This window comes from Micromonospora sp. CP22, assembly GCF_009712475.1.
Classification (GTDB): domain Bacteria; phylum Actinomycetota; class Actinomycetes; order Mycobacteriales; family Micromonosporaceae; genus Micromonospora.
In genome coordinates this window covers 1-57,671 of record NZ_VCJO01000008.1, presented here as the reverse complement: position 1 = coordinate 57,671, position 57,671 = coordinate 1, and the positions used below count along the sequence as shown (strand labels likewise).

Below are 57,671 nucleotides of genomic sequence, written 5' to 3'. Positions count from 1 at the left end.
GAGGTGGAAAGCTGGCTGCGTCGGCACGGTCGGCTACACCGGGCCAGCACCGACGAATGGGCCTGGCGACACATCGAGAGCTACCAACCAGCGGCACACATCAGCGACGTGCTCGGCATCGCCGGCGCGCTGCTCGTCGTCCGCGCCAGTCAGACCCAGGCCACCGACGCCGACCTGCCGACACCGCGACAGCTCGTCACCCGGCTGCGCGCACTCGACCGCGCTCTGGCCACAATGGTCGACCCGCTGCTGCCGAAACAGTGGACCGCACAACTCGACACCCTGTTGCGCGTTGTGGACCAACTCGGCACGGAGCAGGGCCCCGAAACGGCCTTCGAGTACCTGCACCACCGCTACGCTTCCTCAGCCCACTCCATGTCCGGCCTGGCCGGGACACCGGACGCCGTCGCCGAGGTGATGCTGGCCCTCGCCGGGCAGGGAACCCACACCTTCGACTTCACCAGCGGCACCGGGTCGATCCTACGAATGGCCGCCGACCAGGCCCTGGCACGCGGCACCGCCACCCGCTGCTACGCCCAGGAGATCAACCCGCAGTACGCCCTCATCACCATGCTGCGACTGTGGCTGCTGCACGTACGCGCCCGACGCGGCGCGCCCGACGCCGCACCCCCTGTCGTGCACGTCGGCGACAGCCTGCTCGCCGACGCACTACCCGACCTGCGGGCCGACGTCGTCGTAGCGAACTTCCCGTTCGGCATCCACGAATGGGGCCACGACCAACTCGCCTACGACCCCCGCTGGACCTACGGCCTGCCCCCACGCACCGAACCCGAACTCGCCTGGGTCCAGCACGCCCTCGCCCACCTGGCACCCGGCGGCACCGCCGTCGTACTCATGCCACCGGCCGCCGCGTCCCGACCCGCCGGCCGCCGCGTCCGCGCCGAACTGATCCGACGAGGCGCCCTACGGGCCGTCGTCGCCCTCCCCGCCGGCCTGATGCCACCCACCGGCATCGGACTACACGTCTGGGTACTCACCCAACCCGACCCGCACCAGCCACCGGCAGGCGACCTCCTCATGGTCGACACCACCGCCGCACCCGACCGGCCACTCACCGACACCGTGGCCAGCGCGTGGAGCGCCTACCGATCACCCGCGTACGCCGAACTGCCCGGCGTCCACCGGGCGGTGCCCGTCATCGACATCCTCGACGACCACGTCGACCTCACCCCGCAACGCCACCTCCCCCAGACCCACGGCTCCGCCACCGATCCAGCACAGGTCATCACCCGGATCGACGAGTTCGACCGACTGCTCGACCAACTGCGACACAACCTGCCAGCGGTAGCACCGGCACCGGACACACCCCTACGCGACGCCCCGCACGCCGACATCGCCGACCTCATCCGCTCCGGCAGCATCACCGTGCACCGCGCCCCCAACCGCAGCCGATCAACAGGCACCACCGCCACCACCGTCGTCCTGACCGCCGCCGACATCCTCTCCGGCAGCCCGGCCACCGGCACCACAACCCGCACCACCGACGACGAGCCAGGACCCGACGTACGCCCCGACGACATCCTCGTCCCCGTCATCGGCCACAAGATCAGCGCCCGAGTGGCCACCCCAGAACAGATCGGCGCCGAACTCGGACCCGGCACCCAACTCATCCGCGTCGACACCACCCGCTTCGACCCGTGGTTCATCGCCGGCGTCATCTCCCACACCGACAACCTGCGCATCGCCGGCCGCGCCTCCAGCACCGGAAACGGCGCGATGCGCATCGACATCCGGCGGCTGTCCATCCCGGTCCTGGCACTCGAACAGCAGCACACGTACGGCGAAGCCTTCCGCCGACTCGCCGAGTTCCGCACCACCCTGGAGCGAGCATCAGCGACCGGAGCCACACTCGCCCGTGAGATCAACGACGCCCTGACATCAGGCGTTCTCGGGCTCACCCACTGAGCGCACCGAGGTCTCGTCCGGGGCGGGCAGCACGCCGTTCGGTGCGGCTTGTCCTCCGGGCGCTGGGCTCCGCCCGTCGACGGGACCAGAGCCGCGCGGTCGGGCTGTGGTCCCGCCGCGCCGCCACCGTGCGTACCCGTCGATCAGCCGGACCCTCAGCGCCAGGTTCTCCGGCCGCGCGGCCGAGCGCGGGCCGGTACCGGAAAGGCACCTGACGGGTCCGGGAAACGTCGGTTGAATGACGTGGTGATCACGATGCAGGCGGTCGTCGAGGTGCCGATGCTCGACAGCAGGGTGCCATGGCCGGTGGAGCCGTTGACACCCGGCTCCTGGCTGGTGCTCGACGCCGATTGTCCCGACGAGCGGATCGGTCTGTTCGTGGCGGCTCTGGCAAGTGGGATCGAGGTGGCGTCTCCTGGCGGCCACAAAGAGGTCGCGGACGCGCTGCTGGCCGAGGAACTCCTCATCGTTGCTGGTGGTGTGCGGGTGTGCGACGCCAGGACCGGGACGAACGTCGTGCCGGGTTGTTGCAGTGGGCTGGAGGACTGGCGGGACTGGGCACAGGCACTCGCCGGTGGTTCACCGTGGCTGGGACATGACCCGGCTCCGGAGGTTGAGGTGCTCGGTGAGGATCTGCGGGTGTGGCAGGACAGTGGCCCGAATCGTCGTCGCGGCCCCTGGGCAGATCACCACATCGACTTTCCGCGCCGTGCGCTCGCGCCACTGTTGATGCGCGTACAGCGGGATCTGGTCGGCTTCCTGAACGCACTCGCCGGATGGGCCGCACGGTCCGGACTGGGCCGGCGAGGAACGGCGCTGGTGAACGCCGTGGATCGGAGCTTCGCCGTCACGGCACCGCTCGACGTGCCGACAGGCTAGCGCCGACGCCGCAGAAGGTGAACGCGCTCGACGACACCTCTCCGACAGCGAACGGGGCGTGAGATGGTCGCCCCAGGATCAGCCGATAAAGTCAGCGACGTACGCCACTAGCGACATGGCGCTCGACCCGCTGCCGCCGACCGTAATCCAGCCGGCATCTCCGGCCTCGTCAACCGGACCACGCTGTCCGGGCGGATACGCGACGACCCGCAACGGATGCTCGAAGTGCACCGTCAGGAAGCGCCACGCCGCCCTGTTCAGCTCTGGCTGCCGGGAATTGGCCACCTCACCCGGGTCGCCCCCATGAAACAGCAACGGGGCACCCACGCGATCCCGCAACACCCGGCCGAGGGCCAGCCGCTCAGGGCAGCGCTCGCAGGTCAGAAATCCCTCGTCGGAGGCATCGAAACCGGCGGACCATAGCTCCGCGAACCCATCCTCCGGCCAGCCAGCAAGGTAGGCAGGAAGGGAAATGTCCAGGTCGCCGTCCGCGTCGAGCATCGCCGGCAGCACACCGCTCTCCATCTGGCGGTGCAGTTCGGGATCCCAGTCGTGGGCCACCCGCAGCTGGTGGCCGAGATGGTCGACAAGCAGTTTCCACAACGCGCTGGACACCAGCCGGGACTGCGAGAAGACCGGCTGACCTGGATTGCCGGCGTACCTGATCACGGGGCCGCCGGGCTGCTCACGCAACGGCTTGCCGAGTCCCCAGCAGATCCGGTTGCACGAGCAGTAGAGAAACGCCGATGCCCCCACCTGTCCCCTCTCTAACCGGGTACGCCCATTCCACGAGCCCCCAGCATCCACAACCCTGACGGTCGGCCATCGGGCGTGTGGAAGGCAACGTACACGTCCGCGTACCTCGCCAAGCGGCGATCGTCGCGATTTTTGGCCCAGAACGCCTCCATCAGCCGTTGTGGGTCCGTCCCCCTGGGTACCTGCACATACAGCTCACCCCGATAGTCCAACTTCTTCGCGTAGTCCTCGAACTGCCGCGCGAACGTGGTCGGCGTTCCGCTGAAGGTCTTGACCTCTCGCCGGTACACCTCCCGCCCGCTAGCGTCCCGAAAGGAAACGTCGGGTGGGGGCTTGTTGGCACCGGCCAGCCTCGGCGTCGAACCGGATGGCCCATACAATGCCCGCTCCGCGTTCACTTCGGTGAGCACAAAGTCCTTGTGCTGGGCGTGCTCCCTCATCAACAGGCCGATCGACTTCCGAGCCGCTGATGCGTCGAGGTTAAGTTCCCCGCCGCACCCCTTACAGGCGGCACGGGCCAGGCGAATGTTGTTGGACAGGATTTCGTGCGGCTGCCGCAGGGGTTCCGCCACCGAGGATGTGCTCTCCGACGACGGCGAGCCCGAACTCGTGCCGGAGGTGGGCGGAGAGGTATCGCCCGGTTCCGTTGGCGCTGTTGTGCCACACGCCGCCACCGCGAACAGGGCCAAGCCGACCACGACCCGAGCGACACCGAGAGCAGTTCGGTCGAGGGGATCCATGCGGGGACCATCGGTAGTGGCACGCTTTGTCGCCGCCCCGTGACGCTGAGGCTCCGCCGTGGTCCGCTACGAGGACCAACCGGGGCGAGGCACGGGAACGTAAACGGCGGTACGCGGAGAGCGGTGAGAAAGCGCGCTCGCTGGACAGTGATACCAGCGTGAGCACCGCCAGCCTGGTGACGGCCAGGAAAACCATTCGCTGTGGTGTCACATCCTCAGTGGCCGCCAGGGCGGCACCAGCGGCCGGAGATGTCCAGCGCGTCCGGGTCGGGGAAGGCGGCCGGATCCCGGTTGCTGGCGGCGGCGGGCAGGTAGACCGCGTCGCCGACGCGCAGGACGCGGCCGGCGATGGGCTCGCGACCACCCGCTGGATCTCGTCGGCGAGCCCGAGCCACCCTCCCCACGGACCCACGAATCGCAAAAGCCACCTTCGCCGGACAAAAAGTGCGTAGCGTTCAGATGGGCCTGTGCCGAGGACCACCCAGCCGACAGAAAGGTATGAGATGTCGCTCGACGCGTTCCGCATCCCTGGCGGCTCCTTGGATGACCTGATGAGTCGGTTCTTCGGAGGCGACCCGTTCGCGGGACGCCCGGTGGAGCGGGTCGACCTGTCCCGGTTGCTCTCCACCGAATCGCGGCAACTCCTGCAACGGGCAGCCGAGCAGGCCACGCAGTGGGGCAGTCCGTACCTCAACGTCGAACACCTGCTGTGGGCCGCCACCCAGTCCGACCCCACCCGCCGGATCCTCGACGCGAGCGGCGCGGACCCGGACGACCTGGCCCGCCAGATTGAGTCGGCCGTCCCCAGGGACAGGCCACGCGAGGACACCCCACCACTCGCACCGGCGGCGAAGCGCGCCCTGCTCGACGCGCACCGCGAGTCGCGACGGTCCGGCGCGACGTACATCGGCCCCGAACACATCCTGCTCGGCATCGCCGCGAACCCGGAGACGACCGCAGGCCGGGCGTTGCGGGCGCTCGGTGGAGCCGCCACCGGGCCCACGCCGCCGGCCGGCGGTGCCGGCGGGCGCGGGGCCAGCAGCACCCCCACCCTTGACCAGTACGGACGGGACCTCACCGAGGATGCCCGGGCCGGTCGGCTCGATCCGGTCGTCGGGCGTGACGACGAGATCGACGACACGATCGAAGTGCTCTCCCGGCGTACGAAGAACAACCCGGTGCTCACCGGTGAGCCGGGGGTCGGAAAGACGGCGATCGTCGAGGGCATCGCACAGCGCATCGTCAACGACGAGGTACCCGAAACCCTGGCCGACCGGCGCGTGGTCGCACTCGACCTGTCCGGGATGGTGGCGGGTACCAAGTACCGCGGCGAGTTCGAAGAACGACTGAAGAATGTGATCCAGGAGGTCACGGCCGCCGAGGACGGGCTGATCCTCTTCATCGACGAACTACACACCGTTGTCGGCGCGGGCGGCGGTGGCGAGGGGGCGATGGATGCCGGCAACATGCTCAAGCCCGCCCTGGCCCGCGGCGAACTGCACGTGGTCGGTGCGACGACCCTGAACGAGTACCGTCGCTACATCGAGAAGGACCCTGCGTTGGAGCGCCGGTTCCAGCCGATCCTGGTGTCGGAGCCGAGCGTGGAGGACACCGTCGCAATCCTCAAGGGTGTCCGTGACCGGTACGAGGCGCACCATCAGGTGCGCTACACGGACGAAGCGCTGGACGCCGCAGCTGAACTGTCCCACCGCTACGTCACCGACCGGTTTCTGCCGGACAAGGCCATCGACCTGCTCGACCAGGCAGGAGCGCGGGTCCGGTTGCGTTCCCGCACCCCGGCTCCGGACAAGAAAGAGATCGAGAAGCGGCTGTCCCAGCTGCGCCGGGAGAAGGACAGCGCGGTGGCGAACGAGGACTATCAGCGCGCGGGTGCGCTGAAAGCCGAGATCGATGCGGCCGAGCGGGACCTGGCGGCGGCGCAGGAGGGCCCACCTCCGGTGCCCGAGGTGCAGATGGGTGATATCGCCGAGGTGGTCAGCCGCCGTACCGGTGTTCCCGTCACCCAGCTCACCGAGGTGGAGAAGCAGAGGTTGCGGCGCATCGAGGAGCTACTGCACGAGCGCGTGGTCGGCCAGCACGAGGCCGTACGGGCTGTGGCAGCCGCCGTACGCCGATCGCGTTCCGGGCTGAGTGACCCCCAGCGACCCGACGGGTCGTTTCTCTTCCTCGGACCCACCGGCGTCGGCAAGACCGAACTGGCCCGGTCCCTCGCCGCGGCGCTCTTCGGCGACGAGTCCAGCATGATCCGCTTCGACATGAGCGAGTTCCAGGAGCGGCACACGGTCAGCCGGCTGGTCGGAGCGCCCCCGGGCTACGTCGGATACGAGGAGGCCGGTCAGCTCACCGAGGCGGTTCGCCGTCGGCCGTACTCGGTGCTGCTCTTCGACGAGGTGGAGAAGGCGCATGCGGACGTGTTCAACACGCTGCTGCAGGTGCTCGACGACGGTCTTCTCACCGACGCGCAGGGACGCACGGTCGATTTCAGCAACACCATTCTGATCATGACGAGCAACATCGGCGCGGACCGCATCCTGGCCGCGCAGACGGCCGGGCGTCCCGTCAGCGACCAGCGCGAGGAACTGATGGAGCTGCTGGGGCAGCGCTTCCGGCCGGAGTTCCTCAACCGGATCGACGAGATCATCATCTTCACCGGCCTGGACCGGGACCAGCTCCTCGAGATCACCGGCCTGCTGCTGGATCGCACCCGCCGTCGGTTGCACGCACAGGACATCAACCTTGAGGTCAGCCCGGACGCCACGCAGTGGCTGGCCAACCGGGGCTACCAGCCCGAGTACGGGGCGCGGCCACTGCGGCGCAGCATTCAACGTGAGCTGGAAGACCGGCTGTCGACCCTGCTGCTCGAGGACGGAGCGAATCCGGGCGACACCATCGAGGTCAATGTCGTCGGCGGCGAACTCGACCTCTCGGTCCGGCCCGCCGCCGTACCGGCCGGCACGTGACGCCGGCCCTCCGTCGTCAGTGACGGCGAGCCGGCTCGCGTCACGGCCAGGGAGTCGGCTCGTGCCACCGACAGAGGCCGCCCGCCGGATGAAACAACTGCCGAATGTCCTTTGACAGCTCGGACTCCAGATCCCCGAATTCGTCCGCACTCACTGCCTCGCGCAGGGTCATCAACACCGCGTGAGCACCTTCAGCAGCCCGCCGGTCATCCAGTCCAGCTCGCGTCTGCACCTCATTCAGGAACTCCACCAGATCGAACTGTTCGGCGAACTCCACTCCCTTGTGCAGATACCCTCGATACTCCTCGGGAAGTTGCGCGGCCAGATCCCGGGCCTCGCCGCCACTGAGCCGTTCCGCCAGCGTCGTCAGCGTGGCTCGGATGATGTTCGCCGCCTCCGTCGGTGGCAGTCCCGCCCGCTCCTTCACGGCTTCGAGGAACTCGGCGTAGTTCACCGCTTCTCCTTCCCGACCCAGTTGAGGCTGTGTGGCACGAAACGGCCGCCACCCGGGCCGGCACCGGTCATGGTCGGCGCGGGGCGACGGCCGGACCCCGGCCCGCTGGCCCTCCGGCAGCTGCACCACCGCGTCCTCGAACTCGTCGTGCCCGACCACACGGTCGGCCAGGTCCGCCGCCTCCCGCCGCTGATCCGCTCCGTGCGGGTACGCAGGGGTGGCCACGGTCAGGAATCGCGCCGGGTCCGGAGTGACGCCTGCCCGTGCCGCTTATTTCTCGAAGAACCTCAGCTCAGCCATGCCCCCGCCCGCCCCGTCCCGGACAGCCCTGGCTACCCCCGACTACCTGGCACAAACAAGTAGTGGCGCCCTCCGCTCGACGTTCTTCGGCAGCGCAGCCGCGCCGTCGGGCCCAGCGGAGGACCGCCGGACCCGACCGGGACAGGAGGATCGCATCGCGTCCGATTGACGGTTTCGGTACGGCATGGCCTGATCAAACACCTTTCAGGTGACCAGGCCATGGCGGTACGCGTACACCACCGCCTGCACCCGGTCACGCAGGTCGAGCTTGGTGAGGATGCGGGACACGTACGTCTTGACCGTCTCCTGGCTGATCACCAGCGCCGCGGCGATCTCACTGTTGGACAGGCCCTCCGCGATGAGCCGAAGCACCTCCAGTTCCCGCCGGGTCAGCACGCCGTCGTCCCGGTTCTCCTCGGCCGGGCGAATGCGGGCCGCATACTGGCCCACCAGCTGCCGGGTCACCTCCGGGGCCAGCAGCGCGGCGCCCGTCGTGACCGTGCGGATGCCGTTGAGCAGCTGCTCCGGCGGAGCGTCCTTGAGCAGGAAGCCGCTGGCACCGGCGCGCAACGCCTCGTACACGTACTCGTCGAGGTTGAACGTCGTCACCACCAGCACCTTGACCGGCTCGGCGACCCCGACGCCGGCCAGCAGGCGGGTCGCCTCGATGCCGTCGAGCACCGGCATCCGCACGTCCATCACCACCACGTCCGGCCGCAGCCGGGTGGCCAGGTCGACCGCCGCCCGCCCGTCGCCGCACTCCCCGACGATCTCCATGTCAGGCTGCGCGTCGATGATCGTCGCGAAGCCGGCACGGATCAGCGCCTGGTCGTCACAGACCAGCACCCGGATCGGCGCGGTCATGACGGCTTCCGGGCTGGGATCCGGGCCCGTACGAGGAAACCGCCGCCGACCCGCGCGCCCGCGCTGAAGTCTCCACCGAGGACGGTGATCCGCTCGCGGAGCCCGGCGAGGCCGCGCCCGCTGCCGCCTGGGGACGCGCCACCGGATCCGGAGCCGTCGGTGCTGATCTCCACGGTTGTCTGCTCCTCCGCGTGATGAACGTGAACCCTGGTCCGGCTGCCGTACGCGTACTTCAGCGCGTTCGTCAGCGCCTCCTGCACCACCCGGTACACCGCCACCTCGACGCTGCCGGTGGCCGCCGACGGCGTGCCCTCCCGGACGAACTCGACCGGTTGACCGGCCTGCCGGGACTGGTCGACGAGGGCGTCCAGGTCACCGACGGCGGGCGTACGCGGATCCTCTGTGCTGTGGTCCGGGTTGAGCAGGTCGAGCAACTGCCGCAGGTCGCCGACGGCACGGCGGCCGGTGCCGGTGATCGCGGTCAAGGCCTGGTCCAGCTTCTCCGGCGCGCCGGTCAGGTAGCGTGCCGCCTCGGCCTGCACGACCATCGCCGTCACGTGGTGCGTGACGACGTCGTGCAGTTCCCGGGCGATGCGCGTACGCTCCGCCGCACGGGTGGCCTGCTCGACCTGGCGGCGGCGTTCCGCCTCGGCAGCGCGGGTCTGGCGCAGCCACGCCCCGATGCCCCACGCGAGCACCAGCAGCAGGTAGAAGGTCGCGAACCCGGCGACGCCCTCACCCGAGCCGAGCCGGTCGAGGGCGATCGCCAGGAGCACGTACGCCGCCGAGGCGAGACCCGCGACGACCCAGCGGCGCCGTTCCAGATAGGCGCCGGCGCTGACGAGCGCGATGACCAATCCCGTACCCGCGATGGTGTGGTAGCTGCGGAGCTGGTCGATCGCGAAGCCGAGCGACACCAGCGCGAGGCAGACGGCCGGCCAGCGACGGCGTACGGCCAGCGGCAGGCACTCCAGGGCCACGACGCCGACGGTCCACGCGTCGTACGGGCGGTCCGGGAGGTCACCGAGCTGCGTACCCTGCCGTTGCAGGGCCGGGACCGCCACCGCGAGGGCCAGCGCCACTGCGAACGGGAGATCCCGGATCGTGGTCGGCCACTGCCGCCACAGATCCGGGAGCCTCCGGAGCTTGATCACCGGGTGACCGTAACGGTTGCCGGGGCCTGCGCCGTACGACGGCCCGGGGCCTGCGCCGTACGACGGCGGCGCGGGACGATGTGCCCGCGGCGCTTGGCCAGCCACAGGAACACCACGGTCAGCACCACACCGGCCAGCACCGCGTACAGGCTGCCCTCCGGTCCGAAAGCGCCGCCGCTCAGCGCGACCGGCCCGGACGTCGAGGCGTCGAGCAGCCCCTTCGACTCGCCGTTACCCGAGACCACGACGCTGAAGATGCCGCCGGCGGCGAAGTTCCAGCCGAAGTGCAGACCGATCGGGACCCACAGGTTCCGGGTGGCGGCGTAGCAGGCGGCCAGCATGAACCCGGCCTCGATCGCGATGGCGGTCGCCCCCCACAGGGAGGCGTCCGGGTTCACCAGGTGCATCGCGCCGAACACCACGCCGGTCAGGGCGAGGGCGATCCAGGTGCCCGTACGCTCCTCGACGATCCGGAACAGGACGCCCCGGAACAACAACTCCTCGGTGACGGCGGCGGCCGCCATGACCCCGAGCAGACCCAGCGCTCCGGTCGGCGAGCCCCAGCCCTCGACGTGGTAACCGCCGACGAACGCGATGTTGGCGATGACGGCCGCGAACATGGCCAAACCGATGAGCGAGCCACGGCCCAGCTTCCCGCCCCGGCCGTCCTGGGCGAGTTCGGTCGGCTCCCGGCGCTCGGTACGCCGCACGACCCACCGGTAGACGACCACACTCAGCACGGCCGTCAGGACGCCGATCACCAGGGTGAGGAGGAAGTTGCCCTCGACTGCGGCGATGCACTGGCTGCCGACCAGGGCGACGGCGGCAACGGCGAGGAACTGTTTGACCAGACGCATGACGACTCCTTCGCAGACCACGACCGGAGTGCCGCGGACACGAGAAACCTATGAATCTCCGCCGCCGCGGTCGTCACCGTGCGGTGGACATTCGCGGGTAGCTCGCTCGGGGGACGAGACCCCTCCGGCGTCCGGTCACCGACCGGACACGGCGGACCGTTCCTTCGACATCCTTACCTCGACTCGGCCGAAGGATTTCCGAATCCTGGATTCACGGCGATCGGGATGTTCCCACGGCGCCGATCCCAGCCACAGATAATGGCCGAACTCCACACGGAGCTACCTGGTACGTGGTGAGCCCTCGAAGTAGTTGAGACGAATTAGCAGCGGCTTCGGATGCACCGCAACCGTATCCCTGGCTAGCCGGAACGCGACATCACCAAGCACGGTAGCGGCATTGACGGCGCCGGTTGGAAACGCTACGGACACCGCCATCGCCGCCAACCGGGCACCGTGCGCGCAGACCAGCGTCCGCTGATCGATCGCGAGCGACCAGGGCGGGCGACCCAGTCACGTCTTCCCTCATCCACGCGCCTACCGGCATCAGAGCCACCGGGCGTCGTCACGACAAATTGCCGGGCAGCTTTTCGATCAGTAAACAAATAGACGGGCGCATGTCCACTTCGGGACAACGGCAGTCCAACGGGGTCCGACCTAGTCCAGAATGGCCACACGACCGGTCGTGAGGCATCGAGACTGGATATCGACTGGCGACAATCTTCGGTTTCCCACACGACCCGGAAGAAGGATGTTCGATGAGAGCAAGGACAATCGGTGCTCGGCGCCTGACGTACCCCATCCTGGCCCTGGCCTTGGCCCTGCCGCCGCTGGCAGTCAGCCAGCCTGCGCAGGCGGCCCCGCACGCCGACGGTGACAGCATCCGTCAGGTCAGCACGGCCGTCAGCGCCGAGGCGTGGGCGGCCGGCAGGCAACTGCACGGCGCGCAGGTGACTGCCCACGCGGCGATCGAGGCGTACTGGACGCCCGAGCGGATGCGCAATGCCAAGCCCGTCGAGGAGTCTCCCGCGTACAAGGCCGCGGCGCGGCGCTTCGCCGAGAGTGGAGGGACCTCGTCTGCCGCACCGACCAACCGGTCCAAGCCGGTGAATGTGCCTCCGGTTGCGGGCCTGATGGGCGCCCCGGGCAACTCCACGCAGGCCATCAACCCGAACCTCGGCTCCAACCACCCGACCGCCCGGACCAACGGCAAGGTCTTCTTCAACATGGACGGCGGATCGTGGGTCTGCTCCGGCTCGGTCATCAACTCGGTCGGCTACAACACCGTGTGGACGGCCGGTCACTGCATCCACGGCGGGCCCGGCAGCAGTCTCGCCACCAACTGGTCGTTCGTCCCGGCGTACGACGATGACCTGGCCAACCCTCGGCCGCACGGCACCTGGACGGCCCGCGAGCTGTGGACCTGGAGCAGTTGGATCGACAGCTCCAACTGGGAGGCCGACATGGCCGTGGCCATCATGAACACCCGCAACGGCGCCCACATCGTGAACCAGTTCGGCGGCCACGGTTTCCGTACGCACCAGGGCTTCACGGTCGGCATCAACAACTTCGGCTACCCGAGCGACGCGCCGTTCGACGGCGGCAACCTGATGAGGTGCAGCGGCAACTCGACCAAGTCCGGGGCGCGGATCCGCATCAACTGCGACCTGACCGCAGGCGCCAGCGGCGGCCCATGGTTGATCAACTGGGATGGGAACTGGGGCTACCTCAACGGGGTCAACAGCACGCTCAACTCGTACGCGGCACCGACCTTGTGGTGGTCACCCTACTTCGACGACACCGCGTCGGACTTGTACACCTTCACCGCCCCTCGCTGACCGATCTCCCGCGACAGATACCTCGTCCCGGTAGTGCGCCCTTGACACCAGCGGGCCGTCTCCAATGGCAAACGACCGAGCGTCTGGTCGCCATTGGGGTCGGCCCGCGTCGCGCGACTCACGCCGGTCGACGCCGCGCTCGGCACGGCTCGTCGAACTGGCCACCTGGTGCGTGGGTTCAGGTGCCCGCCACTGCGGCAGCAGACGGTTCACCTCCGCCTCCGCCAGGTGTGCGTGCCCGGATCTTCATCCGGTGACGGCAGCCGGGCGGGCGGTACGGGAGACGGAGCCGGAGTTCCGGTGGTCCCGGCCGCCTGTTCGTGTGCCCGGTTCAGAATCGCCTCCGCCTCCCGTCGGGCGGCGGTCACGATCCCCTCGGCCTCGAGCCGCGCCTCCGCCTAGCGGCTGGCGGAGGAGGAACTGCCAGTACCCCGGCTCGGCCCACCATCGCGGGGACGCGGCTGCCTGATCCTTCCGGCGTGACCACGAATACCGCACCGGGAGGGAACTTCCGACTCCACCGGCCCGACGACTACTTCGACACCAACCTACTGAGGGATTTCGTCATGCCCAGCACCAGAACTCGCCGGCTCGCCCGCCCGGCGTCCCTGATCAGCGCCGTCGTCCTGGCCGGGTCCATCTCCGGCTGCGGGTCGTCGGACGACTCCTCGGCCGCCGGGTCGCCCCCGTCACCAACCGTCTCGGCTCCGACGGGCACGTCCGCCGGAGTGCTGGGTATCCGTGACCCGTGGGTGAAGGCCGCGGACAACGGCATGACCGCGGCGTTCGGCACATTCGTCAACGACGGCGACGCCGATGTGACGATCGCGTCGGCGGCGACCGAGGTGTCACCGATGGAGCTGCACGAGATGGCCATGCAGGACGGCAAGATGGTCATGCAGGCCAAGCCGGGCGGCATCGTGATCAAGGCCAACAGCAGCCACGTGCTGGAGCCCGGCGGCGACCACCTGATGCTGATGGATCTCAAGCAGCCGGTGAGGGCCGGCGACGAGGTGACCTTCACCCTGACCTTCGGCGACGGCCGCACCCAGACGTTCACCGCCGTGGCGAAGCCGTTCACCGGCGCTCAGGAGAGCTACGCCCCGGGACACGGCACGCCGGAGACGCCCGCGAGCCCCAGCCCGGCGTCATGACCGGTCCGTCCAACCGACCGGTGAGCAGGCGGGGTCTGCTCACCGGGGGTGCCCTGGCCGCCGGGGGCGCGCTCGCCGGTGCTGCCGCCGTCACCGCCGCCCGGTCCACCAACCCCGAGGTACGTCCCGCCGACACGGTGCCGGTGGCGCAGGTCGGCACCGCGGTGGAGCCGTTCCACGGAGCCAGGCAGGCCGGTGTCACCACCGAACCACAGGCGCACGCGGCCTTCGTCACGTTCACCCTGAAGCCAGGAACCGACCGGGCCGCGCTCGGGCGGATGCTGCGGCTGCTCTCCGACGACGCCGCTCGCCTCACTCAGGGCCGGCCCGCCCTCGCCGACACCGAACCCGAACTCGGTCTGCTGCCTGCCCGGCTGACCGTCACCTTCGGCTTCGGCCCCGGCCTCTACCGCGCCGCCGGGCTCGACGACCGGCGACCACCGTCGGTGGCCGACCTGCCGTCCTTCCGCATCGACCGGCTCCAGCCCCACTGGTCCGGTGGGGACCTGCTGCTCCAGATCTGCGCCGACGACCCGCTCACCGTCGCTCACGCCCAACGGGTGCTGGTCAAGGACAGCCGCCCCTTCGCCACCGTCGCATGGGTGCAGCAGGGCTTCCGCCGAGCCGCCGGCGCCGAACCCGGCCGTACCCAACGGAACCTGTTCGGCCAGCTCGACGGCACCGCCAACCCGAAGCCCGGCGGACCGATGGAGACGGCGGTATGGATCCACGACGGTCCCGACTGGCTGCGTGACGGCACCACCCTCGTGGTGCGGCGGATCAGCATGAACCTGGAGACGTGGGATCTGCTCGGGCGCACCGATCGAGAGCTGTCCGTCGGCCGCCGCCTCGACACCGGGGCACCGCTCACCGGCACCGCCGAGCACGACGAACCGGACTTCGACGCCCTCGGTCCCGACGGGCTCACCGTCATTCCCGACTTCTCTCACCTGGCCCGGGCCCACGTCACCGACGATCGGCTGAAGCTCCTGCGTCGCTCCTACAACTACGACGGAGCGCCCGCCGCCGATGGCACCGCCGACAGCGGGCTGATCTTCGCGTCGTTCCAGGCCGACATCACGAAGCAGTTCCTGCCCATCCAGCGACGCCTCGCCGAACGGGACCTGCTCAATGAATGGACCACCCCGATCGGCTCGGCTGTCTTCGCGGTCCCGCCCGGCTGCCCGGAGGGCGGCTGGGTCGGCCAACAGCTTCTCGGCTGAGCCGACAGGAGAGACATGCCCACCCATGCCCGCCCGAGCTTCGCCGGCCTACTCGCCGCCACGCTTACCACGGTGACGCTGCTGCTGGTGCCCGCTGTTCCGGCCGCCGCCCACAACACCCTCAAGTCCGCCACCCCGCCGAAGAACGCCCAGCTCACCTCGCTTCCGAAGGAGATCACGCTGGAGTTCATGCAGGAGCTGAACCCCGCGTACACCACCATCACCCTGTCCGACGCCGCGCAGCAGAAGGTGTCCACCAGCGAGCCCGCCGTCACCGGCACCAAAGGCACCATCACCATCGACCAGGTCCTGACCAACGGCACTTACACCGTCGCCTACCGGGTCGTCTCCGCCGACGGGCACCCGGTGCAAGGCTCGTACCAGTTCACCGTCGCCGACCCCACCGCCAGCCCCGACGCAGCCGCGTCAGCCACGACGGCCCCCACGGCCGCGCCGTCCACCACGCCGAGCAGTTCCACTGCGGCCAGCTCCGCCGTTGCGGCCCGCGACACCGACGACGGACCGGGGGCGCCGCTCCTGATCGGTGGCGCGATCCTGGCCGCCATGATCATCGCCGCCGGAACCGTCGTCGTGGCGCGCCGACGGTCCACCCGGGAATCCTGAACACCCCCGGCCGACGCCCGACGACCCCGGCCCGCCCTCCGGGCGCTCATCGGTTGCTGTGGGCGAGGGACCGACGGCAACGCCCTGGTCTCCGCCACGGTGCGGGTGCTTTCGCATGGTCAGTGCTGAGCGGGTTCCCACCACACCAGGTTGGCGGCCACCTGGGCCACCGGCTCGATGATTTCCCATGCCTCGGCTATCAGCCCGTCGTCGATCCGCCAGATGTCGACGACCGCGATTTCCGTTCCTGCGTCGGGAAGCCAGCGCCGCGAGTACATCACGACGTGATCGCCGTCTGCCAGCACCTGATGAATCTCGACCTGCATGTCGGCGAGCGGCACCAGCGCAGCCCGGACGGCGGCGAGCCATTCGGACTTGGTCGATGTGGTTGTACCCGGCCTGTGGTGGACGAAGTCATCACTCAGAAACGGTGCGAGCGCGTCGACGTCACCCGTCTCGATCAGTCCTGCCAGCGCCCGTTGGACGATGCTCTTGTTCTCCATGGTCATGGATGCAGTGTTTCCGTGGCCGTCTCGATTGTCGATGAACTCGGATTTCATGGCGTCCGACTCGACGATGAGTACGCTTCGTGATCGTGTGCACGGTCGGGGAACTCCTACGGCAGTGGCGGCAGCGCCGGGGACTCAGCCAACTGGCCCTCGCGATCGCTGCGGACGTCTCGGCTCGTCACGTCAGCCTGGTCGAGACCGGTAAGTCCAAGCCGAGCGCCGACATGATCCTCCGACTCGCGGATCAACTGCACGTACCACTGCGTGATCGCAACCGGCTGCTGCTCGCCGCCGGCTTCGCACCTCGGTACGCCGAGCGTCCGCTCGACGACAACGCGCTGTCAGCCGTCCACGACGCGGTCCGCAGGGTGCTTCGCGCGCACGAACCATACCCGGCGGTGGTCTTCGACCGCCGGTGGAACATCGTCATGACCAATCGCGCTGTCAACCCGTTCTTCGCACAGGTGGATCCTGACCTGCTGCGGCCGCCGGTCAACCTGGTGCGACTGGGATTGGACCCGCGCGGGCTCGCTCGCATGGTCGTCAACCTGGCCGACGTACGCGCGGTGTTCCGCACCCGGATCTCGCGTCAGCTCGCCACTGCTCCCGACCCTGAACTCACCGCACTCTACGAAGAACTGTTGGCGCCCGAACCGGAGAATGCGTCGAGCCAACGGATCGAACCGGACGTCGTGTTACCGATGATCCTTCGTATCGACGGACGCGAGCTGCGGCTGTTCTCGACCATCACCACATTCGGCACCCCGGTGGACATCACGATCGATGAAATCGCGATCGAGTCCTACTACCCGGCAGACGCGGAGAGCGCCGCCTACTTCACGCAGTAGCGTACCTATGCCACCCGGACGTGCTGCTGCCGAACACCGCGCAGCGCGACGTCCTACGTGACCGGCATCGCCAATGGCTGTCACGCCACCCCGCCGGGCTCTGGCTCGCTCTGGTCGCTCGTTCGCGACAGTGGCGGCCGAGGCGGTAGCTCGCGGACGGTGACGCCGTGGCGGCTTTCTGGACTCTGCGTCGCCTGACGCCAGGGTCAGTACCGCGTCTCGCCGTTCCCCGAAGGCGGTATCACCGACTCGCCCGCCCTGGACGCCATCGGCGCCATGCCGCGCGGTGATCAGGGTGCAGAGTCGGATCAGGTCTGCTCACCAGGCCCGCCGACCCGAGCCTGTCCGGCGTCGCTGCCGGTGATGGTCGTGAGGTACTCGCGGATGATCGCGTCGAAGTCGGGCGGAGGCAGCAGGCCCAGCGATTCCGCGCGTTCCGTGCTGAAGCGCGCGGGCCAGCTGCCGACGATGGCGCGGACGGCGGGGTCGTCGATCCAGTCGATCAGGTCGCTGGTGCCGGTACCGACCACCCGTTCCAACGCTTCCACCATCTCGCGGGGCGTGGTGGTGAGCGCGGGGAGGTTCAGCGCGGTACGGCTGCCCCAGGTCACGTCGTCGACCTCAGCGGCCCGGATCAGTCCGTCGATCGTGCGGCTCGGTGAGCAGAGGGCGATGGCGGTGTCGGGGGGTACCGGACAGTTGGCCCGCTGCCCCGCGATCGGCTCTCGAATGATCCCGGAGAGGAAGCTCGATGCTGCCGCGTTCGGCTTGCCCGGCCGCACGGAAACGGTCATCAGGCGTACGCTCCGTCCGCGGATGAAACCCCTGCGGGTGTAGTCGGCGAGCAGTTGCTCGCCGATGAATTTCTGTGTCCCGTAGCTGGATTGCGGTGTCGGCAGGGTGTCGTCCCGCACGATTTCGACGGCCTCGCCGGCGGGGTTGGTGCCGAAGACCGCGAGCGAGCTTGAGAAGACCAGTACCGGAGGCGTGGAAAGCCGGCGAGCCCATTCGAAGAGGGCGCGGGTGCCGTCCACGTTCGTGCGCATGCCGAGGTCGAAGTCGGCCTCTGCGGCACCGCTGACGACCCCGGCAAGGTGGAACACGAGGTCGGCTGTGCCCAGGGTGGGCAACTGCGCCTCCAGTTCACCGGTGATCGGCACCACTCGCGGGTCGGCGAGGAGGTCCGGTTGGGGTGCCACCAGATCGACGAGCAGGAGCTCCTGGACACGCTGGGGTGCGCTGCCGCCGACGCCGACCTCCCCGGAGAGGAGGCGGCGCGCCAACAGGGTGCCGAGGAATCCGGACCCCCCGGTGATCATCACTCTCATGCCGGTTTCTCCGATCTTCCAGATGCCTTCTCCAGCCGCTCGACGACGTCCGCCAGCGAGGTGTCACCGCCGACGTTGCCGGCGAACACCACGTAGGGCAGGTCGGCGGCAAAGCCGCTGGCCGCCTCCCACAGCGACACGATGCCGTCGAGAATCGGCCCTCTGATCCAGGCCCGATCCAGGCGAAGAGCCTGGGTCGCCACGTCGGACGACGTGATGCCCCCCTTGGCGACGACGAAGGACGGACGGCGTTGTCCGACGATCCGGGCGGTCGCGTCCACCAGCGCCGCGCTCACCGTCCGAGCGATGTCGAGGCTCCCGTTGGCGTCGGCCCCGGTGACGAGTCGACGTGATGTGCGCACCACCACCAGGTCGTCGGCCAGTGCCGTTACCGCCTGCCGCACCACCTGCTCGACATGCGCGGCCCGGTCCGCCGGATCCATCACCTTGGCGACGTCGAGTTCGATCTCGGTGGGGGAACGGCGCTGTCGCAGCGCGTCGAGCTGCCGCGTGGTCAGGCCCACGTGCGAACCGACGACGACCAGGCCGTGCGAGTCGGGATCGACCAGTTGGGCGAGGCGCTCGTCGGCTATGCGTGAGCCGTCCTCCTGCCCGAGTCGCGCGCGTACGAACGACGGCCCGACCCGTGCAACGATGCCGACTCCGGCACGTTCGGCGGCGAGGATGTCCAACACCGCCGCGCGTAGATCGTCGTCGGTGGCAGCGTCGATCGCCACGACCTGGCCGTCCTGCGCCGCGGACAGGACGGCGCCCAGTGCGCCGCCGCCGGCGGCCCGGATGTCCGCGAGGTGGACCTCGGCCACCTGGTCAGCACGGAGCCGACCGCCGCTCTTCTCCTCCACCCACTCCGCGAGACGCGACGAGCGGTATCCGAACGTCGCGTCGCGCGCGTACTCGCCGTCGGCGATGGGGGTGAGACCGGCCGGTCCTGCCGCCCAGTGGATGCCGGCCACGGTGACGCGCCCGGCATCGATGTACGCCGGCGAGAGGAGCACCGCGTGCGTGGGTTGACCGTGTTCCGCGAGGACCTCGGCCAGCACGTCCGTTTCGAGGGGAAAGTGTCCTCGCAGCGTGGAGTCTCCCCGGCTCGCGAACGCGAGTTGTACGTCTTCGAGTCGAGCCGCCTCCAGGCATGCCCGGGCCACGTCCCGGTTGCGTTCGGCCGCCGCTGCCGGGGAGAGGCTTCGGGTGTTGGTGAGCACGTAGAAGCCGGGGGCCCCCTGGCGCAGTGCCCACCGCACGTCCTCGACGTCCCAGCGCGTGAGCACGGGGACGTCCCGGACGGTCTGCGTGCCGGTCGGGTCGTCATCGAGCACGACGAGCCGGCGTGCTTCGCTGAGGTGGGCGCGGATCTCGGCTGCGGTGACGCCGCGCGCTGGGGGCAGCGCCTCGGCCCAGTTCGCGTCGCGTGGGGAGATGAGCTGGTCGCGGGACGCCGTCATTCGATGCCGCTCGCAGCCAGGAGCAGTCGCATGCGGTGCGCTGCCAGAGCGGGATCGGGGAACAGGCCGATCTCGTCGGCGAGAACGAAGAGGTCGGTGAGGTGCTGCAGCGAGCGGAATCCTTCCCGACCGGTGACCATCCGGAAGTGGTCCTGGTGCCCGGACAGCCAGGCGATGAAGACGGTACCGATCTTGTAGCGGTCGGCCGGTGGCTCGAACATCTTGACCGCGAGGGGGATCGAGGAGTTCATGGCCTCGACGAAGCCCGCCTCGTCGCCCTTGTCGAGCGCGGAGAATCCAAGGGACGCGACCGGGGCGATGGGGTCGAGCACACCGAGCAGTCCGTGGCTGTGGTGCTCACCGTCGCCCAGCAGGAGGTTGGTGTACCCGTAGTCGTCGCCGGTGTAAACCTTCACGCCTTCCGGCAGACGCCGGCGGAACTCCTTTTCGAGCTCCTCGTCTAGCAGGCTGAACTTGATCCCGTCGAGGCGCGCGGAGTTCTCCTCGGCCATGCGGACGACGACATTCATCGCCTCGACGGGGTCGGCGTGTCCCCAGTATCCGGCGAGCGAGGGATCGAATCCGGTTCCGAGCCAGTGCACGATGGCGGGCTTCTCCACCTGCGCGAGGACCTGGCCGTAGACCTTGAGGTAGTCGTCCTCGTTGCGGGCGGCAGCGACAAGGGCGTGGCTGGCGCGGATCACCGCGGCGCTCCCTTGGGCCTGGACCCAGTCGAGCTGCTCGAGATACGCGTCGACGACCTCGCCCAGGCTGGGGTTGCTGGACGTGATCTGGTCCGTGCCAGCGCCGGCCACGACCGCGGCGCCTTCTTCCCGCGCGGCGGCCACACCCAGCCGGATCAACTCCTTGGCCTGTCCCCACTGGAGACCGCCGGGACCGCGCTCGGAGGTGTCCATGCCTTCGGCGATGCCCACTCCGTAGCTGAACAGGTGCTTGCGGAAGGCGATCGTGGCTTCCCAGTCGATGGGAGTCTGCTCCCCTGGGGTGTAGTCGGCACGGGCGTCCACGACGACGTGTGCCGCAGCGAGCACGGTTCGGGACTCGAAGGGCCCCTGATGGCGCGGGTAGTCGACCGGTTCGTGCATGACGTGCACTGTGGTCCCGCCGTCAGCGGTGGGGATGGTGAGCTTGGCGGTCGTGAGCGTGTCCACGAATTTCTCCTTGGGCGAAGCGTTGGGAGGGAGGTCGGCAGTCAGGACCAGGCCGGCCGCCCGCCCGCCGCCTCGCGATCCGACTCAGAGCCGATGACTCCGGCTGACTTCAGGTTGGCGATCTCTTCGGGGCTGAGCCCGGCCGCTCGGAGGACCTCTTCGTTGTGCTGGCCCACCTTGGGGGGCACCATGCGCAGGCGGGCTGGGGTCTCGGAGAGCGAGATCGGCATGCCGACGAAACGCACCGGTCCGACTCCGGCGACGTCCGCCTCGAGTACGAGGTTGTTGTGCCGGACCTGCGGGTCCTCGAAGACGGCGTCATAGTCGTGAACGGGCGCTACGAGAACGTCCTCCGCCTCGAACCGAGCCATGATCTCGTCGCGTGGGAAGCGCGCGATCGCCTCCGCCAGCAGATCGCGGGTCTCGTGGACGTGTTCTCGCAGACCCTCGATGCTCTGGAACCGAGGGTCGTCGGTCTGCTCCGGGGTCAGGCCACAGGCGCGTGCGGCCCGCCGCCACTGTTCGTCCACGTAGTACTCACCGATGAGGGCGAACCACAGTCCGTCGGCGGCCTGGTAGTAGCCGTAGAGCGCCGTGTTGTGCGCGTGGGCGATGTTGGCTGGCGGACGTGGATAACGCTGGCCGGTACTCAGGAACGTGGTGCCCTCTTGCAGGTGCGTCGTGATCGCGGCGTTCATCAGGTTCGAGTCCACGACCTGCCCGCGGCCGGTACGCTCCCGGGCCGCCAGCGCGGCCATCATGCCCAGGGCGAACTGCATGGAGGCGACATAGTCGATCATGAACGTGCCGGTCGGCATCGGGCCGGCGTCCTCGGTGCCGGACAGGGCCATCAGGCCACTGATGGCCTGCGCCGCCAGATCCTGCCCGCGCCGATGGGTGTACGGCCCACTGAGGCCGTACCCCGAGGCGTACGCGACGATGATGCGCGGGTTGACCGCCGACAGATCCTCGTAGCCCAGCCCGAGGCGGTCCATGACACCCGGCCGGAAGTTGCTCGCCACGATGTCGGCGTTCCTGGCCAGGTCCAGGATGAGCTTGCGGCCCTCGGGCGACTTCACGTCGACGCTGATGCTCCGCTTGTTCCGGTTCGTCGCGGACCAGTGCGGGCTGTATCCGTCGCCCAGGAACGGGGCCTGATTGCGCCCGATCTCACCCACGTCGATGCGTTCGACCTTGATGACGTCGGCTCCGAAGTCGGCGAGCATCTGCGTCGCGGACGGGCCCTGTTCGAGCTGGGTGAAGTCGAGGATGCGAACTCCCTCGAACGCATCGGTCACGATGAGATCTACCTTTCTGTGTCTGAGGCCGGGAAGGACGGCGGGTCATCCGGGGCGGCGTGGAGGCAGGCAACGCAGCCCCGCCGGCTCCGGGCGGAACAGCCGCGCGTCCATCTCCCGAAGTGGCTCGCGGATGATGGGGGTGAAACCCATCTGGGAAAGGACGTCGCGCCGCAGGTCGACTCCGGGCGCGATCTCGATCAGTTCGACGCCGTCAGCGCCGAGCCGGAACACCGCCCGCTCGGTGACGTAGCGGACCCGTTGCCCCGCGCGGCGCGCTCGTCGGCCGTCGAAGGCGATGCGCTGGACCCGATCGACCAGCTTGCCGTAGCGGCCGTCCCGCACGATCTCCAGGCGGCCCTCCCCGACCCGCACGTCGAGGTCACCACCGCGGAAGGTGCCGCAGAACACGACGGTCCTGGCCTTCTGGCTGATGTCGATGAAGCCACCGGGGCCGATCGGCGTTCCGTTCACGCCAGCCACGTTGACGTTGCCTTCGGCATCGAACTCGGCGAACGCCAGACCCGCGAAGTCCAGGGCGCCGCCGTCGTACAGGTCGAACTGGCTCGACATGTCCACGATCGCCGTCGGGTTGATCGCCGTTCCCGAATCCAGGCCCACGCCGGGCAGCCCGCCGAACACGCCCTGCTCGATGCTGAGCGTGAACCGGTCGAGGAAGCCCTCCTCGAGCGCCACGTAGGAGATGCCGTTCGCCATGCCGACACCGAGATTGGCGAGATCGCCTTCGTGGATCTCCTGCGCGGCGCGGCGCGCCACCACCTTGCGGTGATCGAAGCGCAGCGGTGTGACGGCCGTGGGCCGGTTCGCTTCCACACCGGTCCGGCGCGGGTCGCTGAGGGTGATGGGGGTCTGATTCGGCCAGTCGGTGATCACGACGTGGTCCACGAGCGCTCCGGGCACCGTGACCCGCCCGGCGGGAAGTTCCCCGGGGGCGACGATCCGCTTCACCTCGGCCACCACCGTGCCGCCGCTGTTGTGGACAGCTTGGGCGATGGCGAGGTTGTCGCTGAAGGCGGCTTCGTCGTCCATCGCCAGGTTGCCGTGTCCGTCGGCCACCGTGGCGCGCAGCAGCCCGAAGTGGACGTCGAAACGGGGGTAGAAGAGCCACTCGCGCCCGGCGAGGGTGATCAGCTCACTGAGACCTTCCCGGGTACGCTCGTTCATCCGCCCCCACTCCTGGCGTGGGTCGACGAACGTGCCCAGGCCGATGTCCGTGAACAGCCCCGGACGTCCGCCGGCGATCTCCCGGTACAGCAACGAGATGGTGCCGGCAGGCAATCCGATCGCCTCGACCCGGTTGTCGGCTATCGCTCGCTGCTGACGGGGCGAGAGGACGAAGTGCGAACCGACGAACCTGCGCACCAGCCCTTCGATGGCGATGTGGTCGATCCCCCGGCCCTGGTGGTCGCCGAGCCCCATGACGTGCACGACGGTCAGGTCGTTGGGCTCCTGCTCCCTGCGCCAGCGCTGCTCGAGGGCGGCGAGCAGGGTCTCCGGCACCTGCAGCAGGGAGCCGCTGCCGCCCACGGCGACCGTGGCACCCGCCGGGATCAGCGCCACCGCTTCCTCGGGCGTCAGCACCAGGCCGGGACGCCTATAGCCGTCCCCTGGGGCGGACTTGAGGGTGAGCGTCATGACCGATCAATCCTTCTTGGCGAGGAAGCTCGTAACACCTTCGCTGAGTTCGCGACTTGCGAAGATGAGCTCCAGTGCGTCCGACGCACGCACCAGACCCGCGTTGAGCGGCAGGTCGGTCGCCTCGTCGACGAGCTGCTTCGCCAGCCGAAGCGACAACGCACTGCGTGACACGAGCAGTTCGGCGAGTTCGACGGCGCGCTCCCATGCGGAGCCGTCGACGACCTCGGTCGCCAGGCCCCAATCCCGGGCCGTTGCCGCGTCGATGGTCTCCCCGGTCAAGAGCAACTGCTTGGCCCGCCCCGGTCCGACGAGTTTGGTGAGCCGCTGACTTCCGGTAGCGGCGAGCGCGCCGATCTTCACCTCCGGTAGCCCCAGGCGGACGCCCTGCCGCACCACCCGCAGGTCGCAGGCGAGGGCGAGCTCCAGGCCGCCGCCCAGCGCCGCTTGGTCGATGGCGGCGATGGTGGGGAACGGCAGCCGGGCGAGCATCCGCAACATGCGGTCCTCGACGAGCACCTTGCGCTCGGCGGCCTGCTCCCCCAACCCCGCGAACTCACGCATGTCGCTGCCGGCGCAGAACGCCCGCCCGTCGGCCGCACCCAGGACGAGGGCTCGTGCGTCGGATTCGGCCGCACGGCGGAAGGTCTCGGCCAACTCGGCGAGCATGTCCAGCGTCATCAGGTGCAGCGGCGGGTTGTCGAGCCGCACCAGCCACACGGGGCCGGAGCGGTCGAGCCGGACCGTCGCGAGTGCGGTGGTGTCCATCAGAGCATCACGTCCCCGCCGCAGACATTCAGCGTCTCCCCCGTGATGTAGGAGGCGTCGTCGGAGGCGAGGAACGCCACTGCGGCCGCCACCTCCTGGGGCCGGCCGGTGCGGCCGAGCGGGATGGTGGCAACGCGCTCGGCCAGCATCTGCGCCGGATCCGTGTCGACCATGCGGCCGAGTTCGACGTTCGCCCGCTGGGCCAGCGGCGTGTCGATGCGGCCCGGGGCAACCGCGTTGACCCGGATCCCACGTGGCGCCAACTCAGCGGCGAACGTCTTGGTCGTGCTGACGACCGCCGCTTTCGACGCCGCGTAGTTCGCCGACATCACGTTCGGCAACGACGCCTGGATCGAGGCCACCGTCACGGCACTGCCGCCGTCCGGTAGGAGCCGCGCCGCGAGTTGCAGGGTCAGGAACGTACCTCGGGCGTTCACCGCCAGCACGCGGTCCCAGTCCTCGACGCTCAACTCCAGTAGCGGTCCGAAGGTCTGGATACCGGCGTTGGCGACGACGATGTCGACCCGGCCCAGCAGGTCGCCGAGCGAGGCCAGCGAGGCCGGGTCCGAGACGTCGACCCTCGCGGACTCCGCGGAGCCGCCGACGGCCCGCAGAGCGCTCGCCGCTTCGCGCGCCAGGTCCTCGTCGACATCAGCGACGACGACATGTGCGCCCTCTGCGGCGAGCCGCTCGGCGATGGCCCGTCCGATCCCCTGGCCGGCGCCGGTCACCAGCGCGCGGCGATCCAGGAACCGGGACGCGTTGCCCACCGTCATGACTGCGCCTTCGGCAGTTCGATGCCATGGAGCACGCCCAGCCGCTCGAAGTGCTGGTAGATCCGGTCAGCGTACTTGCCGAACTCGGGAGACTCCCCGAGCGCGATCGGCCGCGGGCGGGGCAGGTCGACGACGATCTCATCGACGACCTCTCCCGGACTGGGGCTCATGACGAAGATCCGGTCGGAGAGCCCGACAGCCTCCTCCACACTGTGCGTGATGAACAGGACCGTGGGGCGCCGCTCCATCCACAGTGCCTCAAGGTCGGTACGGACCTGCAGGCGGGTCAGCGCATCGAGCGCACCGAAGGGCTCGTCGAGCATGAGAACCGACGGGTTGTGCACGAGTGTCCGGATCAGCGACACCCGTTGGCGCATCCCGCCGGAAAGCTGACGGGGGTACTTCTTCATCGCCTTGGTCAGCCGCAACCGCTCGAACAACTGCTCCGCGCGGCTGCGGATCTCCTGCTCTGGTAGGCCACGGATCGTCGCCTGGAGCATGACGTTGTCGATAGCGGTCCGGAACTCGAGGAGGAGGTGATCCTGGAACGCGATACCCACATCCGTGATGGGCCGCTTCACCGATTCACCCCCGACGCGGATGTCGCCGGTCGTGCGGTCGAGCAGTCCGGCGACCATGAGCATGAGGGTGCTCTTGCCGCATCCGGAGGGGCCGACGATGGAGATGAACTCGCCGGGTTTGATGTTCATGTCGACCGGCTTCAGCGCCTGGAACGGGTTCGGGCTGTCGAGCCCGAAGGTCTTGCTGACTGACTCGATGGAGATCGAAGTCCCCGACCGGGTGACGGCCGCTGTGGTGCGTGCGGTCATGACTGTGCCTTTCCGCTCGCTTCGACGCCGCCGAGGGGGACCTTGGACAGCAGTTCCACCTTCTGCCCCTCCTGGCAGACACGTCCGTCCTGGTCGACGACGCGTACGTCGAAGGTCACGATCGCTTGGGTCGGCTTGGACGCGCTGTCGCGCATCTCGGCCACCGAGTACTCGACGAAGATCGTGTCGCCGATGAAGATCGGGGCCTTGAACCGCCAGTCCTTGATTCCGAGGAATGCGATAGCGGTGTTGCGCAGCATCTCGGTACGCGGCCACATCAGGCCGTGTGCGTAGGCCAGGCCCAGCATGCCGTGCGCGATCCGTCGACCGAACTGGCTGGCCTTCGCGTAGACGTCGCTGGTGTGCACCTCGGAGAAGTCACCGGTCAACGCGGCGAACCCGAGTACGTCGGCGTCGGTGATGGTGCGTCCCGGGCTGCGGAATGCGAGTCCGACGTACAGGTCCTCGTAGAGCAGCCCTTGCCGCGGGATGTCGTGTGGCACGTGGTCCCTCCTTTCCACAGATCAGTGCGCGGTGTTCGCCTGCGGGCTCACTTCGCGGCCAGCGGCACCGGCTTGTTGTCCTGGCACTGCTGCATCTCCGCCTCCTCAGGGAGGAAGTCGTTCGAGTAGTAGGTGGTGGCGTCGGTTCCGGCGGGCAGGAGTTCGACCGAGGACAGCAGGTCCTGGGTGCGCGCCCAGCTCTCGTCGGTCGCCTTGCCGACGACCTTCGCGCCGCCGGCGCACAGCAGCGGCAGGACCGCGTTCAGCTCAGCGAGGCTCTGCTGCTCGTTCGAGTTGGGGAAGTACTCCTTGACCGCCGCGGCACCGGCCTCCGGATCGGCGGCGACAGCCGCCCAGCCCTTGAGGCTGGCTCGGAGGAACGCCTTGACGTCGTCGGCGTTGTTCTTCAGGTAGTCCTCGTTGGCGAACACGCTGGTGCTGACCGTCGGGACCCCGTACTCCGCAAAGGTCCAGTTCTTGGTCTGCGCGCCCTGCTGCTCCAGCTGCACGCCGTACGAGTCGGTCGAGCCGAGGATGGCGTCGACACGATTCTGCAGCAGCGCCTGGACCAGGGACTCCTTGGGCAGGCCCACCTGCTTGATGTCCGAGGGCTGCAGACCGTTCTTCTCCAGCAGGATGGGCAGCATCGCCGTCTGGGAGCCGCCGGTCGGCACGCCCACACTGCGGCCCTTCAGTTCCTGGATCGAGTTGATGCCGCTCGACGTCAGGGTCGTCACCTGGTTCGGGCTGGATTGGTAGAGCACCATGATGGTCTTCATGGGTGCGCCCTTGGCGACGAGGGCGCTCGTGGTGGGCGCCTCGGCGAATCCGATCTGAGCCTGACCCGATGCGACCATCTGGGCGGTGACGCCGGAGCCCGCACCCGGAACGATCTTGACGTCCAGCCCCTCCTCCTCGTACAGACCGTGGACGGCGGCGTACTCGAAGCCCGCGTTGAATCCGCCCGCAGTGAAGTTGAGCTGGAAAGTGAAGGGCTTGAGCTTGGTGCCGTCGGCGCCGACGGAGGAGTCGCTCGAGCCGCCGCACGCGGTGAGCGCCGTGGAGGCGGCCAGCACGGACGCGACCAGCGCGGATCGCCGGGGGATGTGGCGCATGTCGTTCCTTTCCGGGATCGTCGTCGGTCCCGTTTAGTGAGGTGGTGGGTGGTGAGGGGGTGATCAGTCAGTTGTTGCGCGCGCGCTGCCAGGGCGTCAGCAGCCACTCGACCAGCTCGACGAGGTAGTTGAGGGCGATTCCGATGACGGTCAGCACGACGAGGACCGCGAAGATCAGCGTGGTGTCCAGGGTGCTCGTGCCCTGGAGCAGCAGATAACCCAACCCGGTGTTGGCTCCGACGAACTCGGCGACGAGGGCCGCCGTCGCGGCGAGCGTCGCCGACGTCTTCAACCCGGAGAAGATCACCGGCAGGGCGGAGGGGAACCGCAGGAAGCGGAACGTCTGCCAGCGCGACGCGCCCATCGACTTGGTCAGGTAGAGCATCCGGTCGTCCAGGATCCGGAAGCCGCTGATGCTCGCCACCAGGAGCGGGAAGAAGGTCATCAGGACGGTGAGCAGGATCTTGGACTCGATGCCGAAGCCGATCCACACCACGAAGAGCGGGGCGATCGCGATCTTCGGTACGAGCTGCATGAAGACGACCGGCGGGTACACCACCTGCCGGGCGACGCGACTGAGCGCGATCATCAGCCCGAGCGGGATGGCCGTCACGATGGTGATACCGAGACCGGCCACGATCTCGGTGACCGTGACGGTGGTGTTCTCCCACAACAGCGGGAAGTCGTCGGCCATGCGGGCGAACGTTTCCTGCGGGCTGGGCAACAGGTACGACGGGATGTCAAACGCCTCCACCGCGCCGGCCCACAGAGCGACGATGGCCGCGAAGACCCCCACCGGGATGAGGTCCCAGGCGAGCTTGCGGAGTCGGCGGGGCCGATAGGTCGTCGCCGCGGAGGTTCCCGGCGCCGCGACGGCCTTCGGAGCCCCGGCGGTCGTCGGGGAGTCGGTTTGCATGGACATCGAGAGCCTTTCGTTCGTATCAGCAGCTCAGTAGCGCCGGACCCCACCAGAGGCGGTAGGAGTCCGCCGCCACGCCGGCCCAGCGAGAGTCCGGCGCCTCGACCATGCTGAGCGCCGCGCGAAGGGTGACGAGCGTGGTTTTCTCGGCAGCGAACATGGGGTGGAAGGGCTCAAGGGCGAAGGCCACCCCTCCGTCCTCAGCCTCGGGTAGCAGCGCCTCCAGCGCCCGAGCGGCTCGTTCCAGCGTGGCCCGTGCACTGTGCACCACGGGGCCGACGGCGACGAGGTGGTCGGCACCCAGTTCCGCGGCGTCGTCGAGAGTCTGCGGGCTGGCGTCGTCCGCCGCCCGCTGGTCGGGTTCGACCAGATACCCCCTGCGGCAGACGGCGTGAACCGAGGGTCCCGCACGGCGTGCGACCGTGCCCACCGCCGACGTCGATCCGAGTCCGAGGCGTGTCGCCAGACGTCCGGGGCGTCGAAGCCGGCGATCGCATCGGCGAACTCGTCGGCCGGCACCGACAGGAGGGCGCCCTGACCAAGGACCATGCGGTGAGTGCGCATGTTCGCCACCATGACCCTCCAACCTGAGCGACTGGAACACCGTTGCTGACCGGAACGCTATTCCAGTAATGTCGACAGCACAAGGGGCACGTGAAAGATTGGGCTGCGTCGACCCCCCGCCACCGAGGCGGGCGAACCATAGAAAGCGGTGGATAATGGTTGCTGCAGGGACCCTGTCACGTGGCTTGGCGGTGCTCTCCTGCCTTGTCGGTGAGGTCGAGGGCGTGCCCCTGGCCCGCATCTCCGACCAGTTGGGGCTTCCCCGAAGCGCCACCCATCGGATCCTGGCGACCCTCACCGACGAAGGTTTCGTCTTTCAGCTCAAACCGTCGGGCAACTACGCTCTCACTCTCCGTATTGTCGGCCTGGGGCTACGACACCTGGCGACCTCGACCATCACCGGGCTCGCCAAACCGGTCCTGGTTCGCCTCGCTCGCACCTCGGGCCAACTCGTCCGCCTCAGCCTGGCCGACCGGGAGCAGCTGATCTGGGTCGCCAAGGAACAGGGCGCGACATCCGGACTCCGGTACGACGCGGACGTGGATCATGGCCACGTGATCCCCCTCGACTCGACCGCGACGGGGATCGCCTGGCTGTCCGCGCTGCCCGAGGACCGGGCCCTACGGCTCGTCGCTCGGCAGGAGCAGCCGCGACGGCACCCGGTCGGGCCCGAGTTCCCGCGCAGCCTCGCCGACGTGGCCGCCCGCATTCGCGAAGCGCGAGAGCAGGGGTGGGCGCGCGTGCATGAGAGCAACGAGAGAGGGATCTCGGCGATGGCCATGCCGCTGGTCGATGCGTACAGCGGTGAGGCGATCGGAGCGGTGAGCATCGCCGGACCCAGCATCCTCCTGACCGAGGGGCGGATGCGCGAAATCCTCCCCGCACTGCGGCAGACCGTCGCCGAGCTTGGGGACATTGCGGTGGCACTGGCGGGCGAAGCCAGTTGCACCCCCTCGCCGCCCGCGCAGACGAAGGCCACCGATCCGTCGTTCGAGAAACTCGGACGCTGAGGGTCACTGTCGACGACGAGTTCCTCGCGGCTCCCGGCGCCGACACGCACGGCAAGAAGAAATCGACGAACTCCCGACCACGCCGCACAGGTTGAAGATCAAGCTAAGGGACGCTGCAGAAGTAGAGCTCATCCGTCAGCATGCCGAGCGAACCGGTGACCGGCGTCGACGTCCAGCCACCCGGGCCGTTCGCGTACAGGGTGAAGGTGCCGGTGTCCACAGCCAGCAACACGCCGGGAACGACGATCGAGGTGTCGTTGGAGCCGAGAGTGCCGCCTCCGGAGAAGCCGTCGCTCAGGAACCAGGTGAAGCCACTGCGGGCCACGCCACCGGCGGGCAGGTCCCAGGTGAAGGCGGGCGGGTCCCAGGTGAAGGCGGGCGGGGTGAGTTGGCCCGCCATGCAGGCCAGGTCGGTCGGCGGGTCGACCGTGCCGGCGGCGAGAGCAGCGCTGCCGAACTCGGTGTCGGTCCAGGCGGCCAGCGTCGACCGGGCAGGTGCGAGCGCCATGGCATGGATCCAGAGCGAGAGGGCGAGGACACCCGCGAGCCAGCGTCGCCGGGCGTGGCTCTCACGTCGCCGGCTCGGCGTAGCGGGGATCCGTACGCGCCTCACGGCTGTTCCTTCCTGACCCGGTTCCTGCGCGTGGCGCGCATGAGCAGCAGGCCGACGAGCAGGGCACCCGCACCGGCGAGCATCGGCGTCCGCAGGTCGGTGCCGGTGCGTGGCAGCGTGTCGACCTTGCCGCCGGTCGCCGCCCTGTCGCCGAGTCCGGTCGCCGTGAGGATCAGGTCGGCCGAGCCGGCGGCCGTGGAGTTCGGGAGCAGGCTCGCGGTGACGAGTACCCAACGCTGTTCGTCGGAGCGCATCGTGCTGATGGGGACCGGGCGTTCGGCCAGTCTGGTGGCGGGGCCCTCGGCGAGAACCTGCTCTCCCCGCCCGCCGGGACAGGCGCCGTTCACCCAGCGGGCGGCGCAGACGGCGACCATGACCTGGAGTCCGTTCGTCGAGACCACGAGCGGGCCCAGCGCCGACAGCGTGATTGTCACCGTGCCCGGGTGCGGGGCGTGCGCGGTGACGCCCACCTGCCACGGCACCGGCTCCCTCGGTGTCATCGATGTCATGCGAGCCTCGTCGCGGATCGATATCAGGGTGAGGTACCTGCCCCGGATGACCTCCTCGGTCAGTTCCGCCCGTGCCTGACCGGGCGTGGCCAGGACTGCGGCGGCGACGCCCGGAAGCACGGCCACCATGACGAACAACCGCCGGGCGGTCGATTCGACATGCGCCGCTGTCCGGCTCGGCGGGGCGCCGACCTCAGGACCTGTTCCCGCCTCGGCAGGCGCCGGAGGGCCCGTTCGCCGTCGGCGCCACGTCGTACGCCGCCGGGTCGGCGGTTCCGTGGCGCGCGGCCAGAACGCCCAGGTGACGATCACGGCGGTGCCGACCGTGATCGCACTGGTCGCGTACGGGTTCGACACGGCCCGCACCGCGTACCCGAGCCTGGGCACCGACCAGGTGACGAGCCGTACGTGGGTCACCGCGTACGGCGCGGAGTCGTTGGAGTCGTTCGCGTCCCCACGCAGGGTGAGCAGGCGGGTGGGCCCACCGCCCTCGTCGATCTGGACGACCCGGTGGGTGATCGGTGGAAGCGGCGTGCGGTCGACGGTGACCACGTCGCCCACCTTGACCTCGGACGCGGGGATCTCACGTACCACCGCCAGCGACCCGGCGGGAATGGTCGGGCTCATCGATCCGGTCTTGAACAGGATGAGTGAGATGTCGAAGAAGAACGCCAGCGGGACGAGGACGACGCACACCGTCCCGCCGACGGCGAGCAGGGTCAGCGCCAGATCGCCGACGCGGGCGATGACGCCCCGCCCTCGACGTGCTCGTCTCATCATGTGCAGGACCCTTACGTGGACGTGGCGGCGAATCGGTGGAGGCGGTGGCGGAACAGGTGCCACCGATGTCAGGGGTACGTACCTTCGTCATCGTGGTCGTGCGGATGTCGGTCCAGGCGTACGACGAGTCCGTGGGGCGACTCGGTGCCGAAGACGCGTGCGGTGAACGACCCGGTGCCGTACTCGCTGTCGGTCCAGGCCGCGAGCGTGGACGTCGTGTCCACGCCGAGGACGAGGGCGGCAGCGAGTACGGCACGGGTTCGGAGAAGCCGTGGTGATCCGGCCGGCACCCGACGGTTGACCACGGCTGCCACCTACACGGACTCGGCGAGAAGCTGCCAGGTCTCCGTGACCGACGAGCCCTGCACCAGAGCGCCGTCCGCCGTCACGACGAAGCACAGGTATGCCGGAGCGCCAGGCGCGGGAGGAGGGCCCTGCGTCAGGTTGAACGTCGCCGCGCCAGCCACCGAGTCGAGCGCCGTGCCCTGCGGCACGATCCAGATCGGGCTCGTTGGGGTCTCGCTGCAGTCCGCGAAGGTCGGCACGGTCGCGATCCCGTAGGTGAGCCCGGCGAACGCAGGCAGGCTGGGGGTGGCCGAGGCCACCGTGACGGTCGCGTCGTACGTGGTGTCTGCGGTCAGGCGGACGGCGAACGGCGCAGCGACCGCGTCGCCGGGGCTGATGTTGTCGAAGCCGGTGCTGAAGACCAGCGCAGCCGCCGTGCCGGGCGTGTCGTGCTCCGCCCAGACGGAGTCGTCCGTGCTGCCCTCGATGTTGAAGGTGCCGGCGGTGAACGTCCCCGTGGCGTACTCCGAGTCGTTCCAGGCGGCGAGGGAGATCGTCGCGCCGATGCCGAGGGCGAGCCCTCCGGCCAGGACGGCCTTGAGCTTGCGACGGCCTCCCGGACTGCTCGATCCGCCCAATGTCAATCTTGTCGATCCAAACAACGTGTCCTCCTCGTGCGACGGGGTGGGCTGGCTGGGGCTGTCACGCAAGGGACACGATAGGTCTTAAAACAGACAAAGCGGGCGCAAGTAGACAAATCAGCTGGCGAACCGAGCCATGAGGTGACCGCTGGGCGAGTAGTCGATTTTCCAATCGGCGTGGACCCCGAGGACGATCTGATGGCAGCGCCAATCTGATGGCAGCACCAGACCCCAGTGGGTTGGTGACGCACAATGGTCGCTGCCGGCGTAATGGCTCCAGATGGTGCCGCTCGGGTCGCCGGACGCTACCGTTCGGACGTGCCGGCCACCGTGGATTGAAGGTGCCCGAGACGAACTAGCACAGTCGCCCGCGTTCCGGTCTTGAACCGCGCCGTTGCATGGACACCTTCCGGCAGCCGGATGCGGCGTCCTCGCGTCGTCAACGCGACCATGGTGTCGGCGGGGAGCACCGATGCGAGTGTCCCTAGCATGCCTGGAATGCTTTTCTCCTGACGTGAACCCAGCCATGAGGTCTGTTCGCCGTACGGCATGTCGGTCAACACGAGCTGCGGCGGTGGTAACGCGGTCAAGAATGCGGCCACCTGCTGGTGGTCGAGGACGTCGGCCTGTCCGACCACATGGGGGAGGTCTCCGCCACCCCGGGCAAGCAGCTCTTGCAGCCGCCGCGCAGCCTCGGCGGATTCCCTGTAGGACGGTCGGCCGAAGCGGTGTGCCATGTCTTCCAGCTCGGCTGCCCGCTTCCGCATGCCCTCGGCGGACAGGAGAGCAAGGTTCGCTCGTGCCAGCCGGAGCGGGCCATCGGCGATGTCCGAGGCGACAAGTCCCGCGATCTTGTCCCGATGCAGCAGACCCAACACGGTTAGCAGGTTCCCACTGCCACAGCAGGGATCCCATACGGTCAGAGGCCGGGGTTGTCCCAGGGCGTGCCACGCGCGGAGGAACACCTCCGATGCGAGGCGGACGGGAAAGCCCGGATGGCCTGGTGCCGAACGCAGCACCGCCCCGCTGGCCAGGTCAGAGTAGTCATGTCGCTCTGTCACAAACCGATAGGTCATCACACCTCCGGGTAGCTACTACTGCCCGCGCCGAAGACGTCGAGCTCTGCTTCGCTCTCCGGCGAGGGTGCTCGCGACGTTCCTGGGGGGCGCACGACGCCCCACAGCTGGTGGTCGCCGATCGAGTGGCAGCTGTGGGATTGCTGGACGTCGCGAAGCGTGTGGTTGTTGGCGGGTAGCCGGTGCGGACGGCCCGCAGGCGCCCACCCGGTGCCGGCCTGGTGGCGGTGCCCGCAGCTGCTCGTCGGGGCGCTACGCCGGTTCGACGGGCAGCCAGAGTTCGCAGGTCGCGATGCTGAAGTCATTCGTGGGATCGAGCATCGCGGTGATCTCCGGGCCTGGCCGCAGCCGCCACGGATTGAAGGGAAACCATGCGGCGGCGGCCGTGGCCCAGGCGTTCTGAAGAGTCTGCGGATGCGGCCCCGTGGTCCGGAGGACCACCCAACTGCCGGCCGGGACCTCGATGATGTCGAGGTCGCCCGGGATCGGCGTGCCCGGGGACACGGCGACCCCGTGCAGGTAGGTCAGCTCGCTGCCCTCGTCGTAGTCGGCGTCGAGGTCGTCGCTGACCGCGAGCAGGCCGCTCGGCTCAGCGTTGCCGAGTGCCTTCAGGCGCAGGTGCTCCTCGGCCGGTAGCGCGGCGATGTGCTGCCGGATGTACGGGTTGATGCCTTGGTGGATCAGCGGAACGCGAGCAGCGTGCCCTACGAGCCGGAACGCGGGATGGTCGACGATGCGGGTATCCATGTGGTCGCTCCCTTCGACAGGTAGGCGGAACCTGAGCTGGGGGTGATCGACGGCGTACCGGCTGCGGCTGATCGTCGTTCCTCCGATCCGATCGTGCGGCGGCGCTGCTGCGCCACACCCGACAGAAGCCGCGCGGGAAGTGTCGGGTGAGCGGGATCGATGTCGCCGCATGATGGGGCCATGGATGACACGACATTGGTGTCCCGCTTTCTTCGCGACGGCTTCGTCAAGTTGGCCGGTGCCGTCGCGCCGCGGGTGGCTGCGGACTGCGCGCGGCTGCTGTGGCGAGAGACGGGCTGCGACCCGGACGACCCGGCGACGTGGACCCAGCCGGTGCACTGGGTGGAGGGCATGGCGCAGGGGCCGTTCGCCGCCGCGCCCAATTCCCCGTTCCTCCATCACGCGTACGACCTGCTGGTCGGCCCGGGACGCTGGGAGCCGCGCTACTCGCTGGGCACGTTCCCGCTGCGCTTCCCGCACGAAGAGGAGCCGAACGACGCGGGCTGGCACATCGAGGGCAGCTATCTGCCGGAGGGCGAGAGCTGGTACTTCACGAATGTGCGTTCCCGTGGCCGGGCGCTGCTGATGCTGTTCCTGTTCAGCGAGGTCGGTGAGGAGGACGCGCCGACCCGGATCCGGGTCGGCTCACACCTCGACGTGCCGAAGGTGCTGGAGAAGTACGGCGAGGAGGGGGCGAGCGGGCTGGACCTGGCACCCGACCTGGTGGCGGCCTCCGAACACCGGCCGGTCGCCCTGGCCACCGGATCCCCGGGCGACGTCTTTCTGTGCCATCCGTTCCTGGTGCACGCGGCGCAACCGCACCACGGGACACGGCCGCGCTTCATGGCCCAGCCGCCGCTGATGCCGGCCGCGCCGTACGAATTGGAGCGGACCGACGGCGCCTACTCACCCGTCGAAATCGCGATCCGTCGGGGTCTCGGACAGGACACCCCCGATCCGGACGGGGTTGGCACTGACGACAATGTCGGGTAGGCGTGCCAGGCGTGGCGCGGGTGATGTACGACGGAGGCGGGGACAAGGGTGGTTCTGCGGGTGAGTGGTCGCAACGCGCGATTCCAGCAGTGGGAGGCTCTCCTGCGTAACCGGACCAAGCGGCAGCGTCGCGGCGAATTCCTCGTGCAGGGCGTGCGTCCGATTGCGATGGCCGTCGAACACGGTTGGCAGATCCGAGAGCTGCTGTACGACGACAGCGCTGCGCTCTCCGGTTGGGCGCGCGAGACGCTGGAAACGGTCCGCGCCGAGAAGGTCGCTGTCTCCCGTGAACTGATGCACGAGCTGGGAGGTAAGGCGGACGACGTGCCAGAGTTGCTGGCCGTGGTCGCGCTGCCGGAGGACGACCTGGGCCGCATTCCGGTCGGGCCGAACATGCTGACCGTGGTGTTCGACCGGCCGACCAGCCCTGGCAACATCGGGACCCTCGTCCGGTCCGCGGACGCCTTCGGCGCCTCCGGCGTCATCATCACCGGCCACGCCGCCGACGCGTACGACCCGAAGGCAGTCCGGGCGAGCACCGGATCGCTGTTCGCTCTGCCCGTGGTCCGGGTGCCCACACGCCAGGCCGTGCTGTCCTGGGTCGGCGACGTCCGCGCCGGCGGCATCGGCATGAGCGTCGTGGGAACCGATGAGCTGGGCACGCTGGATGTCGCCGATCACGACTTCAGGCAACCAACGCTGATCTTGGTCGGCAATGAGACCACCGGTCTCAGCTCCGGCTGGCGTGAGGCCTGCGACCAGCTTGTCCGGATCCCGATGTCCGGGGCCGCCAGTTCCCTGAACGCGGCGACCGCCGCGACCGTCGTGCTGTACGAATCGGCACGGCAGCGGACCCATCCGGTGACCAGCGACAACGACAAGTGACACCACGTCACACGCGGTCATGACAGCACGCCACTGACATGTCGGCGGCGGACGCGCTTTCCTGGGTACATGTCCACCACCCCTGCCCACGCCACGATGAATGCCGACGTCGAGGCCCGCCGTCCCCGACGGTGGCTGCGGATCGTCTCCGGCACCCTCGCCGCAGTGGTGGCCGTCGCCAGCCTCGGCGTCGCCGCCCTTCAGCTCGGCCTGCCCTGGCAGATGGGCGAGGGCGACCGCAACCACGTCTACGAGGGGCCGGCCGGTTCGCAGCGCTACCAGGTCCATCTCCCGCCCCAGCACGACGGGACTGCCCGGCTGCCGGTGGTCATGGCGATCCACGGCTGCGCGATGACCGGCTACGGGTGGAACTCGATGAAGGCGACGACCCAGTTCAACAACCTGGCCGACCGGGAAGGCTTCATCGTCGTCTATCCCACACAGTTGATCTCACGTAACGTGATCGCCTGCTGGAACTCGGCTGACCCCCGTGAGCAGCAGCGGCACACAGGTGAACCCGCGCTGCTGGCCGGCGTCGCCCGCCAGGTGGTCGAGGAGTACGACGCGGATCCGGCGCAGGTACACGTGGCCGGCGCGTCGTCAGGAGCGGGAACCGCAGTCATCCTCGCCGCCACCTATCCCGACGTCTTCGCCACGGTGACCTCGGTCGCCGGGGGTGAGTACGGGCTCAACCAGGTGGACCCGGACGACCCGGACTCGACGTCGCCGCTGGACACGGCACGGCAGGCCTGGGCACAGATGGGCGAGCGCGCCCGCCAGGTGCCGCTGCTTGTCATCCAGGGCGAGCGGGACGAGGTCGTGCCGCCCCTGGTCGCCACCCGACTCGTCGCCCACTGGACTGCGGTGGGTGATCTCGTCGACGACGGGCTGCCCAACGACAGCCTCGCCCTGACCGAGGAGACCGTGTCGGTACCAGCGGACGCGGGACGACACGCGTACACGCATTCGACGATCACCACGTCGGACGGCTCGTCGCTGGTCGAGGCGTACCTCGTCCAGGGCATGGGCCACGCCTGGCCCGGCCCGAACGGCGAGGGCCGCTACACCGACCGCGCGGGCCCCGACGCCAGCGAGATCGTGTGGGACTTCGCGGTGCGCCACCCGATGCGGTGACGACGGCCGTCCGCCGAGACCGCGTTCTCAGGCGAACCCGCGCGCTGCCCTGCCGCGTGCCCCGGACCCCGGTGGGTCAGACCTGGTCACAGCCAGGTCACCCGCAGCCTCGGTCCGGGCCAACTCGACCGCATCGGCACGACCGCCCCTCTGGCCCGGGCCGGAGGGCTGCGGGCCGACCTGGCCGGGCGCTGGAGCTGCGCGCCGCTGCGGAGATCGACCCGGACCGGGCCCGCGCCGCCCCTGCGGAAGGCCCACGCGATGTGGACCGACGCGTCGGCCGTGGGCGACGCCGCCCCGGCAGCGCTGGCGCTGGGCCGGTTGCCGGACGCCACCGCCGACGACAGGTTCGCCGCGCTGCTGGCCGCCGAGCGCCTCGCCGTCGGGGGCGTCACTATCGACCAGGAGGAGTCACCACCGGACCGGCCGACCGGCCACCGGCGTCGGTCGTGTCCGTCTCGCGGCCCGACTGGCACCCGGTGTCAGGACTGTCGCCCGGACCTCGGCAGGGCTAGTGCCACGAAGGTGGCCGCCAGCATCACAGCGGCGTTGACCAGGAAGGCGGCGTGGAATCCGTCCACGACGGCCTCGACTGGCGTCGTGTCAGGCAGGGCCCGCTCAGTGGTCGTGGTGGCGATGGTGACCAGGACGGCCAGACCGACCGCCCCGCCGATCTGGCGCGAGGTGTTGAGCAGACCGGACGCTGCGCCGTCATCGCCGGGTGCCACACCGGTGGTGCTGGTCACCGTCGCCGCAGGCAGCAGCAGGCTCATGCCGAGGCCGGTCACCAGGGTGGGGCCCAGGACGTGGGTCAGGTAGGCCGGCTCCGCCGGCATCCTGGTCATCCAGAGCAGGCCCACGGCCGTGACGAGACCGCCGGCGAGCAGGAGCGGTCGGGTGCCGACCTTGGGCAGGAGCTGGCGGGCACCGAGACCACCGGCGATCACGATGGCGGACATCGGGAGCAGCGAGAGACCCGTGCTGAACGGGTCGTAGTCGAGCGCCTCCTGGAAGTACAGGGAGAGCAGGACCATCCCGGCCGTCATCGTGACACCCATGCAGAAGATCAGGAAGTTTCCGATGCTGACGGTGCGGAGGCGGAAGATGGCCAGCGGAATCAGCGGATGACGGCTCTTCGCCTCCACGGCCACGAAGCCGATCAGCAGCACGGCGGCGGCGATCAGGGCGACCAGCACGTTCGTCTCGGTCCAGCCGTCGGTGGCGACCTCGGAGAAGCCGTAGGTCAGGGCACCGATGCCGAGGGTCGCCGTGAGCGCACCCGGGAGGTCCAGGCGACGGCGTTCGCCGGTGTCGCGGTCAGGCAGCAGCCAGAGCAGGCCGGCGACGAGCAGGATGAGGCCGGGCGGGACGTTCACGAACATGACCCAGTGCCAGCTCAGCCCGGCGGTCAGGACGCCGCCGAGGATGAGCCCGGCGACGCTGGAGAGGGCGCCCATCAGGCTCCACAGCGTGACGGCTCGCTCGCGACGGTCCTCGTCGCTGTGGCTGGCGGTGATCAGGTTGAGGCTGGTGGGTGACAGGGCCGCAGCGCCGAGGCCCTGGAAGACGCGGGCCACCAGGAGCATCCAGGGGCTGGTGGCGAGTCCACCGGCGAGGCTGGCCAGGGTGAAGATCACCGTGCCGGTCAGGAAGACCCGCCGGTAACCGAACAGGTCACCGGCCCGGGCCGCCAGCAGCAGGAAACCGCCGAAGGCGATGAGGTATCCACTGACCACCCACTGCTGCTGGCTGACCGACATGTCGAGGCTGGCACGCATGTCGGGCAGCGCGAGCGTGACGATCGTGGCGTCGAGCACGACTGTGAACTGGGCCAGGCAGGAGATCGCCACGACGACGCCGAGCGGCAGGTTGGGCCGCACGACGCCGCGGGGTGCCAGGCCGGTTCGGGAGTCGAGCATGTGATCTCCTCACTGGTCCAGAATCACGCACGGGAACTGGATGAGGCCGACGTTAACACCGTTCACGGTGAACGGTGTTGATGCTAGGAATGACCGCAAGTCGTTGTCAAACCAGAGGAGCGACGGGTGCTGCGCAAGGCTGACGTGGTCGACGGCGCGTTGAAGCTGCTGGACGCCGAGGGGATCGACGGGCTGACGATGCGCCGGCTCGGCGCCGCGCTCAATGTCCAGGGCAGCGCCCTCTACCGGCATTTTCCGAACAAGGAGGCGTTGCTCGATGCCCTGGCGGACCGGATCGTCGACGGGCTCGGCGATCCGCTGCCGGAGGCCGACTGGCGCCGGCAGCTGTACGTCCTCGGTGACCGGATGCGGTCGGCGATGCTGGCACACCGGGACGGTGCCCGGGTGGTGGGCGGCACCTTCGCTCCCGGCCTGAACACGATGCGCGGCGCCGACCGCGCGATCACCGCACTCTGCACCGCCGGCCTGGCGCCCGCCCAGGCCGGGTGGCTCGCCTTCGCCCTCTTCTACTACGTGCTCGGCCACGTGATCGAGGAGCAGGCGCTGGCCGAACTCCCGGCGGGTGACACCTGGCGTCAACGCATCGAGAAGCTCGACGCCGAGATGTCGACGCACCACTCGGCCGCGCTGGCCGCGCTCACCGGCGCCGATCCGGGGGAACGGTTCCGCTACGGCCTGCAGGTCTTCATCGACGGCGTCGCTCAACAGATCGACCGGGCCGAAAGCTGAGATCCGCCCCCACCACGGATGCGAAATTCACATCCAGTCATGAAGAACGTCGATTGCGGCCCGGATCGCGGTTGGTAACCTCGGAAGCGTTCCGGCGACCCGGAAACGTTCGGCGGGATATTCGTGACCGACCGCGAAGGCAGCACTTGATCCCGTGATCTCGCAGGCGGGTACCAGTCCTTGATGCGGCATGCCAAGCGCTTTTTCGTTGGCATCATTAGGGTAAGGGATGACCGACCATGGCTGGACTTCTCCGAGTAATCACCGAAACACAGAAGCCTCGGGTTCACAAGTACACGCAGGAGCTGCTGGAACGCGCGAAAAAGCAGCACGGGGAGAATTCCGGCGCCTATCGCGGCATCTACAACCAGTATTTCCGAATGCCGTCGACCGGCCCGAGTTTCGGCAACAACACGCGGCACTTCGACGCGGTCATGTCGAGTGACTTTCCCAAGGGCCTGGAGCGCCTCTACCGACGGGTCGTCGTCATCGACATGCTCTCCGCCTGTGCCAGCGAGTGCGTGTTCTGCGTCCGCGGCCTCTACGATCCGCACACCTTGGGCACGGATCAGATCGGCGCCATCGCGGACTTCCTGAAGCGTGACGAGGACCTGCGCGAGATCCTGATCACCGGCGGAGACCCCCTGATCTCGCCGCGCAAGCTCAACGAGCTGCTGGCCGCGGTGGCCACCAGCGCGGAGAACATCATCACCGTCCGGATGGGCACCCGGCTGCCGGTGCAGAACCCGGGCGCGTTCACCGCGGACACCTACCGGGTGTTCGAGGAGTTCGCCGACCGTTTCCAGTTCGAGATCGGTGTGCAGGTCAACCATCCGTTCGAGTTGCAGCCGGAGGCGGTCGAGGTATTCGGCGCCCTGCAGCAGCGGGGCGTGCGTCTCTACAGCCAGAACGTCCTGCTCAAGGGCGTCAATGACGAGGCCGAGACGCTCATCGAGCTCTACGACCGGCAGCGGACGCTGCGGTTCATCCCGCACTACCTCTTCCACGCAGTTCCGATGGTGGGCACGGACGAGTTCCGTACGACCGTGGCGAAAGGGCTGCGGCTCGCCTCGGAAATCTCCGGCAGCGGGTATCTCAGCGGCCTGGCGAAACCGATGTTCACCGTGATGACCGACATCGGAAAAGTCACCCCCTACGAGGGCAGCATCGTTGCGAAGAACGGCCGGAAGTTGACGCTCCGGACGTCGTACCGGCTCGAGGATCGGCTGCGTTGGAGCCCTTCCTACCGGCTGCCGGCCACGGCCACTGTCAACTCCGCCGGAACGCTCGACGTGGTCTACAACGACGGCGAGGACTGACCTCGAATTTCGACACAAGGGGAGGCGCACAGTGCTTTGGAATGACCTTTACATCGGGTCCGTGGCAATGACTCTGGGTCGTGAGGAGACCACCGAGAGCGCCGTGGCCGACGGGCGTTACGCGGCGAAGGAGAATGAGGCGAGCGGCTTCCTCGCCACCCGGGTGGACGACGAGGGACCCACCATCGACCTGGCGGTGCGAGCGGCGGCAGCGGCGGTGGCCCGTGCCGGTGACCGGGCCTCGCAGGTCGACCTGGTGGTCCACTCCTACATCGCGCACCAGGGCCTGGACGACTTCGCACCGGCCGCGTACATCCAGGGCCGCACCGTCCGCGGCGACGGCTTCGCCGTGGAAATGCGCCAGGCGTCTAACGGCGGCATGGCCGCCCTGGAGCTGGCGGCGGGTTATCTGACTGCCCGACCGGACACCTCCGCGGCGCTGCTCACCACCGCCGACCGGTTCGTGGAGCCCGGCTACAACCGCTACGCCACCGCCTCCGGGATGCTCTTCGGCGACGGCGGCACCGCGCTGCTGCTCTGCCGGTCCTCAGGAATCGCCCGGCTGGTGAGCAGCGCGACCACCGGCGACACCACCTACGGCGACATCCAGATCGGCGCGGAGCCGTGGAGCGACGTGAGCGGCGGGAACGGCTGGCCGGTGAACATCAACGCCCGGGTGCACGCCTATCTGGCCGAGAAGGGCCCCGAGATCTACGTCCCCATGGTGCAGGCGTTGCAGCAGAAGGAGATGCTCGTCATCGAGCAGGCGTTGGCCGAGGCCGGGTTGGAGCCCACGGACGTCGCCTGGTGGATCTTCCCGAACCAGGGGCTGGCACTCACCGACTGGGACGCGCGCAAGGCGTTCGGTATTGACATCTCCCGTACCACCTGGGACTGGGGCCGCCGCTGTGGGCACCTGGGCGCGGGCGACCAGTTCGCCGGGCTGACCCACCTGCTGGAGGCCCGGAAGGCCAAGCCCGGCGACCGGGTCGTGCTCGCCGGCTCGGGCACCGGCTTCATGTTCAGCGCCGCGGTTATCGAGATCACTGCGGAGCTCCCGGAGTGATCGGGCAGGCTGAGTTCATCCGCATCGTCCGCGACGAACTGCGGCTGCCGCTGGCCGATCCGGATCTGGAGAACAGCTTCGATCAGGAGGTGAACTGGCGGTCGCTGCACCGGGTGCGGCTGTTCGTGGCGATGGAGCAGCACGCCGGCCGCCGTCCGGAGGTCGGCACGCTCTTCGAGGAGCGCACGGTACGCGGCATCTACACAGTGTTCGCCGAGCAGGCCGACGGCAGGCGTGACCCGTGAGCCCGACTCCGGCGATGTACGAGTGGTTCGGCGCCACCGTACGCGCCCACCCCACCCGCACCGCCCTGAGCGTGGCCGGTGCCGACTTCACGTACGCCGAACTCGATGCGGCCGCGGGCCGGGCCGCCGCCGCCATCGCCGGGACGGCAGGAGACCGGACCGGGCGTCCCCCGCGCCGGATCGGTGTCCTCGCCTCCCGGACGGTGGCGGCCACCTATGTCGCCTACCTGGCCAGCCTGCGGCTGGGTGACACGGTGATCTGTCTCAACACCGAGTTCCCGCCGGTCCGCAACGCGGAGATCGCCCGGCTGGCCGGGCTGGACGTGCTTGTGCACGCCGACGCCGAGCGGGAACTCGCCGCGCAGGTGCGGGCCGCCACCGGCGTCCGGCTGCTGTCGATGCCGGACGACGCCGCCACCTTCACCGGTGACGGCCCGTCCGTCGAGGCCGGCACCCCGGACGTCGATGACCTGGCCTACATCATCTTCACGTCCGGGTCGACCGGCAGCCCGAAGGGCGTGCCGATCCGGCACCGCAACTTCGCCGCCTGGGTCGGGCACTTCGTGCCGATGTTCGCCGACCGCGCCGGTGCCCGGGTCGCCCAGACGGCCGACCTGTCCTGGGACATGTCGATGATCCCGCTGTGGACCGCGTGGGCGTCCGGTGGGACGGTGGTGGTGCCGACGAAGACGGACCTGCTCGCCCCGGCGAAGTTCATCGCCGGGCAGGGCATCACGCACTGGGTCTCGACGCCGGCATCGGTCACCATGGCCAGGTGGCTGGGCGACCTGACCACCGGCGGGCTGCCGGACCTGCGGTGGAGCATCTTCGGCGGTGAGGCGCTGACGCCCGAGCACGTACGGGCCTGGCGGGAGGCCGCACCGAACAGCGCGGTGGCCAACGTGTACGGACCCAGCGAGGCGACGGTGACCTGCCTGACCCACCTGCTGCCCCAGGATCCGACCGAGCAGCCGGCCACGCCGAACGGCACCGTCCCGATCGGGCGGGTCTACCCCACCGTCGAATACGTGGTACTCGACGATGACGGCACCGCCGCCGACGAGGGTGAGCTGCTGGTCCGTGGCCCGCAGCGGTTCGACGGATATCTGGATCCCGCGCACAACCGTGGCCGGTTCGTGCTGTGGGACGGTGAACTCCTCGGCACCCACGACGGTCCCGGACGACCGGACGAGCGGCACTGGTACCGCACCGGTGACCGGGTCCGGTTCGACGACGCAGTGGCGGTCTACCTGGGACGTGTCGACAACCAGGTGAAGGTGCACGGCTACCGGATCGAGCCGGGTGACATCGAGGCGGCCCTGCGGGCGCACCCTGGCCTGGAAGAGGCCGCCGTGGTGCCCTGCCCGGCCGACGACGGCATCGTGGAGCTGGCCGGGTTCTTCACCGGGGAGGCCGTCTCCGATCCGGAGTTGCGGGACTTCCTGGCGGGGCGGCTGCCCACGTACATGACCCCGCGTTTCCTGGTGCACGTGGCGAAGCTTCCGCTGAGCCTCAACGGCAAGATCGACCGGAAGGCGCTCGTGGCGCAGGCCGCCTCGCTGACGACCACGAGCTGATCCTCGGCACCACCACCTCAGGCGCTCCACGACTGTGGGGCGCCTGAGGCTCGTCGCGGGGTTCGACGACGAACCCCCGGGCACAGTGGTCTCCGCCGGTACGGATCCCGGCAACGGAACCAGGCCCCGCGAGATGCACGGGGCCTGGTTCCGCGGGGTCCTCAGCGGGTCAGGATCGGCCGCTCCCGGATCGCCTGGCTGAAGCCGTACGCGATGAGGCGGTCGAAGAACGCGTCGTCCAGCGGCACCGACGGCGGCGCCGGCTCCGCAGCGCGCAGGGCCGCCCAGGTGTGCTCCGCGCTGATCTCCGGCATCGGATACGCCGGCTCCAGGCCCAGCATCCGCCGCCCGATCTTCCCCATCTGAATCAGCGGTGCCACGTCCGGATGGGTGGCCCGTTCGGTCGCCCGTTCCCACCAGACCGGGCCGGGCAGGGAGTCCAGCGGATACCCCGCCCGGCGCAGCGCGTCGAATCCATGGGTGAGCGCCACCGGCTGCGGCTTCACCAGGTGATACGCCCGCCCGGCGGCCGACGGCCCGACGGACAGCCGGGCCAGGTTGCCGGCGACCTGATCGACAGCGTCCATCGGCACCGCCTCGACCCGCTCGGGTACCGCCCCGACCGCGACGGCCGCCCTCAGCAGCGGCATGAGCAGGTCGGACGTGGAGGTGCCACCGGTGCCGGAATGCCCGGTCACCAGACCCGGCCGATAGATCGTGGCCGTCACGCCACGCTCGGCGGCCCGGGTGACGACCCGTTCGGCGGCCACCTTCGATCGCGGGTAGCCGAGGTGCCCGGACGTCGCCATCGACGGCGGGGTCATCTCGTCCACCCGGGACAGTCCGGCCCTGGCCGCATCGGCGAACACCGCGATCGTGGAGACGAAGTGGAAGCCGACCGGCCGACCGGCGGCCGTGGCCAGTTCCACGAGCGCCCTGGTTCCGCCCACATTCGACGGTGCCAGATCGTGGTACGGCGCGGTCATGTGCACGGACGCGGCGCTGTGATAGATCCGCGAGACCCGTTCGGCCAGGTCGTTCCAGACCTTCGGTGGCATGCCGAGACCGGGACGATCCAGGTCGGCCGGCACCGCGATCAGACGCTGCGGATCGTCCACGCCGACCTCTGCCATCCGCTCCCGCAGCCGGCGATCGGCCGCCGCCGGTCCGGTCGCCCGGACCAGGCAGTAGATCACCGGGTGTGGCTGGGCGAGCAGCGCCGCGGCGAGATGGCCGCCGAGGGACCCCGTCACCCCGGTCAACAGGATCGCCGTCACCGCGCCTCCTGCTCGCCGAGCAGCTCGGCCAGGTGCTGGGCCAGCGCCCGGGCCGAGTTGTTGGTGGCGATCGCCTTGGGGGCGACCCGGATACCCAGGCTGGTCTCGACCCTGGTCCGCAGCTCCAGATTGCCGAGTGAGTCCAGACCGTAGTCGTGGAACGGCCGGCCGGGGTCGACATTCCCACGGACGATCGCGCCGGCCTCCCGGGCCAGGAACTTGCTCAGCCAGCCGACCCGCTCACCGGCCGGCAGTGCCCGCACTTCGCTGAGCAACGCCGACGACTGCGACTGCGCTGGCTGGCTGTCCTGGAACGCCGCCGCGAACGGACTGCGGCGGGCGAGCGAGGTCAGCCACGGCGCCCGGGACTGCGGGACGTACCCGGTGAAGGTCCTGGTGTGCCGCAGCAGGGTGTCGAAGGCGCGGACCCCCTCGTCAGGCGTGATCATCGTGGTGTCACCGGATTCGCTGAGAACCGCGCCGCGGCCGATCTCAGCCCAGGCGCCCCACGCGATCGCGGTCACCGGCAACCCCTGCGCGCGCCGCCAGTGCGCGAACCCGTCCAGCCAGCTGTTCGCGGCGGCGTAGGCGCCCTGACCCGGGGACCCGAGCAGCGCGGCGGCCGACGAGAAGCAGCAGAACCAGTCCAGGTCGTCGTCGATCGTGGCGTGGTGCAGATGCCAGGCCCCGTACGTCTTGGGCGCCCAGTCCCGGTGCACCAACTCGGCGGTGATGCTCGGCACTGTGGCGTCCTCGACCACCGCCGCGGCGTGCAGCACCCCACGCAGGGGCAGCCCGGTGGCCCGGGCGGCGGCGGCCAGCCGGACCGCGGTGCCCGGGTCCGCGATGTCGCCCAGTTCCACCTGAACGTCGGCCCCGGCCTCGCGTAGCGCGGCGATCGCCGCGGCCGCCTCGGCGTTCGGCGCGGACCGCGAGTTCAGCACGATCCGGCCGCAGCCCGCCTCGGCGAGGTGCCGGGCCAGCCGCAGACCGAGGCCGCCCAGTCCGCCGGTGATGAGGTACGCGCCGTCGGCGCGGAACGCCGGGAACCGGTCCGGCGGCACCACCACAGGCGTTCCGGACTCGACCGCTGTGGTGAGCACGAACTTGCCGGTGTGCTGGGCCGCCGCCATGGTCCGGATCGCGGTCGCCGCCTCACTCAGCGGAAACGCGGTGACCATCGGTGCCGGCAGCTCGCCGCGGCTCATCAGCTCCGCCACCTCGCGGAGCAGCCGACCGAGCAGTCCCGGATCAACACCTGCCATCAGCTCCAGATCGACGCTGTAGAAGGCCAGGTTGCGCCGGAACGGGGCAAGGTCCAGCCGGGAGTCGCCGTAGATGTCACGTTTGCCGATCTCGACGAACCTGCCGCCGAAGGTCAGCAGATCCAGGCTCGCCCGCTGCGCCGCGCCGGTGAGCGAGTTCAGCACCACATCGACGCCCGCACCGCCGGTGTCCTCGCGGATCTGGTCGGCGAACTCCAGGCTGCGGGAGTCGTAGACGTGCGTGATACCTGTCGAGCGCAGCCATTCCCGGCGGTCCGCGCTGCCGGCGGTCGCGAAGATCTCCGCGCCGATCCGGCGGGCGATGGCAACCGCGGCCTGCCCGGTGCCACCGGTGGCCGAGTGGATGAGGACGCGCTCGCCGGGCCGTAGCCGGGCCAGCTCGTGCAGGGCGTACCAGGCGGTGGCGTAGACCGCAGGGGTCGCCGCCCCCTCCTCGATGCTCAGCCCGGACGGCAGCGGGGCGGCGAGCCGGGCGTCGACAGTGACGTGGCTCCCCCACGCGCCGTCGGTGACACCGACGGCGGTCATCACCCGATCGCCGACCGCGAACCCGGTGACCTCGTCGCCGACCCGGACCACGGTCCCGGCACAGTCCACGCCCAAGCCGGGGATCTCCCCCTCGTAGCTGAAGCCGTTGCCGTGCGCCACCAGTACGTCGACGAAGTTGATGCCGCCGGCGCCGATCGCGATCTCGATCTCGCCCGGGCCGGGGCTACGGCGCGCGACGACGGCCAGCTCCAGCGAGTCCAGGTCGCCCGGGTGGCGGATCTCCAGCCGGTAACCGTCGGCATCGGGGTCGATGACCGTTCGGTGCCGTTCCCCGACGGCGAGCGGGGCCCGCTCGAGCCGGGCGGTGTAGTGGTGCCCGGCGCGCCAGGCGGTCTCGTCCTCGGGGCTGTCGGCGGCGAGTTCGGCGGCGAGCGCCTCGACCACCGCCTCGTCGACGTCGATCTGGGTGGCCCGGACATCGGGGAACTCGGCGCCGATCACGCGCAGCAGGCCGCGTACCCCGGCGTGTTCGAGGTTGACCACGTCGCCGGTCAGGACCTGCTGTGCGGACTGGGTGACCGCGTAGAGCCGGGGCGGTGTGCCACCGAACGCGGCGAGTTCCTGCGCGACCCCGACAACCGCCTGCACCAGGTCGCGGCCGCGGGCGATGCCGTCCTCATCGGCAGGTCCGGCCGGTCGTGGGCAGAGCAGCACGACGCCACGCCAGGTGCCCTCCGGCACGAGGGGCGCAGTGCCGTCGGACGACCACGGACGGACTTCGGCCTTGCCGCCCTGCCCGCGCAGGGCCGTGGCGAGCTCGCCCGGCTCGCAGACCGCCGCGTCCGGCGCGAGGATCAGCCACGAGTCGTCGGACCGGCTCTCGGCGGGTCGCGGCGGGTCGGTGCGGTGCCAGCCCACGGTGAGCAGCCGCTCGGCCAGGATCTGCCCGGCACTCTCCTCGTCGCTGCCGCTGGTGCCCATGACCAGGCCCTCCACGGTCAGCAGGACAGCGCCGTAGCGATCGGTCAGCTGGATGTCAGCGACCACCCGGGTGCTGTCGTGGGACACCAGTCGCAGATGGCAGTACCGTGCGGCGGCGGACGGTGCCCACTGGCGGATCCGTCCTACCTCCAGCGGGACCATCAGGCCGCCGTCCGCCACCTCCTGCGCCACCGCAGGCATCGCGATCACGCACTGGAAGCAGGCGTCCAGCAGCGCCGGGTGGATACCGAAACCGTCGTTTCCGCTGCGCAGCGCGGACGGCAGCTCGACCTCACCGAGCACGGTCCGTCCGTCCGGGCCAGGCAGGCGGTGGACGGTGGTGACACCGGCGAACGCCGGTCCGGGTTGGATGCCCCGCTCACCGACGATCCGCCGCAGCTCGTCCCCCGGCAACGGATCGGAATGCTCGTCGAGGAGCAGGTCGATGTCGATCGGCTCGGGTTCGGCGACGTCCGCTGACGGGTGCAGCGTGGCGGAGGCCAGCCGGACCCGTTCGCCGTTGTCCGACGTGGTCGCCTCCCACCGGGCCTGGCCCGGCGCGGTCACCGTGGCGGACGCGGTGACCTCGTCATGGTCGCTGAGCAGCAGCATGCGTTCGAAGCGCAGCCCGTGCACCTCGCCCCCGCCACCGAAGACCTCTCCGGCCGCGCTGAGCGCCGCCTCGCAGTGCGCCGAGCCGGGGTAGGCGGCAACGTCACCGACCCGGTGGTCGACAAGCCACGGCAGCACCGCCGTACCGACGTCGGACTGCCAGGCGTGCCTCTCCGGGCTCTCATCGAGCCGGACATGCGCGCCGAGCAGCGGATGCACCCGTACCGTGTGTGCTGGCGGGGACTGGTCGGACCGGACCAGCAGGTGCTGGCGTGCCCAGGTGGGCAGTGGCGCGTCGACGAGGTCACCGTCCGGATGCAGCAGCGAGAAGTCGACCCCGCCACCGGCCGCATGCACCTCGATCAGGCTGGTGAGCAGGCCGTACGGGGTCTCCTGGCCGCGCCGCATACTCGGCAGGGCGGCTGCGGGCAGCCCGGACGACCGGGCGCACTGTTCCACCGCCCGGGTGAGCAGCGGGTGCGGGGACAGCTCCAGGAAGACGCGGTGACCGTCCTCGAGCGCGGCCAGCACCGCAGCGCCGAACCGGACCGGCTGGCGCAGGTTGTCGACCCAGTAGGCGGCGTCGGGGACCGGCTGCGTGTGCGGGTCGTCGAGCGCGGTGCCGTAGACGGGCACCGTCCCGGCGGCCGGCGTGAGGTCGGCGAGGACTTCGGCCAGCTCGGCCAGGATCGGGTCCACCTGCGGCGAGTGCGAGGCGACGTCGACGGCGACCTCGCGTGCCATCACGCCCCGGCTCTCCCACGCCGCGATCAGTTCCCGGACCCGGTCGGTGGCGCCACCGATCACCGTGGACTCCGGTGAGGCGACGACCGACACCACGACGTCGTCGTAGGCGGCCAGCTCCTGCTCGACGCGTTCGGCGGGAAGTTCGACGGAGGCCATCGCGCCGGCACCGGCCAGTCGGGCGCACAGCCGGGACCGACGGCAGATCACCTTGACGCCGTCGTCGAGGGAGAGCGCACCGGACACCACGGAGGCCGCCACCTCGCCCAGCGAGTGCCCGATGACGGCGGCTGGTCGCACGCCCGCCGCACGCCAGGCTGCGGCGAGCCCTACCTGCATGGCGAAGAGCGTCGGCTGCACCCGGTCGATGCCGGTCACCGTCTCCGGGTCGGTCATCGCGGCCGTCACCGAGAAGCCCGACTCGCGCTGGATGAGCGGCTCCACCCGGGCGACCATGGCGGCGAACTCGGGCTCGGTCGCCAGGAGCGCGGCACCCATGCCGGCCCACTGCGAACCCTGGCCGGAGAAGACCCAGACCGGGCCGCGCGAGTCGTCACCGACCACCGGTGCCGGGGGCCGCTCGGCCACCTGGTCGGCCACGCCGCGCAGCGCGGCGATCAGTTCCGGCCGGTCCGAAGCGATCACGGCGGTACGGAACGCGCGGTGCTCGCGCCGCCGTGCCAGGGTGTATCCGAGATCGGCGAGGGTGACGTCCTCGTGGACGGCCAGCCAGTCCGCTATCCGCTCGGCGGTCGGGCCCAGTTCCTCCGGCGCGCTGGCCGACAGCGGAACCAGCTGCGCAGCGGATCGCCGCGACCGGTTGTCCGCGACCGGCCGAGTCCGGGGCGCTTCCTCGACCACGGCGTGGACGTTGGTGCCGGACATGCCGAACGAGGAGACGCCCGCTCGCCGGGGCCCGGGAACGTCCGGCCACGGCGTCGACTTGCCGGGCACGAAGAGCCGGGTGTTCAACGCGCTGATCTCGGGGTTGAGCTCCTCGAGGTGCAGCGTCCCGGGTACGACGCCATGCTGCAACGCCAGCACGGTGGCGATCAGCCCGGCGGTGCCGGCGGCCGACTCGGTGTGACCGAGATTCGACTTGACGGAGGTCACCGCGCAGGGGCTGGCGCCCTGGCCGTAGACCTCGGCCAGGGCGCGGAACTCGATCGGGTCACCGACGGGCGTGCCCGTGCCGTGCGCCTGCACCATCCCGACCTGCTCCGGGGTGATCCCGGCGTCGGCCAGCGCGGCCCGGTGCACCGCGGCCTGCGCGACCTGCGACGGCATGGTGATGGTTTCGGTGTGACCGTCCTGGTTCGTCGCGATGCCCTTGATCACCGCCAGGATGTGGTCGCCGTCGGCCAACGCGTCGGTCGCCCGCTTCAGGAACACCATGCCGCAGCCCTCCGCCCGGACGAAGCCGTCGGCGGACCTGTCGAAGGGCCGGCACCTGCCGCTGCGGGACAGCATGCCGAGCCCGGACGCGCCGGCTGCGGGCTCCGGGATCAGCATCAGCATGACGCCACCGGCCAGGGCCATGTCGCTCTCGCCGGAGCGGATGCTCATGCACGCCTGGTGCACCGAGGTCAGGCCCGAGGAGCAGGCCGTGTCGACGCTCAGCGACGGACCGGCCAGGTCCAACGCGAACGAGATCCGCCCGGAGGCCATGCTGAAGGCGGTGCCGGTGAACCAGTACGGGTGGATCTTCCGTACCCCGTGGGTGACCACCGAGTAGTCGCCGTGGGCGATGCCGACGAAGACGCCGGTGCGGGTGCCGGCGAGCGCGGACGGCGGTGTTCCGGATCGTTCGACCGCCTCCCAGGCGGTCTCCAGCAGGACCCGGTGCTGCGGGTCGGTGGCGAGCGCCTCCCGCTCGGCGATCTTGAAGAACTTCGCGTCGAAGCCTCCGGCGTCGGTCAGGAAGCCGCCCCAGCGCGACACCGAACGGCCCGGCACCCCCTGCTCGGCGTCATAGTGCTCATCCGCGTCCCATCGGTCCGCGGGAATCTCGGTGATCACGTCGCCGCCGTTCGCGATCAGGTTCCACAGACTTTCCGGGGAATCGATACCACCGGGGAACCGGCAGGCCATGCCGATCACCGCGATGTCTCCAGGATCCGCCACGGTTCCTCCTCATCAATGAGTGGTTGTCACCTCAGGCGCGCGACTGCACCTCGTCGACGAACTTGCGGACGATCGCCTGGAATCCCGGGGCGTCGTCGAGGAAGGGCTGGTGACCGGCGCGCGGCATGATCTCGTAGCTGCCGTTGGGGAACTGCTCGGCCAGTTCCCGGGCACCGGTCGGGCTCAGCAGCAGATCGTCGTCGCCGACCACGATCAGCGTCGGCGCCTGGACGGCCGCCGCCTGCTCCGGCTTGTGGTCGTCGACGAGTGACCGGTTCAGCCCGTTGACCAGGTCCTCGAGGGTGGTGACCGCGGTGAAGGCCTCGCGCAGGCCGAGGAAGCCGGGGGTGCCGAGCGCCTCGTTCATCTCGGCGCTGAACAGCTCCGGGTAGAGGTGCTCGTAGAAGCCCACGATGCCGTGGCTCTCGATGGTCCGCAGCCAGGCCCGCTGCAACTGCCGCTGGCGCCGCATGCCCTTGGGTCCGTAGACCGGACCGGCCAGCACCATGCCCTTGACCCGGTCCGGGTGCGTCAGCGCCATGTCCCGGGCCAGCACGGTGGAGGCCGACGCCGCGATCAGGTACGTCGACTCGATTTCGAGGGCGTCGAGCAACGCGACCAGGTCGTCGACGTGCTCGGCCCAGGTCGGTTCCTCGGCCACGTGCGAGGAGGCACCGTGGTTGCACAGGTCGTAGCTGATCAGGCGATAGCTACGCGCCAGATCCTCGGTGAACACCCGCCACAGCGGGGCGCTCATCAGGAAGTGGTTCAGCAGCGTGATCGGGGTACCCTCGCCGCGGACCTCGTAATAGAGCTCTACGTCCGCCCGGGTACGGATGCGTTGGACATCCTCCGGGTAGGAGAGGTCCAGCCGGGACAGACTCTCGAAATTCGACATCTCATCCTCTTCCTGTGACGACTCTGGACTCCGGCGGTACTGGCCCGCGCCGGCTGGGACCGCGCCGACGAGCCGCAGGTGTGGTGGGCGCGCGGCCGCGTCTCGACTCGGCCCGGTGGGCGGGCGGCCCGTTGGCGCGAGGTCGGGGACACACAGACCGGCCGCGACGCAGCCGGTCCCGCCGAGGTCGGGCACCCGGCGGCAGTCGACTCAAGCGCCTGTCGATCTCGGCCGGTCCGCAGCCGCGGCACGCAGCGTGCGGCGATTCCCGGCACGGTCCGGCTGGAACAGCAGGCGGGGATGAAAACGATGTCCTCGCCACTTCTTCCCGGGACATATCCGCAGTTACATATCGACGCGACACAGTCCGTCTCCAGAAACAAACCGCGAGCCGAGCAGATCGGCGCGGACCCATCGCCATAACTTGTCGGTTTTCGGCGGAACAGTTCTCGACGCTACCAGCAGCCGCCAGCGAGGCAACAGGTTAGATCTGCATACACGCCCATGTAGATCACACGAAAAAGGCATGAAGAGCACACCCGCACAGATGGTCGTCACTGGCACCGGAACGAGGCAATTCAGCATGCTCGTATCGCGAATCCCGCAGTCTCAGCGATTGGCAGTGCGCTCACCTGCACTTCTACCAGGGCTTCCGGCTCGCCGATCATCGGGCACCTGGCAGCACTACTGCCCGTCGCAACCGAACTCCGCCGCTGCGGTCATCGCGTACAGGTACTCACCGGCAGTCGATTTGGTGAGCGGGTCACCGCAGTTGACCTGGAACACGTGTCACTGCCGTGGGAATGCGACTTCGACGCGCAGGATCTCGACGGCCTCCCCGGAACACACCACGGAGAAGGGGCGTTTCGAAACTGTGCTTCGACATCGATAATCTGTTCGCCAACTCGATGCCGCACCCGTGAGACTTTTCCAACCTGATCCTGCAGGTCCGAAATGGTGTGTAGCCGGGTGTCGATGAGGGCGAGGCTCCAGGTAAGACAGCAGATCGACCGAAACCCGATGCCCCGACACGGGAGCCTCGCCTGTGCTGCCTTACCCGTCCACGATCTCGCTGTCCAGCCGGACCTTGAACCACCTCGCTGACCGCATCCGCAGCCACCGCAACCAGCGCCGATCCGGGTGGCGACGCCTCGACGCGGAACGGCAGGCACTACTCGCCCTGGCTCACCTGCGCAACGGTGACACCTACACCCGGCTGGCTGCCAGGCTCACCGTCGGCGTGAGCACCGCCTGGCGGTACGCGCAGGAAGCGATAGCCCCACTCGCGGCGACCGCCGACGACCTGACCACCGCCATCGACCGGATCCGCCTACTGGCGTACGCGATCTGCGACGGCACCCTGACCCCGATCGACCGCCTCGCCGACCAGAAGCCGTACCACTCCGGGAAACGCAAGCACCACGACATGAACGTCCAGGTCATCTCCGACGCCGCCGACCGCCTCATCTGGGCTTCGCCAGCGCTACCGGCTCAGTCCATGACCTGACCGCAGCCCGCATGATCGACGCGCTGACCCGAACGCGATGACCTTCGCCGACAAGGGTCACCAGGCAGGCCCACTCGTACTCGAAGAGCTCTTCGAGGAGGGACCCGTCGTGCACCAGCCGGTCGAACGAGACAACAACGCCCGTAACCGATCCGAGTGTCACGGTGCATGACGGACGCGCGGCGACGATCGACGCGCGGTCGTGCCGATGAGAGAGGGCGTCGCGGTCACTGTTGTGCGGATGCGAGATCGCCGAGCAGTGGCTGGTTGGGTGCCAACCTGGTCGCACAGGTCTTGCATGTCGGCCGTACCTCTCGGCGATGTGCGGCCCGCTCGCAGACTCTGATCGTCGGCAGGCTACAGGTTGTTGATTCGGGCCAGCAGCTCTGCCTCGGTCAGGTTCTCCAGGGCCGCATCCTGCTTGCGGCTCAGGACCGCCAGCAGCTTCTCCTTCTCCAGCTTCTTGGCGGCCGCTGCCTTCGCCGCCTGATCCTCCGCGATGCGGATGGCGATGACGTGCTTGACGACCTCCAACTTGGTCTCCAAGGTTGCCTTGGCCGGATTGGTCTCGGTGGCCACGAACGACTCGGTGTCGATGGCCTTGAGCTCGGCGTTGACGGCCTTGGCCACGTCATCGAGGCTGAAGCCGGACTTGGCGGTAAGCGGAAGCTCCCACAGCTGTTCCGTGGTCAGCAGTCCCTTGGTCGACGGGTAGCGGAACTTTTCTCGCGTGGCCTTCTCGAAAATGGTCACGGTAGCCTTTCTCGGGTGTCTGGGTGACGAATCAGAACTGGATGCTGATGAGGCGGCGCCGGCCGCCGGTCATGGTCACCTTGGCGATCACGGAGCTGCGGACCGTGAAGCTGAAGCCGAGGCCGGACAGCTGATCCGCAGACGGCTCACACTTGGTGCGGTCGCCGAGTACCTCGAACACCTTGCGGTGGGGTTGCAGGTCGCTGCGGAGGAACTCGTTGTAGATTCCCCGGGTCGGCTGGTCGTTCACGCACCCCTTCAGCATGAAGAAGTAGTGGCGGTTGCCGACCTCGCTGTCGTCGAAGTAGTTCGGCGAGTACATGATGGTGGACACCGGCACGAACTGTTCGGTGGTGATGCCCCACAGTTCCTTGCTGGCGCTGCCCGGCTGCATGTCCTTACCTGGCCGGAAAGCGGTGATCACCCCGCCGGCAACCGTCATCCGGCCCACCTCGACAGTCTCGTTGTGGCCGACCGCCCGCTCGTGCCGGTAATTCTCGATCTTCCCGTTGCTCTCGGTCTCGATCACGAAGCCGACGTCGCTGCTGTCCCGCCTGCAGTACTGGTTCACCTCGATCCGGTACTCACCGTCGGGTACACGGTCGGTCCAGGTGACGTTTTCCACCGGCTCGCGGGAGAGCGTCCCGCCCGCGTTCATGTCGACGTCCAGCTTGTTGCGCTTCTCCTGGTACCAGATGTGGTCGCCGTTGGGTTCGTACACATGCAGGTCGAGGTCGTCGTGGTTGAACCAGGACAGGCTCACCCGCAGCTTGCCGGTGACGTTGCCGCCGGCCCGCTTGACCTTCTCCCTGATCGAGTCGGTGACGTTGCCGCCGTACGACCAGGCGAAATCGTTGTCCCAGGTGAACAACCGCGGGGCGGCTGGATGCCGGCCGGTGGTGAGACTGACGAGGTGCGGTTCGTGGCTGTTGGCGACCCACAGCTCGATGGTCGCGGCACCGGGCAGGATGTCTTTCATGAAGGAGACCACGGGAATCTCCTCCGGATTCGCGTCCCGAAGGCCCGCACCTGACGACCGGGGGTGGCCGCCTGCAGGAGCAGCCCTTCGATGCCGTCCTTCATCTGCGGCTGTGTGTCGTTGTCGACCCACAGCACGTTGGTGACCGACAGATCGGACAGCCGGGCGAACCGTCGCTGCAACGACTCCTCGATGCCCAACTCGTCGATAGTCTTCATGGCAGCCTTGACCATGGCCGGGGTGATCAACGCCGTGGGACGCTGGTAATTCTGCGGTGCCACCTTCGTCTCGAACGACCGGACCGCCTGCTCCAGGTCGACACCCGCGGAGAGGTCTTGGACGAGGGTGCCGATCACCGTGTTGCGGAGCCGGGCCGCCGGGTTCATGGCGTTGGCGAAGACGAAGGCCCGCCGGTCGATCGCCTGCGCCCACCGGTTCTGCAGCGACCGAAACTCGGTCACCGCCCGACGATGCTCCGTGCCGCGATAGAGGGCGTTGTCGTCGATAAGGTCAACGATGGTGTCCAGAGCGTCCTGGGTGAGCTCGGCCAGGCCACGCTGGAAGACCTGCACCGCGGCGTCGAAGTTGCCCTGTGCCGCGCAGACGTCTTCGATGCGATGCCGCTTCGCCACCCGGCCGTGCAGGTGGTGCCACACCTCGACCTGGCCTTCGCGCAGCGTTCGGGTCGTCTTCGTCCCGTACTGCGCCTGAGTGGACCGGAAGATGGTGGACAACGGCAGCGACAGAACGAACTCGTCCAGAGCAGCGGCGACGACCGAGAAGACCGGGTCGGAGGCCGACACCCCGGACCAGACGGTACGGACCCGCCCGTCGTCGATCTCAACGACGTTGCCGAAGTGCTTGATGAAACCGCGGCAGGTCGAGCAGTCGTACTCGGACAGGGCCGTTGCGTTCTCGCTCGGCAAGCCAGTGAGCTGGGATGATGCTGGGTGATTGGCCTATGTGGAGGCGGTTG

At 69.2% G+C, this 57,671-nt stretch carries 49 protein-coding genes and 2 pseudogenes (1 of these 51 running past the window's edge); 18 read left to right on the top strand and 33 right to left on the bottom strand.

Annotated elements, in window-relative coordinates:
• Together FF096_RS15570 and FF096_RS15565 are read left to right on the top strand one after the other, a co-directional pair.
• On the top strand, positions 1–1,926 hold the 3' portion of the coding sequence (locus FF096_RS15570) for an N-6 DNA methylase (protein ID WP_309223367.1). 168 nt of this gene lie to the left of the window's left edge; only the last 1,926 of its 2,094 coding nucleotides appear in the window; its start codon lies off the left edge, out of view; the stop codon is at positions 1,924–1,926.
• A 255-nt stretch (positions 1,927–2,181) separates the two neighbouring features.
• Positions 2,182–2,805, top strand: coding sequence for a hypothetical protein (locus FF096_RS15565; RefSeq protein WP_155218995.1), 624 nt, complete (start codon positions 2,182–2,184; stop codon positions 2,803–2,805).
• A 78-nt stretch (positions 2,806–2,883) separates the two neighbouring features.
• On the opposite strand, the gene FF096_RS15560 is transcribed toward FF096_RS15565, so the two are convergent.
• The 3 genes from FF096_RS15560 to FF096_RS15550 all read right to left on the bottom strand — a co-directional run bounded on the left by FF096_RS15560 (position 2,884) and on the right by FF096_RS15550 (position 4,705).
• Positions 2,884–3,561 carry a hypothetical protein gene (locus tag FF096_RS15560; RefSeq protein WP_155218759.1) on the bottom strand — a complete coding sequence of 226 codons (678 nt, stop codon included), beginning with the start codon at positions 3,559–3,561 and terminating at the stop codon, positions 2,884–2,886.
• An 11-nt stretch (positions 3,562–3,572) separates the two neighbouring features.
• Complete coding sequence (locus tag FF096_RS15555) at positions 3,573–4,133, bottom strand: hypothetical protein (RefSeq protein WP_155218757.1); 561 nt, start codon at positions 4,131–4,133, stop codon at positions 3,573–3,575.
• A gap of 383 nt (positions 4,134–4,516) precedes the next feature.
• Entirely contained in the window at positions 4,517–4,705 is a 189-nt protein-coding gene (locus FF096_RS15550) for a hypothetical protein (protein WP_196222545.1), read from the bottom strand.
• Between the two features lie 99 nt (positions 4,706–4,804).
• Here FF096_RS15550 and FF096_RS15545 point away from each other — a divergent pair, with 99 nt between their 5' ends.
• Positions 4,805–7,282 carry an ATP-dependent Clp protease ATP-binding subunit gene (locus tag FF096_RS15545; RefSeq protein ID WP_155218755.1) on the top strand — a complete coding sequence of 826 codons (2,478 nt, stop codon included), beginning with the start codon at positions 4,805–4,807 and terminating at the stop codon, positions 7,280–7,282.
• A 40-nt stretch (positions 7,283–7,322) separates the two neighbouring features.
• Here FF096_RS15545 and FF096_RS15540 read toward each other — a convergent pair whose 3' ends face one another.
• The 4 genes from FF096_RS15540 to FF096_RS15525 form a co-directional block, all read right to left on the bottom strand.
• Positions 7,323–7,736, bottom strand: coding sequence for a DUF2267 domain-containing protein (locus tag FF096_RS15540; protein ID WP_309223366.1), 414 nt, complete (start codon positions 7,734–7,736; stop codon positions 7,323–7,325).
• A gap of 504 nt (positions 7,737–8,240) precedes the next feature.
• Positions 8,241–8,900, bottom strand: a complete 660-nt coding sequence (locus FF096_RS15535) for a response regulator transcription factor (RefSeq protein ID WP_155218753.1) — start codon at positions 8,898–8,900, stop codon at positions 8,241–8,243.
• Complete coding sequence (locus FF096_RS15530; RefSeq protein ID WP_309223365.1) at positions 8,897–10,054, bottom strand: histidine kinase; 1,158 nt, start codon at positions 10,052–10,054, stop codon at positions 8,897–8,899. Before FF096_RS15530 ends, FF096_RS15535 begins: the two co-directional genes overlap by 4 nt.
• Entirely contained in the window at positions 10,051–10,911 is an 861-nt protein-coding gene (locus tag FF096_RS15525) for a CPBP family intramembrane glutamic endopeptidase (RefSeq protein ID WP_155218751.1), read from the bottom strand. The genes FF096_RS15530 and FF096_RS15525 overlap by 4 nt, the downstream gene beginning before the upstream one ends.
• 755 nt (positions 10,912–11,666) lie before the next feature.
• Here FF096_RS15525 and FF096_RS15520 point away from each other — a divergent pair.
• From FF096_RS15520 to FF096_RS15505, 4 genes are all read left to right on the top strand, one after another.
• Positions 11,667–12,746, top strand: a complete 1,080-nt coding sequence (locus FF096_RS15520; protein ID WP_155218749.1) for a serine protease — start codon at positions 11,667–11,669, stop codon at positions 12,744–12,746.
• Positions 12,747–13,312: 566 nt separating this feature from the next.
• Complete coding sequence (locus tag FF096_RS15515) at positions 13,313–13,900, top strand: copper chaperone PCu(A)C (protein ID WP_155218747.1); 588 nt, start codon at positions 13,313–13,315, stop codon at positions 13,898–13,900.
• Positions 13,897–15,123, top strand: a complete 1,227-nt coding sequence (locus tag FF096_RS15510; protein ID WP_155218745.1) for a Dyp-type peroxidase — start codon at positions 13,897–13,899, stop codon at positions 15,121–15,123. The genes FF096_RS15515 and FF096_RS15510 overlap by 4 nt, the downstream gene beginning before the upstream one ends.
• Positions 15,124–15,138: 15 nt before the next feature.
• The gene (locus FF096_RS15505) at positions 15,139–15,747 is read left to right on the top strand and encodes a copper resistance CopC family protein (protein ID WP_155218743.1); all 609 of its coding nucleotides are present in this window, start codon (positions 15,139–15,141) and stop codon (positions 15,745–15,747) included.
• Between the two features lie 119 nt (positions 15,748–15,866).
• Here FF096_RS15505 and FF096_RS15500 read toward each other — a convergent pair whose 3' ends face one another.
• A complete protein-coding gene (locus FF096_RS15500; RefSeq protein WP_155218741.1) occupies positions 15,867–16,256 on the bottom strand; it encodes a nuclear transport factor 2 family protein in 390 nt (129 codons plus the stop codon).
• A gap of 80 nt (positions 16,257–16,336) precedes the next feature.
• On the opposite strand from FF096_RS15500, the gene FF096_RS15495 reads away from it, so the two are divergent.
• Positions 16,337–17,104, top strand: coding sequence for a helix-turn-helix transcriptional regulator (locus FF096_RS15495; RefSeq protein ID WP_309223364.1), 768 nt, complete (start codon positions 16,337–16,339; stop codon positions 17,102–17,104).
• 308 nt (positions 17,105–17,412) lie between these two features.
• Here the strand turns inward: FF096_RS15495 and denD are convergent, their stop codons facing one another.
• The 12 genes from denD to FF096_RS27310 all read right to left on the bottom strand — a co-directional run bounded on the left by denD (position 17,413) and on the right by FF096_RS27310 (position 29,362).
• Complete coding sequence (gene denD, locus FF096_RS15490) at positions 17,413–18,432, bottom strand: D-erythronate dehydrogenase (protein ID WP_155218739.1); 1,020 nt, start codon at positions 18,430–18,432, stop codon at positions 17,413–17,415.
• Positions 18,429–19,895, bottom strand: coding sequence for a four-carbon acid sugar kinase family protein (locus FF096_RS15485; RefSeq protein WP_155218737.1), 1,467 nt, complete (start codon positions 19,893–19,895; stop codon positions 18,429–18,431). Before FF096_RS15485 ends, denD begins: the two co-directional genes overlap by 4 nt.
• Entirely contained in the window at positions 19,892–21,067 is a 1,176-nt protein-coding gene (locus FF096_RS15480) for a DUF993 family protein (RefSeq protein ID WP_155218735.1), read from the bottom strand. The genes FF096_RS15485 and FF096_RS15480 overlap by 4 nt, the downstream gene beginning before the upstream one ends.
• A gap of 41 nt (positions 21,068–21,108) precedes the next feature.
• On the bottom strand, positions 21,109–22,365 hold the full coding sequence (locus FF096_RS15475; RefSeq protein ID WP_155218733.1) for a CaiB/BaiF CoA-transferase family protein: 1,257 nt from the start codon (positions 22,363–22,365) through the stop codon (positions 21,109–21,111).
• 45 nt (positions 22,366–22,410) lie between these two features.
• The gene (locus tag FF096_RS15470) at positions 22,411–24,021 is read right to left on the bottom strand and encodes an acyl CoA:acetate/3-ketoacid CoA transferase (protein ID WP_155218731.1); all 1,611 of its coding nucleotides are present in this window, start codon (positions 24,019–24,021) and stop codon (positions 22,411–22,413) included.
• Between the two features lie 6 nt (positions 24,022–24,027).
• A complete protein-coding gene (locus FF096_RS15465) occupies positions 24,028–24,789 on the bottom strand; it encodes an enoyl-CoA hydratase/isomerase family protein (RefSeq protein ID WP_155218729.1) in 762 nt (253 codons plus the stop codon).
• Positions 24,789–25,565 (bottom strand): SDR family NAD(P)-dependent oxidoreductase, encoded by a 777-nt coding sequence (locus tag FF096_RS15460; RefSeq protein ID WP_155218727.1) that lies wholly within the window; start codon positions 25,563–25,565, stop codon positions 24,789–24,791. The genes FF096_RS15465 and FF096_RS15460 overlap by 1 nt, the downstream gene beginning before the upstream one ends.
• A complete protein-coding gene (locus tag FF096_RS15455) occupies positions 25,562–26,395 on the bottom strand; it encodes an ABC transporter ATP-binding protein (RefSeq protein WP_155218725.1) in 834 nt (277 codons plus the stop codon). The genes FF096_RS15460 and FF096_RS15455 overlap by 4 nt, the downstream gene beginning before the upstream one ends.
• On the bottom strand, positions 26,392–26,898 hold the full coding sequence (locus tag FF096_RS15450) for a MaoC/PaaZ C-terminal domain-containing protein (protein ID WP_309223363.1): 507 nt from the start codon (positions 26,896–26,898) through the stop codon (positions 26,392–26,394). Before FF096_RS15450 ends, FF096_RS15455 begins: the two co-directional genes overlap by 4 nt.
• Before the next feature lie 47 nt (positions 26,899–26,945).
• On the bottom strand, positions 26,946–28,013 hold the full coding sequence (locus tag FF096_RS15445; protein WP_155218723.1) for an ABC transporter substrate-binding protein: 1,068 nt from the start codon (positions 28,011–28,013) through the stop codon (positions 26,946–26,948).
• Positions 28,014–28,080: 67 nt separating this feature from the next.
• Positions 28,081–28,935, bottom strand: coding sequence for an ABC transporter permease (locus tag FF096_RS15440; protein ID WP_155218721.1), 855 nt, complete (start codon positions 28,933–28,935; stop codon positions 28,081–28,083).
• Between the two features lie 19 nt (positions 28,936–28,954).
• On the bottom strand, positions 28,955–29,362 hold the full coding sequence (locus tag FF096_RS27310) for a TIM barrel protein (protein WP_196222543.1): 408 nt from the start codon (positions 29,360–29,362) through the stop codon (positions 28,955–28,957).
• Between the two features lie 202 nt (positions 29,363–29,564).
• Here FF096_RS27310 and FF096_RS15430 point away from each other — a divergent pair, with 202 nt between their 5' ends.
• Positions 29,565–30,506, top strand: coding sequence for an IclR family transcriptional regulator (locus tag FF096_RS15430; RefSeq protein ID WP_155218717.1), 942 nt, complete (start codon positions 29,565–29,567; stop codon positions 30,504–30,506).
• A gap of 103 nt (positions 30,507–30,609) precedes the next feature.
• On the opposite strand, the gene FF096_RS15425 is transcribed toward FF096_RS15430, so the two are convergent.
• From FF096_RS15425 to FF096_RS15400, 6 genes are all read right to left on the bottom strand, one after another.
• Positions 30,610–31,119: a hypothetical protein gene (locus FF096_RS15425; RefSeq protein WP_155218715.1), complete on the bottom strand. Its 510-nt coding sequence runs from the start codon at positions 31,117–31,119 to the stop codon at positions 30,610–30,612.
• Positions 31,116–32,408, bottom strand: a complete 1,293-nt coding sequence (locus FF096_RS26340; protein ID WP_196222541.1) for a signal peptidase I — start codon at positions 32,406–32,408, stop codon at positions 31,116–31,118. The genes FF096_RS15425 and FF096_RS26340 overlap by 4 nt, the downstream gene beginning before the upstream one ends.
• Positions 32,409–32,476: 68 nt before the next feature.
• Entirely contained in the window at positions 32,477–32,632 is a 156-nt protein-coding gene (locus FF096_RS27500; RefSeq protein WP_375335350.1) for a hypothetical protein, read from the bottom strand.
• Between the two features lie 90 nt (positions 32,633–32,722).
• The gene (locus tag FF096_RS15410; RefSeq protein ID WP_155218713.1) at positions 32,723–33,331 is read right to left on the bottom strand and encodes a SipW-dependent-type signal peptide-containing protein; all 609 of its coding nucleotides are present in this window, start codon (positions 33,329–33,331) and stop codon (positions 32,723–32,725) included.
• A gap of 308 nt (positions 33,332–33,639) precedes the next feature.
• Entirely contained in the window at positions 33,640–34,410 is a 771-nt protein-coding gene (locus FF096_RS15405) for an rRNA methyltransferase (protein WP_155218711.1), read from the bottom strand.
• Positions 34,411–34,662: 252 nt separating this feature from the next.
• Positions 34,663–35,157, bottom strand: coding sequence for a GyrI-like domain-containing protein (locus FF096_RS15400; RefSeq protein ID WP_230462646.1), 495 nt, complete (start codon positions 35,155–35,157; stop codon positions 34,663–34,665).
• Between the two features lie 180 nt (positions 35,158–35,337).
• Here FF096_RS15400 and FF096_RS15395 point away from each other — a divergent pair, with 180 nt between their 5' ends.
• The 3 genes from FF096_RS15395 to FF096_RS15385 all read left to right on the top strand — a co-directional run bounded on the left by FF096_RS15395 (position 35,338) and on the right by FF096_RS15385 (position 38,169).
• Positions 35,338–36,150, top strand: coding sequence for a phytanoyl-CoA dioxygenase family protein (locus tag FF096_RS15395; protein WP_155218707.1), 813 nt, complete (start codon positions 35,338–35,340; stop codon positions 36,148–36,150).
• Positions 36,151–36,204: 54 nt separating this feature from the next.
• Positions 36,205–37,035, top strand: coding sequence for a TrmH family RNA methyltransferase (locus tag FF096_RS15390; protein ID WP_155218986.1), 831 nt, complete (start codon positions 36,205–36,207; stop codon positions 37,033–37,035).
• 69 nt (positions 37,036–37,104) lie between these two features.
• Positions 37,105–38,169, top strand: coding sequence for a PHB depolymerase family esterase (locus FF096_RS15385; RefSeq protein WP_155218705.1), 1,065 nt, complete (start codon positions 37,105–37,107; stop codon positions 38,167–38,169).
• A gap of 86 nt (positions 38,170–38,255) precedes the next feature.
• Here FF096_RS15385 and FF096_RS15380 read toward each other — a convergent pair whose 3' ends face one another.
• Positions 38,256–38,564, bottom strand: coding sequence for a hypothetical protein (locus FF096_RS15380; RefSeq protein ID WP_155218703.1), 309 nt, complete (start codon positions 38,562–38,564; stop codon positions 38,256–38,258).
• An 87-nt stretch (positions 38,565–38,651) separates the two neighbouring features.
• The gene (locus FF096_RS15375; RefSeq protein WP_155218701.1) at positions 38,652–40,088 is read right to left on the bottom strand and encodes an MFS transporter; all 1,437 of its coding nucleotides are present in this window, start codon (positions 40,086–40,088) and stop codon (positions 38,652–38,654) included.
• Positions 40,089–40,214: 126 nt separating this feature from the next.
• On the opposite strand from FF096_RS15375, the gene FF096_RS15370 reads away from it, so the two are divergent.
• The 5 genes from FF096_RS15370 (at position 40,215) to FF096_RS15350 (ending at position 45,045) form a co-directional block, all read left to right on the top strand.
• Positions 40,215–40,838 (top strand): TetR/AcrR family transcriptional regulator C-terminal domain-containing protein, encoded by a 624-nt coding sequence (locus FF096_RS15370; protein ID WP_155218699.1) that lies wholly within the window; start codon positions 40,215–40,217, stop codon positions 40,836–40,838.
• Between the two features lie 239 nt (positions 40,839–41,077).
• A complete protein-coding gene (locus FF096_RS15365; RefSeq protein WP_155218697.1) occupies positions 41,078–42,157 on the top strand; it encodes a radical SAM protein in 1,080 nt (359 codons plus the stop codon).
• Between the two features lie 67 nt (positions 42,158–42,224).
• Positions 42,225–43,223 (top strand): ketoacyl-ACP synthase III family protein, encoded by a 999-nt coding sequence (locus tag FF096_RS15360; protein ID WP_230462659.1) that lies wholly within the window; start codon positions 42,225–42,227, stop codon positions 43,221–43,223.
• Positions 43,220–43,468, top strand: coding sequence for an acyl carrier protein (locus FF096_RS15355; RefSeq protein WP_155218693.1), 249 nt, complete (start codon positions 43,220–43,222; stop codon positions 43,466–43,468). The genes FF096_RS15360 and FF096_RS15355 overlap by 4 nt, the downstream gene beginning before the upstream one ends.
• A complete protein-coding gene (locus tag FF096_RS15350; RefSeq protein WP_155218691.1) occupies positions 43,465–45,045 on the top strand; it encodes an AMP-binding protein in 1,581 nt (526 codons plus the stop codon). The genes FF096_RS15355 and FF096_RS15350 overlap by 4 nt, the downstream gene beginning before the upstream one ends.
• 161 nt (positions 45,046–45,206) lie before the next feature.
• Here the strand turns inward: FF096_RS15350 and FF096_RS15345 are convergent, their stop codons facing one another.
• From FF096_RS15345 to FF096_RS15335, 3 genes are read right to left on the bottom strand one after another with little or no spacing between them, the layout of a single operon-like run.
• Positions 45,207–46,322 (bottom strand): thioester reductase domain-containing protein, encoded by a 1,116-nt coding sequence (locus FF096_RS15345; RefSeq protein WP_155218689.1) that lies wholly within the window; start codon positions 46,320–46,322, stop codon positions 45,207–45,209.
• Positions 46,319–52,558 (bottom strand): sulfolipid-1 biosynthesis phthioceranic/hydroxyphthioceranic acid synthase, encoded by a 6,240-nt coding sequence (gene pks2 / locus FF096_RS15340; RefSeq protein ID WP_309223362.1) that lies wholly within the window; start codon positions 52,556–52,558, stop codon positions 46,319–46,321. The genes FF096_RS15345 and pks2 overlap by 4 nt, the downstream gene beginning before the upstream one ends.
• A gap of 31 nt (positions 52,559–52,589) precedes the next feature.
• A complete protein-coding gene (locus tag FF096_RS15335) occupies positions 52,590–53,456 on the bottom strand; it encodes an alpha/beta fold hydrolase (RefSeq protein WP_155218686.1) in 867 nt (288 codons plus the stop codon).
• A gap of 1,045 nt (positions 53,457–54,501) precedes the next feature.
• Between FF096_RS15335 and FF096_RS15330 the strand changes: the two are divergent.
• Positions 54,502–55,027 (top strand): annotated as a pseudogene (locus FF096_RS15330) (transposase family protein); the annotation flags it as partial.
• Between the two features lie 293 nt (positions 55,028–55,320).
• Here FF096_RS15330 and FF096_RS15325 read toward each other — a convergent pair.
• Both FF096_RS15325 and FF096_RS15320 read right to left on the bottom strand, forming a co-directional pair.
• Entirely contained in the window at positions 55,321–55,716 is a 396-nt protein-coding gene (locus tag FF096_RS15325) for a hypothetical protein (RefSeq protein WP_309223361.1), read from the bottom strand.
• Between the two features lie 31 nt (positions 55,717–55,747).
• Positions 55,748–57,594: pseudogene (locus tag FF096_RS15320) on the bottom strand (hypothetical protein); the annotation flags it as partial.
• Positions 57,595–57,671 lie beyond the last annotated feature (77 nt).

Coding starts and splice junctions, on each gene's coding strand:
- FF096_RS15360 (WP_230462659.1), top strand. CDS start 42,225: ATGACTCTGGGTCGTGAGGAGACCACCGAGAGCGCCGTGGCCGACGGG.
- FF096_RS15430 (WP_155218717.1), top strand. CDS start 29,565: ATGTCGACAGCACAAGGGGCACGTGAAAGATTGGGCTGCGTCGACCCC.
- FF096_RS15510 (WP_155218745.1), top strand. CDS start 13,897: ATGACCGGTCCGTCCAACCGACCGGTGAGCAGGCGGGGTCTGCTCACC.
- FF096_RS15440 (WP_155218721.1), bottom strand. CDS start 28,935: ATGTCCATGCAAACCGACTCCCCGACGACCGCCGGGGCTCCGAAGGCC.
- FF096_RS26340 (WP_196222541.1), bottom strand. CDS start 32,408: ATGATGAGACGAGCACGTCGAGGGCGGGGCGTCATCGCCCGCGTCGGC.
- FF096_RS15375 (WP_155218701.1), bottom strand. CDS start 40,088: ATGCTCGACTCCCGAACCGGCCTGGCACCCCGCGGCGTCGTGCGGCCC.
- FF096_RS15565 (WP_155218995.1), top strand. CDS start 2,182: ATGCAGGCGGTCGTCGAGGTGCCGATGCTCGACAGCAGGGTGCCATGG.
- FF096_RS15395 (WP_155218707.1), top strand. CDS start 35,338: ATGGATGACACGACATTGGTGTCCCGCTTTCTTCGCGACGGCTTCGTC.
- FF096_RS15525 (WP_155218751.1), bottom strand. CDS start 10,911: ATGCGTCTGGTCAAACAGTTCCTCGCCGTTGCCGCCGTCGCCCTGGTC.
- FF096_RS15400 (WP_230462646.1), bottom strand. CDS start 35,157: ATGGATACCCGCATCGTCGACCATCCCGCGTTCCGGCTCGTAGGGCAC.
- FF096_RS15470 (WP_155218731.1), bottom strand. CDS start 24,021: ATGACGCTCACCCTCAAGTCCGCCCCAGGGGACGGCTATAGGCGTCCC.
- FF096_RS15465 (WP_155218729.1), bottom strand. CDS start 24,789: ATGGACACCACCGCACTCGCGACGGTCCGGCTCGACCGCTCCGGCCCC.
- FF096_RS15545 (WP_155218755.1), top strand. CDS start 4,805: ATGTCGCTCGACGCGTTCCGCATCCCTGGCGGCTCCTTGGATGACCTG.
- FF096_RS15460 (WP_155218727.1), bottom strand. CDS start 25,565: ATGACGGTGGGCAACGCGTCCCGGTTCCTGGATCGCCGCGCGCTGGTG.
- FF096_RS15485 (WP_155218737.1), bottom strand. CDS start 19,895: ATGACGGCGTCCCGCGACCAGCTCATCTCCCCACGCGACGCGAACTGG.
- denD (WP_155218739.1), bottom strand. CDS start 18,432: ATGAGAGTGATGATCACCGGGGGGTCCGGATTCCTCGGCACCCTGTTG.
- FF096_RS15520 (WP_155218749.1), top strand. CDS start 11,667: ATGAGAGCAAGGACAATCGGTGCTCGGCGCCTGACGTACCCCATCCTG.
- FF096_RS15535 (WP_155218753.1), bottom strand. CDS start 8,900: ATGACCGCGCCGATCCGGGTGCTGGTCTGTGACGACCAGGCGCTGATC.
- FF096_RS15505 (WP_155218743.1), top strand. CDS start 15,139: ATGCCCACCCATGCCCGCCCGAGCTTCGCCGGCCTACTCGCCGCCACG.
- FF096_RS15385 (WP_155218705.1), top strand. CDS start 37,105: ATGTCCACCACCCCTGCCCACGCCACGATGAATGCCGACGTCGAGGCC.
- FF096_RS15445 (WP_155218723.1), bottom strand. CDS start 28,013: ATGCGCCACATCCCCCGGCGATCCGCGCTGGTCGCGTCCGTGCTGGCC.
- FF096_RS15405 (WP_155218711.1), bottom strand. CDS start 34,410: ATGACCTATCGGTTTGTGACAGAGCGACATGACTACTCTGACCTGGCC.
- FF096_RS15335 (WP_155218686.1), bottom strand. CDS start 53,456: ATGTCGAATTTCGAGAGTCTGTCCCGGCTGGACCTCTCCTACCCGGAG.
- FF096_RS15455 (WP_155218725.1), bottom strand. CDS start 26,395: ATGACCGCACGCACCACAGCGGCCGTCACCCGGTCGGGGACTTCGATC.
- FF096_RS15515 (WP_155218747.1), top strand. CDS start 13,313: ATGCCCAGCACCAGAACTCGCCGGCTCGCCCGCCCGGCGTCCCTGATC.
- FF096_RS15500 (WP_155218741.1), bottom strand. CDS start 16,256: ATGACCATGGAGAACAAGAGCATCGTCCAACGGGCGCTGGCAGGACTG.
- FF096_RS15365 (WP_155218697.1), top strand. CDS start 41,078: ATGGCTGGACTTCTCCGAGTAATCACCGAAACACAGAAGCCTCGGGTT.